We start from the raw sequence: 57,671 nt of genomic DNA on the forward strand, positions 1-57,671 counted from the left end.
CCTGGAGCGGCTGCCGTACCACAACGTCGACAGCATGAAGGTGCGGGCACCGTTCGAGGCGGACGCCTTCACCCGGGCGGTCGCCCACGTCGTACGCCGGCACCCGATCCTGCGGACGGCGCTGTCGTTGACCGACCACAGCGAGCCGCTGCAACTCGTGCACGCCGAGGCGGTGCTGCCGGTCGGCGTCGACGACCTGCGTGACCTCGACGAGGCGGCGCAGGACGAGATCGTCCGGTCCTACCTGGAACACCAGCGGGTCAGCCCGTTCGACCACGACCGCCCGCCGCTGCTGCGGATGCACGTGCACCGCCGCTCCGACGAGGTGTTCCAGTGGACGCTGACCGAGCACCACGCCGTGTTCGACGGCTGGAGCCTGCACTCCACCCTCAGCGAGATCATGCGGGTCTACCAGGGCCTGCGCGACGGCGTGGAGCCGACCGACCCGCCGTTGGCCGCGCAGTACCGCGACTTCGTCGAGCTGGAACGCGCCGCGCTGACGTCGGCGGAGACCGAGCAGTTCTGGCGTGACCGGCTGGCCGACCCGCCGGACACCCGGCTGCTGCGCTGGCCCGACGGGCCGGTGCCGGAGCTGCCCGTCGAGGCCCGCTTCACGGGCGAGTGGTGGTACGCCACCGACGCCCGCCAACGGTACGGCTCGGTGGAGACGGTGCTCAGCCCGGAACTGTGCACGGCGCTGCGGGAGCTGGCCACCCGGTGCGGCGCCTCGCTGAAGACCCTCTTCGTCGCGGCCTGCCTGCGGACGGTCGGCTACGCCACCGGCACGACGGACGTCCTGGTCGGGGTGACCGCCAACGGCCGCCCCGAGGAGCGCGGCGGCGACGACGTCCGTGGGCTGTTCCTCAACACGCTGCCGTTCCGGCTGGTGCTGCCGGACGGCCGGTGGACCGACCTGATCGCCGAGGTCTTCGCGGCCGAGCGGGACATGTTGCCGCACCGCCGCTTCCCGATGGCCGAGATGCAACGCCGGCTCGGCATGGACCAGCCGGTCAACGTCAACTTCGTCTACAACCACTTCCACGTGATGGCCGAGATGCTGTCCGACCGGGGCACCGAGATCCTCGACGGCAAGATCGGCAGCTTCTCCACCGTCCGCGCCGAGCCGACGAACTTCCCGCTCAACATCGGGGTCGTCCGGGACCCGGTCTCCGACCGGGTGCTGCTGGCGATGGACTTCCACACCGACGCGGTCCGGGCCGAGCAGGTCCGGCTGCTGCGCGACTGGTTCGTGGCCGCCCTCTGGGACATGGTGACCACCCCGGACCGCCACTACCTGCGCGAACCGCTGACGGTCGCCGCGCCGTCGACCACCCCGGCCCCGTCGGCCGTGGACCTGACGGCGACGGGCCCGTCGCCGTCGGACCTGGTGGCGTGGGCGGACCCGGCGGCGTCTGACCCGGTCGGGGCGGACCCGGGTGCCGGGGAGCTGGTGCATGAGTTGGTGGGGCGGTGGGTGGTGGGTTCGCCGGGTGCGGTGGCGGTGGTGTGTGGGGAGGTGGTGTTGACGTATGGGGAGTTGGGGGTGTTGTCGGATCGGGTGGCGGGGTTGTTGCGGGGGTTGGGTGTGGGTGGTGGTGGGTTGGTGGGGGTGTGTGTGGGGCGGTCGGTGGATGCGGTGGTGTGGTGTTTGGGGGTGTTGAAGGTGGGTGCGGCGTATGTGCCGTTGGATGTTGATTATCCGGTGGAGCGGTTGTCGTTGATGTTGGTGGATTCGGGTGTGTCGGTGGTGTTGGGTGGTCCGGGGGTGGCGGGGCGGTTGCCGTCGGGCCGGTGGCGGGTGGTGGAGATCGGCCCGGACGGTCCGGAGGTGCCCGGCCCGGGGGTGGTCGGGGAGGTGGTGGACGGGGAGGCGGTGACGGGGGACAGTGCGGCGTATGTGATCTACACGTCGGGCTCGACCGGCCGGCCCAAGGGCGTCACCGTCCCGCACTCTGCGGTCACCCGGCTGCTGCACTGGGGGCGGGACTTCCTGCGCGCCGGCCCCGACGACGTCTGGTCGATGTTCCACAGCATGTCGTTCGACTTCTCCGTCTGGGAGATCTGGGGCGCGTTGAGCACCGGCGGCCGGCTGGTCGTGGTGCCCTACTGGGTCTCCCGCAACCCGGAGGACTTCCACCGGCTGGTGACCGGGGCCGGGGTGACCGTGCTCAACCAGACCCCCTCCTCCTTCGCCCAGTTCGAGGAGGTGGACTCCCGGTCGGACCGGCCGCACGCGCTGCGCTGGGTGATCTTCGGCGGCGAGGCGCTGGAACACGCGTCGGTGCGCCGCTGGGCCGCGCGGCACGGCTGGGACCGTCCCCACCTGGTGAACATGTACGGGATCACCGAGACCACCGTGCACGTCACCGCCCGTACCCTCGGGCCGGACGACGTCGGGGACGGTCTGAGCCGGATCGGCCGCGAGGTGGCCGGGCTGACCGCCCACGTCCTCGACCCGATGCTGGTCCCCGTCCCGATCGGCGCGGTCGGCGAACTGTACGTCGGCGGTGCGCGGCTGGCCCGGGGGTACGCCGGCCGGCCGGCGCTGACCGCCGAGCGGTTCGTCGCCGACCCGTACGGCAGCCGGCCCGGCGGTCGGCTGTACCGCACCGGTGACCGGGTGCGGCTGCGCCCCGACGGCGACCTGGAGTACGCCGGCCGGGTCGACAACATGGTCAACATCCGGGGCTTCCGGGTCGAGCCCGGCGAGATCGAGGGCACCCTCGCCCGGCACCCGGCGGTCGGCGCGGCCGTGGTGACCGCCCGCACCGACGGGCCCGGACGGGTCACCCTGGTCGGCTACGTCACGCCGGCCGGCACCGCCACCCTCACCGCCGCCGAGGTACGCGAGTGGCTGCGCCACCAGCTTCCCGAGTACCTGCTGCCGGCCCGGCTCATGGTGCTCGACGCGCTGCCGCTGACACCCACCGGGAAGGTCGACCGGGCGGCGCTGCCGGAACCCGACCTCGACGGCGCGGTCACCGGCCCGGCCGCCCGGACCCCGGCCGAACGCATCCTCTGCGACCTCTTCGCCGAACTGCTCGGCGTGCCCGAGGTCGGCATCGACGGCAGCTTCTTCGGCCTCGGCGGCGACAGCATCATGTCCATCCAGCTGGTCAGCCGGGCCCGCCGCGCCGGCCTGCACCTCAAGCCGAAGGACGTCTACCAGCAGCGCACCGTCCGCGCCCTGGCCGCCGTGGCGACCACCGTGGACGAGCGGACCGTCGAACGCCCGGACGACGCGACCGGCGTGGTGCCGGTGACGCCGATCCTGGCCTGGGCCCGGGAGGAACTGGGCGGCCCACTGGACGCGTTCAGCCAGTCGATGCTGGTCCGGGTGCCCGCCGGGACGACCGTCGACCAGGTGCGGCAGGCGTTGCAGGCGCTGCTCGACCACCACCCCGCGCTGCGGATGCGGGCCCGCGTCGGGGACGGGCCGTGGGAGCTGGACATCCCGCCCGCCGGGGCGGTACGCGCCGAGGACTGCCTGCACACCGTCGACCTGACCGACGCCACCCCGGCCGGACGCGCGACGATCCTCGCTGACCAGGCACAGACCGCCCGGGACCGGCTGCGCCCCGCCGACGGGGTGCTCGTGCAGGCCGTCTGGTTCCCGGCCGGCCCGGAGACCGGCAACCGGCTGCTGCTGGTCGTCCACCACTTCGCCGTCGACGGGGTGTCGTGGCGCATCCTGCTCGCCGACCTCCGGGCCGCCTGCGCCGCGCTCGGCGACGGGAGACCGCCGACGTTGGAGCCGGCGGGCACGTCGCTGCGCGGCTGGGCGCGGCAGGTCGCGGCGCTGACCGACGGGCCGGTCCGCGAGGACGAACTGGCCGGCTGGACGCGGCTGCTGGACCGGCCGGCGACGCCGCTCGGCGACCGACCCCTCGACCCCCGGGTCGACGTCTTCGGCCGGCTGCGCAGCCTGTCCCGGAGCGCCTCGACGGACTGCACCTCCGCCGTGCTCACCACCGCCCCGGCCGCGTACCGCACCGGGGTGGACGAGATCCTGCTGACCGCGCTGGCCCTGGCGCTGCCGCCGTGGCTGGCCCGGCGGGGCCGGGGCGGCACCGACGGGGTGCTGGTCAACCTGGAGGGGCACGGCCGGGACGGCCTGGTGGCGGACGCCGACCTGTCCCGCACCGTCGGCTGGTTCACCCGCATCCACCCCGTCCGGCTCGACCCGGGCCCGGTCGACGGGGCGCAGGCCCGTTCCGGTGGCCCGGCGGTCAGCGCCACGGTGAAACGGATCAAGGAGCAGCTCCGCGCCCTGCCACCCGCCGGCGGGTACGGCGTACTGCGCTACCTCGACCCCCGCACCCGCCCGGTGCTGGCCGGGATGCCGGCCCCCCAGGTGGCCTTCAACTACCTGGGCCGGTTCCCCGCCGCCGCACCGGACGACTGGGGGCCGGCCGAGGAGGGCGCGGTGCTGCGGGGCGGGGCCGACCCCCGGCACCCCGTACCGCACGTGCTGGAGGTCGCCGCCGTCACCGTCGACGGCCCGGCCGGCCCGCACCTGCGGACCACCTGGTCGTGGCCGGCGGAGCTGCTGACCGAGACCGACGTGGCCGACCTCGCGGACGACTGGCACGCCGCCCTGGAGGCCGTGGTGGCCGGCGCGACGGCCCCCGCCGCCGGCGGTCCCACGCCGTCGGACCTGACGCTGGTCACGCTGAGCCAGGACGAGATCGACGACCTTGAGCAGGAACTGGCGGCGGAACAGGGAGCGGTGTCATGACCACGTCGAGCATCGAGGACATTCTGCCGCTGGCACCCCTACAGGCCGGCATGATGTTCCACTCCTGGCACCAGAGCAGCGGGCCGGAGGTGCAGACCGCGCAGCTGATCCTGGACCTGCACGGTCCACTGGACGCCGCCGCGCTGCGGGCGGCGACGGAGGCGCTGCTGCGCCGCTACCCCAACCTGCGGGCGAGTTTCCGGGAACGCCGCTCCGGCCCACCCGTGCAGGTGATCGTCCGCCGGCCGGAACTGTCCTGGACGGAGGCGGCGGTCGCGCCGGGGGAGGACCCGGACGCCGCCCTCGCCCGGCACACCGAGGCCGACCAGGGACGACGGTTCGACCTGCGTCGGGCCCCGCTGATCGGGTTCCGGCTGATCCGCGTCGACGGCCACCGGCACCGGCTGGTCGTCACCTACCACCACATCCTGCTCGACGGCTGGTCCACCGCCCTGCTGATCCGTGACCTGTGCGCCCTCTACGCGCAGGGCGACGTGCTGCCACCGGCCCCGTCGTACCGGGACTTCCTGGGCTGGCTGGCCGGGCGGGACCGGCCGGGCGCGGAGGCGGCCTGGCGGTCGGCGCTGGCGGACCTGGCCGGGCCCACCCTCGTCGCCCCGGCCGACCCGACCCGCGTCCCGGTCTGGCCCGGCGACCTGCCGGCCGAACTCGACCCGGCGGCCACGGCGGACCTGGTGGCGTTCGCCCGGCGGCACGACCTCACCGTCAACACCCTCGTGCAGGGCGCGTGGGCGCTGCTGATCGGCCAGCTCACCGGACGCGACGACGTGACGTTCGGCGCGGCGGTCTCCGGCCGGCCACCCGAGCTGCCCGGGTCCGAGAACATGGTCGGGCTGCTGATGAACGTGGTGCCGGTACGGGTCCGGCTGCGCCGCGACGAACCCCTGTCGGCGCTGCTGACCCGCCTCCAGCACGAGCAGGCGCAGCTCATCGAGCACCACCACCTGGGCCTGGCCGACATCCAGAAGGTGGCCGGGACCGGCGAGCTGTTCGACACCTGCGTGGCGTTCGAGAACTTCCCCGAGTCCGGTGAGCTGCGCTGCGGGCCGCTGCGGGTGGAGGCGGGCGCCGCCGACGCCGCCCACTACCCGCTGAGCCTCAACGCGGCGGCCGGCACCCGGCTGCGGATGCGGCTGTCGTACCGGCCCGACCTGTTCCCGGTGGGGTTCGCCCGGGGGCTGCTGCGCCGGTTTACCCGGCTGCTGACCGAACTGCCCACCCTGCTCGGGACGCGTACCGGCCGGCTCGACCTGCTCGACGTACCCGAGCGGCTCCGGCTGTCGACGCAGGGCCGCAACCCCGACCCGGTGCCGGTGGCGACCCTGCCGGCCCTGGTCGAGGCGTGGGCGGCCCGGACGCCCGACGCGGTCGCCGTCCGCTGCGGGGCGGACCGGCTGACGTACGGCGGGCTGAACGCGCGGGCGAACCGGCTCGCCCGCGCGCTGATCGCCCGGGGGATCGGCCCGGAGCAGCTCGTCGCGCTGGTCCTGCCGCGCGGGATGGACCTGGTCACCGCGATCCTCGCGGTGACCAAGGCGGGCGCCGGATACCTGCCGGTCGACCCGGAGTACCCGGGCCCGCGCGTCGCGCAGATGCTGGCCGACGCCGAGCCGGCCGGCGTGGTGTTCGCCGGGGCGGAGGCCGCGCCGACGGCCCGCGCCGCCGCCGAGGCCGCCGACCTGCCCCGGATCGACCTCGACGACCCGGCGCTGCTCGCCGAGCTGTCCGGCCACCCGGACCACGACCCCACCGACCGGGACCGCCGCACCCCGCTGCTGCCGACCCACCCCGCGTACGTGATCTTCACCTCCGGGTCCACCGGGCGGCCGAAGGGCGTCGTCGTCACCCACCAGGGCGTCAGCAGCCTCGCCGCCACCCAGGCCGACCGGCTCGGCGTGGACGGTCGGGCCCGCGTCCTCCAGTTCGCCTCACCCAGCTTCGACGCCTCGTTCTGGGAACTGTGCATGGCGTTGACCTCGGGCGCGGCCCTGGTCGTGCCGACCGAACGGCTGCTCGTCGGCGACCTGCTCGCCGACTTCGTCCGGGCCCACGGGATCACCCACGCGACGCTGCCACCGGCGGTGCTCACCCCGCTGGCCGCCCAACCGCTGCCCACCCTGCGCTCCCTGGTGCTCGCCGGCGAGGCGTGCCCCGCCGAACTGGTCACCCGCTGGGCGGAGGGCCGCCGCATGGTCAACGCGTACGGCCCGACGGAGACGACGGTCTGCGCCACCATGAGCGCCGACCTGCGGGCCGACCGGGCCGGGTCCGGGGCCGCCGTGCCCATCGGCCGCCCGGTCCGCAACTGCCAGGTGTACGTCCTCGACGACGCCCTGCGGCTGGTCCCCGCCGGGGTGGCCGGTGAGCTGTACGTCTCCGGCCGGGCCCTGGCCCGGGGCTACCTGCGCCGGCCGGGGCTGACCGCGACCCGGTTCCTGGCCGACCCGTACGCGGGGCCGGGGGAGCGGATGTACCGCACCGGTGACCTGGTGCGTTGGCATCCCGACGGCGAGCTGGAGTTCGTCGGCCGGGTGGACGACCAGGTGAAGGTGCGCGGCCACCGGATCGAACCGGGCGAGGTGGAGGCGGTGCTGACCCGGCACGACACGGTCGCCCAGGCGGCGGTGGTCGTCCGGGAGGTGGGCGCGGGTGGGCGGCAGCTCGTCGGCTACCTGGTGGGCCCGCCGGACGGCCCCGCCCCCGACCCGGCCACGGTCCGCGCCTTCGTCGCCGGACACCTGCCCGAGTACATGGTGCCGAACGTCCTGGTGCCGCTGGCCGCCCTGCCGCTGAACCGCAACGGCAAGGTCGACCGGGTGGCCCTGCCCGCACCCGACCAGGAGCCGACGACCGTCGCCGACCAGCCGGGCACCGCCACCGAGAAGCTGCTGTGCGACCTGTTCGCCGAGGTGCTGGGGGTGCCCACGGTCGGCGTCACGGACAGCTTCTTCGGCCTCGGCGGCGACAGCATCTCGTCGATCCAGCTGGTCAGCCGGGCGCAGAGCGAGGGGCTGGCCATCCGGCCCCGGGACGTCGTCGCGCACCCGACCGTCGCCCGGCTCGCCGCCGTCGCCGACCAGGCCGCCGACCGCAGCCGGGACGCCGCCGTCAGCCGTGTCGACGACGGGGTGGGCGAGTTCGAGCCGACGCCGATCATGGAGTGGCTGCGGGCGGCCGGTGGACCGGTCGACGGCTACTACCAGTCCATGGTGGTCCGGGTCCCCGCCGACCTCACCGAACCGGATCTCCGCGCCGCCCTCCAGGCGGTGCTCGACCGGCACGACACGCTGCGGATGCGGCTGGACCGGCCGTCCTGCCCCGACGGCCCGTGGCGGCTGGACGTGGCGACGCCGGGCAGCGTACCGGCCGCGTCGGTGCTGACCCGGGTACCCGTCGACCCGGACACGCCGGAGCCGGACCGTCGCCGGATCGTCGCCGACCACGCGGCGGCGGCCCAGGCCCGGCTCGCGCCGGGCGCGCGGATGATGCTCCAGGCCGTCTGGTTCGACGCCGGGCCCCGGCACCGGGGCCGGCTGCTGCTGGCCGCCCACCACCTCGCCGTCGACGCGACGTCCTGGCGGATCCTGCTGCCCGACCTGGCCGCCGCGTGGGCGGCCGTGTCCGCCGGTGGACGGCCCGAGCTGGCCCCGGTCACCACCTCGTACCGGCGCTGGTCGGCGCTGCTGGGGGAGGAGGCGACCCGACCGGCCCGCAGCGCCGAACTGGACCTGTGGCGCGGGATGCTGGCCGCGCCCTCACCGCCGGTCGGTACCCGCGCCCTGGACCCGGCCCGGGACACCGCCCGGACCGCCCGCTCGCTGGCGCAGACCGTCCCGGTGGAGCTGTCGGCGGCGCTGCTGCGCCGGGTGCCGGACGCGCTGCACGCCGGGGTGGACGAGGTGCTGCTGGCCGCGCTGACCGTCGCGGTCGCGTCGGGCCGGCCGGGCGGGCTGCTGGTCGACGTCGAGAGCCACGGCCGGGAGCCGCTGGCCGACCACGTCGACGTCGCCCGTACCGTCGGCTGGTTCACCAGCCTGTACCCGGTGCGGCTGGACCCGGGGGCGGTGGACTGGGCGCAGGTGTGGGCCGCCGGGCCCGCCGTCGGCACCGTCGTGCGGCGGGTCAAGGAGCAGCTCCGCGCGGTGCCCGACCACGGCATCGGGTACGGGCTGCTGCGCTACCTGAACCTCGCCACCGGCCCCGAACTCGCCGGCCTGGGCCGCCCGCAGCTCGGCTTCAACTACCTGGGCCGGCTCGGCGGCGGCACGTCCGAGGCGGACTGGACCCCCGTACCGCAGGACGCCCTCGGCGGTGACGTCGACGCGGACATGCCGCTGCCGCACGCGGTGTCGCTGAACGCCGTCACCGTGGACCTCGCCGACGGTCCGCAGCTGCGCGCCACCTGGACCTGGGCCGGTGACGCCGTGCCCGAGGCCCGGGTCCGCGAGCTGGCCGACCGGTGGCTGCGGGCGCTGCGGGTGCTGGCGGACAGCACCGCGACCCCGGCGGCGGGCCGGATTCCCTCCGACTTCCCGCTGGTCACCATCGGGCAGGGGGAGCTGGACACGATCGGGGCCGAGCACCCCCGGCTGACCGACCTGCTGCCGCTGGCCCCGTTGCAGGAGGGCATCCTCTACCACGCCACGTACGCCGGGACCGGCGCGGACGTCTACACCGCCCAGCTGACCCTGGAGCTGACCGGCCGGCTGGACCCGGCGGCCCTGCGTCGGGCCGCCCGGGACCTGCTGACCCGGCACCCGCACCTGGGCGCGGCGTTCCGGCAGCGGCTCACCGGCCCCCCGGTGCAGGTGATCGGCGACGGCGTCGAGCTGCCCTGGCAGGAGGTCGACCTGTCGGCGCTGCCCGCCCCGCAGGCGCAGGCCGAGGCCGCCCGCATCGCCGACACAGAACGGCGTCGACGGTTCGACCCGGCCCGGCCGCCGCTGCTGCGGTTCAGCCTGGTCCGCCTGGGTGCCGAGCGGTACCGCCTCGACTTCACCCATCACCACATCCTGCTCGACGGCTGGTCGCTGTCGTTGGTCGTCCGCGACCTGATCGCGCTCTACGAGCACCACCGGGGGGCCGCCGCCCCGCCGCCCCCGGTGCCGTTCCGCACCTATCTGGACTGGGTGGCCCGGCAGGACCGGCCGGCAGCCGAGGCGGCGTGGCGGACGGCGCTGGCCGGGCTGGCCGAACCGACCCTGCTGACCGGGCCGGGCGCCGCCCACCCGACGGCGCTGCCCCGTGACCTCGACGTCGAGCTGGACGAGGGGCTGACGGCGGCGCTGACCGCCCTGGCCCGGGAGCGGGGCGTCACGGTGAACACCGTGCTCCAGGCCGCCTGGGGGGTGCTGCTCGGTTACCTGACCGGGCGCGACGACGTCGTGTTCGGGATGCCGGTGGCGGGCCGCCCGCCGGAGCTGTCCGGCGTCGCGACGATGGTCGGGCTGTTCCTCAACACGCTGCCGGTACGGGTGCGGACCACCCCCGGGGAGGCGTTCGGCGACCTGCTGACCCGGCTGCACGGCGAGCAGTCCGCGCTGGTGCCGCACCAGTACCTGGGGCTGGGCGCGGTGCAGCGGCTCGCCGGCACCCCCGGCACCCTCTTCGACACCCTGTACGTCTTCGAGAACTACCCGGTCGCGCTGGACGGCGCCCCGGCCCTGGGCGAGGCCCGGATCACCGACGTGCAGGGCCGCGACGCCACCCACTACCCGCTCGCCGTGGTGGTGCTCCCCGGGGTCCGGATGCGGGTCCGCCTCAGCCACCAGCCGGACCTGGTCTCCCCGGCGACCGCCGACGCGGTGCTGGAACGGTTGCGGGCGCTGCTGGGGGCGGTCGTCGCCGACCCGGGCATCCCGGTGGCCCGGCTGTCCCCGCTCACCGGGGCGGACCGGCGGCTGCTCGCCGAGGCCAACGACACGACCGTCGCGCCGGCCCGGACCGACGCGGGCACCCTGGTCGGCCGGTTCGAGGCGCAGGTGCGACGCACCCCGGACGCGGTCGCCGTGCACGACGGCGACGAGGAGCTGAGCTACGCCGACCTGGACGCCGCCGCCAACCGGCTGGCCCACCTGCTGATCGGGCGCGGCGTCGGCCCGGAGCGGGTGGTGGCCGTCGCGCTGCCCCGCTCCACGGCCAGCCTGGTGGCGATCCTCGCCACGGTCAAGGCGGGTGCCGCGTACCTGCCGGTGGACCCGGAGTACCCGGCCGCGCGGCGGGCCCTGATGGTCAGCGACAGCGGGGCCGACTGCGTGCTGACGACCGGGGACACTCTCGGACGGCTGGTCGCCGCGGGCTGCCCCGCCGACCGCTGCCTCGACGTCGACGCCCCGGCCGTGGGGGAACTGCTCGCCCGGCAACCGGCGACCGCCCCCACCGACCGGGACCGGTCCACGCCGCTGCGCGTCGCCCACCCCGCCTACGTCATCTACACCTCCGGCTCGACCGGCCGGCCCAAGGGCGTCGTCGTGCCGCACGCCGGCATCGTCAACCGGCTGGACTGGATGCAGGACCGGTACCGGCTGACCGCCGCCGACCGGGTCCTGCACAAGACGAGCCTCAGCTTCGACGTGTCGGTGTGGGAGATGTTCTGGCCGCTGTCCACCGGCGCGGCGGTCGTCGTCGCCGACGCGGACGACCAGCGGGACCCGACCCGGCTGGCCCGGCTGATCGACCGGCAGCGGGTCACCACCGCCCACTTCGTACCGTCGGTGCTCGCCGCCTTCCTGGCCGAGCCGGTCGCCGCGCACTGCGCCGGCCTGCGCCGGGTGATCTGCAGCGGCGAGGCGCTGGACCCGGAACTGGCCCACCGGTTCCACACCACCTGCGGCGCGGAGCTGCACAACCTGTACGGGCCCACCGAGGCGTCCGTGGACGTCACCCACTGGCCGGTGCCGGCGGGCAGCCGGCCGGCGTACGTGCCGATCGGGCGGCCCATCTGGAACACCCGGGTGCACGTGCTGGACGGCTTCCTGCGACCGGTGCCCCCGGGGGTGGTGGGCGACCTCTACCTGACCGGCGTCGGCCTGGCCCGGGGCTACCTGGACCGCCCCGGGCTGACCGCCGAGCGGTTCCTGGCCGACCCGTTCGGCGGGCCCGGGGAGCGGATGTACCGCACCGGGGACCGGGCGGCCTGGGACCCGGCCGGCCAGGTGGTCTTCCACGGGCGCGACGACCAGCAGGTCAAGGTGCGGGGCTTCCGCGTCGAACTGGGCGAGATCGACGCGGCGTTGGCCCGCTGCGCCGGGGTGCTGGCGGCGGCGACGGCGGTCCGCGAGGACGTGCCGGGCATCCGCCGGATCGTCGGGTACGTGGTGCCGACGCCGACCGACCCGTTCGATCCGGTCCGGTTGCGCGACGAGCTGGCCGCGAGCCTGCCGGCGCACCAGGTGCCGGCGGCGTTCGTCGCGCTCGACGCGCTGCCGCTCGGGCCGACCGGCAAGCTCGACCGGGCGGCCCTGCCCGCGCCACCGGTGCCCACGGCCGACCCGGTGGCCGCCGCGCCGGTCGACGGGCTGCCGGCCCGGCTGTGCGAGCTGTTCAGCGAGGTGCTGGGGGTGCCGGCGGGGGTCGACGACGACTTCTTCGACCTGGGCGGGGACTCGTTGACCGCGATGCGGCTGGTGCACGGCGTCGAGGCGGCGCTCGGCGTCGAGCTGGAGGTCGTGGAGCTGATGTCGCACCCCACCCCCGCCCGGCTGGCCGCGCGTCTGCCCGAACCGGTGCCGGCCGCCGACTGACCCGGCCGCCCTCCTACCGACCAGCGGCCGTCCGTCGGCCGACCACCCCTGCGAACGAAGGTTGACGACAATGCTGACGCTGGGATTCAGCGGCCTCGACCGCGGCACGGCGCTCAAGCGCGCGATACTCGGCGACGGGTGGCGGCGGGAACAACGGATCGTCCAGGGCCTCGACTCGGCGGCGGCGCTGGTCGACGAGACCGGGGTGATCGCCGCCGCCGCCCAGGAACGCTACGACGGCGACAAGGGCACCGGCCGTTTCCCCCGGGACGCGATCGACGCCTGCCTGCGGGCGGCCGGGGCGACGATGCGCGACGTCGCGGTCGTCGCCCACGGCTTCCGCTACGAACCGTCCCCGGTCTGGCAGCTCGACCACCTCTCCACCCGCTGGTACGAGGAGGTGTACGCGCAGCGCGTCCAGCGGGAGGTCTTCGCCGTCCACTACCCGCCGGCCGTCGCCGAACCCCGGTTCGTGCACGTCGGGCACCACGTGGCCCACGCCGCGAGCAGCTACTACCTCAGCGGGTTCGACGAGGCGCTGGTGGTGGTGGCCGACGGCATGGGCGAGCAGGAGTCGCTGACGGTGTTCGCGGGGCGGGGCGCGGTGCTCGACCCGCGCGGCAGCTACCCGATCATGAGTTCGCTGGGCATCCTCTACAGCGTCTTCACCCACTATCTCGGCTTCCAGCCCGGGATGGACGAGTACAAGGTGATGGGCCTGGCCCCGTACGGCGACCGGCAGCGCTACCGGGCCACCCTCGACGAGTTCGTCCGGCTCGACGCCGACGGCGGGTACGCCGTGCCGCTGCTGTCGGCCAACAAGTCCCCGCTGGAACGCGAGACGCACCAGGGGGTGCTGCGCCGGCTGGAGGAGAAGCTCGGCCCGGCCCGCGAACCGGACACGGAACTGGGGCAGCACCACATGGACGTGGCCGCCGCCCTCCAGGACGCGCTGGAACGCACCCTGCTGCACGTGCTGACCGAGTACCGCCGCCGCACCGGGCTGCGCCGGCTCTGCCTGGCCGGCGGGGTCGCGCTGAACTGCTCGGCGAACGGGGTGATCCTGCGCAGCGGCCTCTTCGACGAGGTGTTCGTCCAGCCGGCCTCCGGGGACGACGGCACCGCGCTGGGGGCGGCCCTGGCCGCGCTGCGCGAGGCGCGGCCGGCGACGCCGACCGGGATGCGGATGCCGTACTGGGGGGACGGGTGCACCGCCGACGACGTCGCGGCGGCGCTGCGGGACCTCGGCCCGGGTTTCGAGGTCCGCCGGTACGCCGAGGCGGACCTGGTCCGCGAGACCGTCGCGCTGATCGAGGGCGGGGCCACCGTGGCGGTGTGCCAGGGCCGGATGGAGTTCGGCCCGCGTGCCCTGGGCAACCGCAGCATCCTCGCCGACCCGCGCTCACCCACCATGCGCGAACACCTCAACACGGTGGTCAAGCAGCGTGAGGAGTTCCGCCCGTTCGCCCCGGCGGTGCCGGTGGAGGACGCCGCCCGCTACTTCGACATCCCGCCGGGCACGGAGGCGGCGTTCCGGCACATGCTGATGGTCACCGGCGTCCGGGAGCCCTACCGGGACCGGTTGCCCGCCGTCACGCACGTCGACGGGTCGGCCCGGGTGCAGGTGGTACGGCGCGAGGACGCGCCGCTGTTCTGGGGGCTGCTGCGCGAGATGGGCCGGCGGACCGGGCTGCCGGTGCTGGTCAACACGTCGTTCAACCTGCGGGGTCAGCCCATCGTCCGGACCCCGGCCGAGGCGGTCGCCACCTTCGCCCGGTCCACCCTGGACGCCCTCGTCCTCGACGACCACCTGGTCCGCCGCACCGCCGGGGGGCCCGCGTGAGCGTCGACCACGAGCCGGCGGCGGTCGACACGCCGCCGTACGAGGAGATCGTCCGGGCCGCCTTCGGCCAGGTGCTCCGGCGGGCGGAGATCGCCCCGGACGCTGACTTCTTCGACCTCGGCGGGCAGTCCCTCCAGGCCGTGGAGGTGGCGCTCGAACTGCGGCGGCGGATCGGCGTACCGGTCGAGATGGACCTGCTGTTCCGCTACCGACGGCCGGTCGACCTGGTGGCGCACCTCGCCCGGCTCGCGCCGCCGGCCCGCCGGGTGCCGATGTCGCCGACCGAGGAACGGCTGCTGTTCCTGGACCGGCTGCACCCGGGCTCGCCGCTGTACTGCGTCCCGGTGCGGTACGAGTTCGCCGGTGCGGTCGACGCCGAGGCGCTGCGTGCCGCGCTCCAGGAACTGGTGGACCGGCACGGGGCGCTGCGGACCTGCTTCCCGGCGGACGGGCGGAAACTGGTCCGGTCGGCCGCCACGCTGCCGTGGACGGCCGTCGACCTGTCCGGGGAGGAACCGGAACGGGCCGCCGTCGAGTCCCGGCGACACCTCGACGCGGAGGCCCGCCGCCCGGTCCCCACCGACGTGCCGCCGCTGGCCCGCGCCTGCCTGGTCACCGAGCCCGGCGACCGTTCGGTGCTGCTGCTCACCCTGCACCACCTGATCGCCGACCAGCACTCGCTGGACCTGCTCGACAGCCAGCTCCAGCAGGCGTACGGCGCCCGGGTCGGCCTGGCCCGGGAGTTGCCCCCGGTGCGCCGCCGGGGCCTGGCCGGCCAGCCCGACGCGGCGGAGTCACTGGCCCACTGGCGGGAACAGCTCGCCGGCCTGGACGGTCGGCTGGCGCTGCCGGCCGACCGGCCCCGACCCGAGGTGGTGGGCCCGGCGGGCGCGGTGGTGACCGCGCCGCTCGACCCGGCGCTCGTCACCCGGCTGACCGACCTGGCGCGGGACTGCGCGGCGTCGGAGTTCATGGTGCTGCTCGCCGCCTACACGGCCTTCCTCAGCCGGGTCGCCGCGCCCGGGGGCACGACCCACGCGTCCGACGTGGTGGTCGGCGCACCGTTCGGCGGGCGGACGGTGGACGACGAGGACACCGTCGGCATGTTCGTCAACGTCCTGCCGATCCGGGCCCGGATCGACGCCGACACCACCTTCCGGGAACTCGTCGGCCAGGTCCGTGGACAGGTAAGTGCCGCGCTGGCGTACCAGTGGACGCCGTTGCAGGAGCTGGTGGCGGAGCTGGCCGACGCCGCCGGGCCGGACGGGCACCCGCTGACCCAGGTCGGCATCTCGCACGTCGACGACCGGGACTGGCACTGGGCGCCGGCCGGCGCACCGGCCGTGCGGGAGGTGCTGTCCACCGGCACCGCGAAGTTCGAGCTGCTGTGGACGGTCACCACCGGGACGACGTCGGCGACGTCCGCCCTGGAGGTCGCCGCCGACCTGTTCACCCCGGACCGGGCCCGGCAACTGCACGCCACCCTGCTGGCGGACCTCGCCCGGCTCAGCGCGACCCCGGACGCGACGGTGGTGGACGCGGTGGCGTCGGGACCGTCGACGGCCCCGGAGGTCGCCCACGGGTACGTCCGCCAGCCCGTCGAACGGCCGGTGCACGAGGTGGTGGCGCTGCGGGCGCGGGCCCACCCGGAGGCGGTCGCGGTCCGGCACGGCGACCGGAGCCTCAGCTACGGCGCGCTGGACACCGCCGCCGCCGGGCTCGCGCGGCGGCTCGTCGCGGCGGGCGTACGACCGGGGGACCGGGTGGCGGTCGCCGCCGGGCGGGGCGCGGACGCGGTGACCGCGTTCCTGGCCGTGCTGCGCGCCGGGGCGGCGTACGTGCCCGTCGACGTGGCCCAGCCGCCGACCCGCAGCCGGGCGATCGGGCGGGACAGCGGGGTACGGCTGGCGCTGTGCGAGCGGGGCCGCGAGGACCACGTGCCGCCCGGGGTGCCGACGATCGAGCTGGCGCCGGTCGGTGCTGCGGCGGGGGCGGCCGGTGCCGCCGGACCGGTCGCGTCGGCGCACGTCCCGGTGACGGTGCGGCATCCCGCGTACGTCATGTACACCTCCGGGTCCACCGGTGCGCCGAAGGGGGTGGTGGTGCCGCACGAGGCGATCCTGCGCCTGGTGCCGCACTCCAACTTCCTGCGGCTGGGGCCGGACGACGTCGTCGCGCACCTGTCGAACACCGCCTTCGACGCGGCCACCCTGGAGATCTGGGGGGCGCTGTGCGCGGGCGCGACGCTGGTGGTGGTGCCCCGTGAGGTCGCCCTGTCGCCGTACCGGCTGGGGCGGTTCCTCGCCGAGACCGGGGTGAGCGTCATGTTCACCACGAACGCGCTGCTCAACGCGATCGTCACGCACGTGCCCGACGCCTTCGCCCGGCTACGGGTGCTGCTCGTCGGCGGCGACCAGTACGCGCTGGCGCAGATCCGCCGGATGCTGGCCGCCGGTGCGCCCGAGCACCTGGTCAACGCGTACGGGCCGACGGAGAACACCACCTTCTCCGCCGCGCACGAGGTCGTCCCCGCCGACCTGGACCGGGGCGTCATCCCGATCGGCGGCCCGATCGACGGCGGCTACCTGCGGGTGCTCGACGACCGGTTGACCCCGGTCGCCCCCGGCGGCACCGGTGAGCTGTACGTCGGTGGGCAGGGGCTGGCCGACGGCTACGTGGGTGATCCGGGGCGTACCTGCGCGGCGTTCGTCGCGGACCCGTTCGCCGTCGTGCCCGGCCAGCGGCTCTACCGCACCGGCGACCTGGTGCGGCTGCGGCCCGACGGGGACGTGGTGTTCCTCGGCCGCCGCGACGACCAGGTCAAGATCAGTGGGTTCCGGGTGGAGTTGGGTGAGGTGGAACGGGTCCTCGGCGACTGCCCGCAGGTGGGTGACCACGCGGTGCTGGCGGTCACCGACGCGGAGCCGGTGCAACTGGTCGCCGTGTCGACGGGCCCGGCCGACCCGGCCGAGGTACGGGAGTTCCTGCGGGCCAACCTGCCCACCTACATGGTGCCGGCGCGGTGCCACCGGCTGCCCACCCTGCCGGTGACCCCCAACGGCAAGGTGGACCGGGCGGCGCTGCTGGCGGCGCTCGGCCGCGACCCGGACCCGGAACCGCCCGCCCCCGCCGACCCACCCCGTCCCGCCGGCCCGCCCGGCCCCGACGGCGCCGCCATCTCCGACGGTGCCGCCGACTCGGCCGGTGCGTCCCGGGCCGCCGGCCGCACCGGGCCCGGCGACGTCTCCGGCGGTGCGTCCGGGGCTGCGGTACCGGCGGGGGACCCGGTCGCCGCCGGGCTCGCCGACATCTGGCGGGACCTGCTGGGGGTCGCCGAGTTCGGCGCGGACAGTCAGTTCTTCGCGCTCGGCGGCACCTCGATCAAGGCCCTGCACCTGGTCGGCGCGGTGCACCGGCGGTTCGGTGTCGACCTGCGGATCGTCACCGTTTTCCGCCGGCCGTCCTTCGCCGACCTGGCCCGGGAGATCGCCGACCTGGTGCGGACCGAGCAGAGGGGGAACGGCGATGGACCTGGGCGACCCTGACCTGTACCTCGACCCCGGCCGGTTCGCCCGGTGGCGTCGGTACGCCGCCGACGACGCCGTGCTGTGGAGCGACGCCGGCACCTCACCGGGCGGCTTCTGGTCGGTCTTCTCGCTGGCCGGGTGCCGCGCGGTGCTGGCACCGAAGGCCGCGTTCACCTCCGAGTACGGCATGATGATCGGCTTCGACCGCGACCACCCCGACAAGGCGGGCGGCGGGATGCTGGTGGTCGCCGACGGCCCCCGGCACACCCGGCTGCGCAGCGTCATCATGCCGTTCCTGTCGAGGGCGATGGCCGAGTCGCTGGAGGACACCGTCCGGCAGGAGGTCCGCCAGCTCGTCGCGGACGCCGTGGCGGCGGGCGGCCTCGACGTCGCCGCCTCCCTCGGGCCGGTGATCCCGGCGAGCGTCGTCTGCCGCCTGCTCGGCGTGCCGGCGACCGACCGGGACATGCTGATCGAGCTGACCAGCCACGCCTTCGGCGGCGCGGACAGCTCCTTCGACCGGATGCCCCCGGACGCGGCGCACTCCGAGATGATCCTCTACCTCGCCGACCTGGTCGCCGAGCGGCGGCGCAGCCCGGGTGACGACCTGATCAGCGCGCTGGCCGGCGACCCCCGGTTCGACCTGCGCGAGGTGCTCCTCAACTGCGACAACGTCCTGGTCGGCGGCAACGAGACGACCCGGCACGCGATCGCCGGCTGCTTCCACGCGCTGGCCACCGCCGCCGGGACCCTGGACCGGCTGCGGACCGATCCGGACCTCGTCGGGCCGCTCGTCGAGGAGGTCATCCGGTGGACCTCACCCGCGATGCACGTGCTGCGGGTCGCCACCGAGGACGTCGAACTGCCCGGTCAGCGGGTGGCCAGCGGCGAGGCGGTGGTGGCCTGGCTGCCGGCGGCAAACCGCGACCCCCGGCACTTCGCGGCGGCCGACGAGTTCCGTCCCGGCCGCCCCGCCAACCACCTGGGTTTCGGGTACGGCCCGCACCACTGCCTGGGCGCGGCGCTGGCCCGGCTGGAACTGCGGGCACTGCTGCTCGCGCTGGCCGAGTTCGTCGACTCGGTGTCCGTGGTCGGCGAACCGGTGCCGCTGCGCTCCAACCTGGTCCACGGCTACCGCCACCTGCAGGTACGGCTGGAACCCGTCGGCCGTGCCACCAACCACCGAGAGGCGCTGAGTTGAGTGACCGCGTTCAGGGACGCCCGGTTCCGCCGGCTGTACGTCGGCGACGCCCTGTCGGGCTTCGGGGACACCGCGCTGCTGCTGGCCCTCGGCATCTGGGTCAAGGACCTCACCGGGAGCAACTCGGCCGCCGGTGCCGTGTTCCTGGCGATGGGCCTGCCGGTGCTGTTCGCTCCGCTGGCCGGCCGGCAGATCGACCGGGTACGCCGCAAGCCGCTGCTGATGGCCACCAACGCGATAGCCGGGCTGGCGGTGCTGGCGCTGCTGCTGGTACGGACCGCCGAACACACCTGGATCATCTACGGCGTCGCCATCGTGCACGGCTGCGTCGCCACGGTGCTCATGGCGGGGCGCAACGCCCTGCTCAAGGATCTGCTGCCCGACAGTGACCTGGGCTCGGCCAACGCGGCGTTCGGCACCCTGTTCGGGTTCACCCGGATTCTCGCGCCGCTCGTCGGTTCCGGCATCTACGCCGCGTTCGGCGGTCACCTGCTGGCGCTGATCGACGCGTTGACCTTCCTCGCCGCCATCACCGCGTTGGCCACGGTGCGGGTCGTCGAGTCGCCACCGGAACGCAGCGGGGAACGGTTCGGCACCGAGCTGCTAGCCGGCCTGCGTCACATCCGGTCGGTTCCGCTGTTGTCCCAGGTCACCGTGGTCAGCGCCGTCGCGTTCGGGGCGGTGGGCTTCCTGGAGCCGATCATCTTCGTGGTGGTCGAGGACGGGTTGCACCGGCCGGCGGCGTTCTTCGGGGTGATCGTCAGCGTCCAGGGGATCGGTTCCATCGTCGCCGGCTTCACCGGGGCGTGGCTGCTACGCCGCGTCGGCGAGGCGCGGGCCATCGGCGGTGCCCTGATCGGCCTGGGGGTGGGCTGCGCCGCCCTGGCCGTCGGCGCGACGGCGGTGGTGCTGGGCGGGGCGGTCGGCATCGGGCTCGCGGTCACCTGGTTCTCGATCGGCTGGAACACCCTGTTGCAGCGGCACACCCCGTCGCGGCTGCTGGGGCGGGCCTTCACCACGGCGGGGATGCTGGTGACGATCCCGCAGACGGCGGCCATCGGCATCGCCGCCGCCCTCATCGTCGTCGTCGACCACCGGCTCCTGCTCGCCGTCCTGTCGCTGGTGATCCTGCTGGCCGGGCTGCGCCTGCTGACGCACCCGAAACCGGCCCCGGAACCCGCGCCCACCGACGCCGACCCGGCCCCGGCCGGTGGACCGGCAGCCGACCGGGACGCGGTGCCCGGCGGCGTGGTGCCCGGTCGCCGGGAGTGACCGGTCCCGTGTCCGTCCGACCCATCCCGACCCGGGGGTAGCCAGATGACCACAGCCGAGACGTCGACCGCCGTACGGACGGTGCGGGTGCCCTTCGCCGGGCTCCGCGCGGGCCGGTGGCCGATGCCCCACGGTCAGAGCAACGTCTTCGACTGGCTGCCGCACGAGGGCAGCGGCGCGGTGTTCGTCGGGTACGCGGACCTGCCCGCCGGCCGTACCGTCGACGACGTCCGCGCGGCGGTCGGCGTGCTGGTCTCCCGCCACGAGGGACTACGCACGGTGTACGAGGTGGGCCCCGGCGTGGAACGGGCCCAGGTGGTGACCCGGGACGGCCACGTCGACCTGCTGCTGCTCGAACTCGGGTCGGGGGCGTACGACCGGACCTGGATCAGTGATCCGCCCCGCCCGTTCGACCACGGTGCCGAGTTCCCCGTCCGGATGGCGGTGACCACGGACGCCGGGGTGCCCGTCCGGGCCGTCTTCGAGTTCTCCCACGCCGTCGCGGACCTGGTGGCCGCGAACCTCGTGCTGGACGAACTCGTCGGGCTCGTCGCGTCCCCCGCCGACCGCACCGTGGGCCCGCCGGCCTGGCAGCCCGCCGACCAGGCCGAGCACGAGCGGACCCCGCAGGCGCGGCGACGGATGGCGCGGACCCTCGCCTACTGGCGGCAGCAACTGCACACCATTCCGCCCTGCCTGCTCTCGGTGCCGGCCCGGCGGGAGGGGCCGGCGGAGTTCCGCCTCGCGACCCTGCGGTCCGGGCCGGTCGCCGAGGCGATCGACGCGGTCGCCAGGCGGACCAGGGTCACCCCGGCCAGCGTCCTCGTCACCACCATGGCGACCCTGCTGTCCTGGTGGACCGGCACCGAACTGGCGGCGCTGGAGGCCCTCTACAGCAACCGCGCGCTGCCCCGGATGCAGAACTTCGTCGGCAGCATCGCGCAGAGCGCGCTGGTCCCGTTCAGTCCGGCCCCCTCGTTCCACGAGACCCTGCGCCGGACCCACCTGGCGATCTTCAACGCCTACCAGTACGCCTACTTCGACGCGACCGCCGTGGAGGAGTCGGTCCAGTCGATCGGCTCCCAGCGGGGCTGCCAGCGGCACCGGGACCTGGTGATCAACGACATGAGCAGCACCCGGGGCGGCGTCTTCGACGGGCGGGCGGGGGTGCCGGTGCACGGGACCGAGGTGGAGAGCGGCCTGGACGCCACCACCACCGACCCCGTCCGGCTCACCATCCTGCACACCCGGCCCACCGTCGTGGTCGGTCTCACCCACGACGTGCGGCACGTGACCACCGACGAGGCGGCGGCCCTGCTGTGGTCGATGGAACGCATCCTGCTGACGGCCGCCGAGCGGGACATCGACCTCGCCCGGCTGGGCGATCTCGTCGACCTCGACAAGGTGGTACGCGGTCCGGAGTGGGTGGAGATCGACGCCGCCTGGATCGACGTCACCGCCAGCGAACAGGTGCTCCGGGCCGCGGCCGGCGACCCGACCGCCCGGATCGTCCTGCGCACCGGGCCCGGCGGCAGCCGGTCCCTCGTCGGCTACGCCGCCCCGGCGGACCCGCGCGTCGGCCCCCGCGAACTGCACGCGGCGGTGATGGCCACGCTCGGCGGCCGGCACGGCGCGACGGCCCCCGACTCGTACGTCCTGTGCGCCCACCCGCCCCGTCCACCCCGGGACGAGGCCGGGTGGCGGGCCCAGCCGATCCGCGCGGCGGGCACCGGCCGCTGACCGTACCGCCGCGTCGTCGCCGCAACCGGGCCCGCCGCCCGTCCGGCCCGACCCGGCCGTCCGACCCGACCGGGCGCGGGGAGGTCAGCGCGGGGTGCGTCGGGTCTTCGGCAGGTCGAACTGGTCGGCGGCCTTGCAGTCCTTCTGCCCGCCGACCGCGCGTGGACCCAGCCGCTTCAGCTCCGCGCGGGCCCGGCTGCGGCCCAGGTTCCAGGCGTACCACGGGTCGGGTTCGGCGAGGTCGTCGTCGATCCAGCTCAGCGTGCAGCGGCGGACCCGGTCCGGCAGGTTGGCCAGGGCAGGGGTGGCGTCGGCGGAGAGTGCCCGCAGGTACCAGGCGTCGATCTTGCCGGACTGCTCGTACCGGGCGATGTTGCGGCGGGCCGCGTAGTCCTCCGGGTTGAGCACGGCCAGGCTGAGCAGCATCACCACGGCCAGCCCGACGGTGACGCCGGGAATCCAGCGGCCCCGCCACCGTACGCCCGCCGCCAGGATCATCAGGAAGACCGCGCCGAGCAGCAGCTCGAACGCCATCACGAAGATCCGTTCGCCGGTGAAGCTGTAGACCTTCTGGTAGGTGTACATGCGCGACAGCGCCGACACCACGATCACCACGCTGAGCGCGCTGAGCAGCCCGAGCAGGACCCGCAGCAGGACCCGTTCGGCCCGGGTCTCGCGTCGCGCCCAGCGGCTGACCCCGCCCAGCACGGCCACGGTCAGCAGGGTCACCACGGTCAGCTGCCAGAATCCGCTGCGCGCGTACTCGGCGTAGCTCAGGCCCGCCGTGCGCAGGACGTGCCGCTGACCGCCGAAGAGCACGGTGAACTGGACCGCGACGAAACCGACGAAGAGCAGCGTCAGGGCGGCGATGGCCGGGGCCCACTCCAGCATGCCCAGCCGCCGCCGGCCCTCCCGGTCGACGGTCGACAGGTCCGGCGGCGCGGCCAGGGTGTACGTGGCGGCGACCGCGATCGATCCACCGACGGCGGCCAGGAAGAGCCAGCGGATCACCGTGCCGACGTTGACCTCGGGCACGACCGCGCCGAGCACCTGGTCGAACGCGGCGTCGGCGGAGGACAACAGCAGCCCGAAGACGAGCAGCACCACGGCGGTGGCGACGACCGAGCCGGCGACCCGGGGCACCATCTGGCCGCCGCCGGTGGCGGTCACGTGCCGGCGTACCCAGGGCAGCCCGCGCAGCGCCGCGAACGGGGCCGCGACCAGGCTGAACAGGAGGGAACGGACCTGCCTGCCGCCCACGATCGCCAGGGCCGCGCAGCCCAGCGCCCCGAGGACGCAGAAGGTCACCAGCCACCAGGCGTTACGGAATGCCGGCACGGCCAGCAGCGCCAGCGCGGCCACCGCCCAACCGCCCCGGATCAGCCTGTCGGTGCGGGTCAGCGCGTCGGCGGTGCGCCGGACGGCCGCGACCACCCCGACGGTGAGGACCAGCCAGCCGAGGAACCAGCCGATGCCGGTGCGGGTCAGCGGGACGAAGAACGCCACGCCCAACGCGCCGGCCAGCACCGCCGCCGGCACCGCCCAGCCGGTGGCGGGTCGGGGACCGGGCCACCGGGTGCTCAGGAACGACGGCGGGGGCGGGGTCGGGGTCCAGGCCCCGGGTACCCCACCCCACTGTGCCGGCCGGCCGCCGGTACCGAACCCGGCGGGCCCCGGCAGGCCGGGGACGGGTACGCCGGCCCCGGGGGGCGGTTGCTGGCCGGGGGGTACGGGCCGACCCGGGCCGGACCGTGGGCCGGGCGTCGCCGGGGCGGCGGTCGGGGGCGGGCTGGGCTGGCCGGTCGGGGCCGGCGCGGCGTCCGCCGGGGCCGCAGCGGTGCGCGGTGCCGGCACGCTCACCGGCCGGCCGGACCCGCCGGCCGCCGGTCCGCCAACTGCCGCCGCGTCAGCCGCCGGGCCGGGCGTCACCGGGTCAGCCGTCGCCGGGTCGGACTTCGCCGGGCCGGGCGTCGCCGCGTCAGCCGTTGCCGGGCCGGGCACCGCCGGGTCGGTCGGGGCCGGGGTGGCCGGTGAGTCGTCGGCGGCTGCTGCCGGGCCGGGCGAGGTCACCAGGGGCGGGGTGGTGACCGGGCCGGCCGGGAGGACCGTCGCGGGCGGTCCGGCGACGCCGGGCGCGGTGTCCCCGGCCGTCGGCACCAGGGGCAGGAAGAGCGCGTAGCCGAGGGTGCCGTCCGGGACCTGGACCGGGATGGCCCAGCCGGGTTCACCCTCCCGACCGGGCCACCTGATCGCCGGAGGCAGCCCTTCCTGGGCGGGCACGGTCAACAGGTACGGCAGCCCGCCGACCGGCGGGGCGCCGGGTGGCGGGCTGCCCCCGGGGGAGTCTGACGTCGGTTCCGGCTCGGACACGTACGCTCCTTGATGCGGGAAAGTGCGGTCACTGTAGAGCGAACCCGCCCCTACCGCCGCCCCCTGCCCCCGTACGGCACCACCGGCGCGTCGAACCTTTGCCCGTCCGCATCCGTACCAAGGGCGGGAGGTCGACCAGATGACCGTACGCGCAACGTTCGCCGCCCTCGCGGTCGTGGCGGTGACCGTGCTGCTCGACGCGGCTCCTGCCGCCGCGCACGGCGCACCGACCAGCCCGTTGAGCCGTTCGGCGGCCTGTGGCCCGGAGGGGCCGCACGTCTCGACGCCCGCCTGCCTGGCGGCGGTGTCGGCGGGCGCGGCGCTGCGCGAGTGGGACAACATCCGGGTGTACGGCGTCAACGGCCGCGACCGGCAGCGCATCCCGGACGGCGAGCTGTGCAGCGGCGGGCTCTCCGCCTACCGGGGGCTGGACCTGGCGCGGGCGGACTGGCCGGCGACCGAGTTGACCGCCGGGGCGCGCTACACGTTCCGCTACCGGGGCACCATCCCGCACAAGGGCACCTTCCGGCTCTACACCACCCGCTCCGGGTACGACCCGCGGACGCCGTTGCGCTGGGCGGATCTCGACACGATCCCGTTCCTGTCGGTGACCGACCCGCCGCTGCGTGACGGGTCGTACCAGATCCCGGGGCGGCTGCCCGCCGGGTTGACCGGGCGGCACCTGATCTACACGGTGTGGCAGAACTCCGACACCCCGGACACCTACTACTCCTGCTCCGACGTGCTGTTCCGCCCGGCGGGCGGCGTGTTGGCGGCCACCCCGGCCGACCCGACCCCGGCTGCCACCGACCCGGCCGCCACCGACCCGACCGGCGGCACGACGACCGACGCCGGCCCGGACGAGGCCGCCTCCGCCGGGGCGACGCCGGCCGGCGACGGGTCCGCCGGCCCGGCCGGGGAGGCCGGCGTACCGGTGGCGTCGGTGACCCAGGTCGGCGGCGGCAACCTCCGGTTGGTGGTGGGCGCGGCGGTGGTGGTGACCGTGCTGCTGGTGGCGGTGGTGGCGACCCGCCTGCGCCGCCCGGCACCCGTCCCGCCCGGCCGCCCCTGCGGCGTCCGCAACCACCGGGCCGGCCGCCGCCGCGTCTGGTGACCCGCGCCGGGCGGCCATGATCCATACAATCGTCGGCCAGCCAGCGGTGTCCCCGAGCCCGGATGCCGCATCATCGGCCCACCAGCCCAGGCCCAGGGCGGGCCCAGCCAAGCCCGGCCGTCAGGCGAGGAGGCGGTCGATCTCGGTCAGGTCGTCGGGGGTGAGGTCGAGGTGGCGCAGGGCGGCGACGTTGCCCTCCAGTTGGGCGACGCTGCTCGCCCCGATGATCAGGCTGGTCATCCGGGGGTCGCGCAGCGCCCAGGCCAGGGCGAGCTGGGCCAGCGTCTGCCCCCGCCGTTCGGCGACCCCGGCGAGGCCCCGGACGGTGGCGAGCCGCTCGTCGGTCACGTCGTTCTCGTCGAGGAAGACGCTCGTGCGGACCCGGGAGTCGGCCGGGATGCCGTCGAGGTAACGGTCGGTGAGCAGCCCCTGGGCCAGCGGGCTGTACGCGATACAGCCCGCGCCGACCTCGGCCAGCGTGTCGAGCAGCCCGTCGTCCTCGGTCCAGCGGTTGACCATCGAGTACGACGGCTGGTTGATCAGCAGCGGGGTGCCCAGGTCACGCAGGATCGCGGCGGCCCGCGCGGTCTGCTCCGCGTCGTAGTTGGAGACGCCCACGTAGAGCGCCCGGCCGGAGCGGACGATGGCGTCCAGCGCCCCCATCGTCTCCTCCAGCGGGGTGTCCGGGTCGAAGCGGTGGGAGTAGAAGACGTCGACGTGATCCAGCCCCATCCGGCGCAGCGACTGGTCCAGCGACGAGATCAGGTACTTGCGGGAGCCCCACTCGCCGTACGGGCCGGGCCACATCAGGTAGCCGGCCTTGCTGGACACCACCAGCTCGTCCCGGTACGGCTTCAGGTCGGTGGCGAGCAGCCGGCCGAACGCCTCCTCCGCCGCGCCGGGCGGCGGGCCGTAGTTGTTGGCCAGGTCGAAGTGGGTGATGCCGAGGTCGAACGCGCGGCGGACGATGTCCCGCTGCCTGTCGAACGGGCGGTCCGGCCCGAAGTTGTGCCACAGCCCGAGCGAGATGGCGGGCAGTCGCAGGCCGCTGCGCCCGCTGCGGCGGTAGGTCATCTGGTCGTAGCGGTCGTCCGCGGCGAGGTAGGTCATGATCTCGACCCTAGTGCGGCCGGGGACGCCGCCGGCCGGGTGCCGGGCGGCCCGGGGCGGGTCGGCTCCGAGGTCGGCCCGGCAAGACGGGCATGCCGTCCGGTCGGCCGGGGTACCTTCGGGCAGCGCTACCTGCCGCCCGACATGGGGGAAGTGAACCGATCATGGACGACATCACCGCGCTGATCCTGGACGACCACGCCGCCTTCCGGCGCGGTTTCGCCCGCCTGGACGACGCCCGCGACGAAGCCGAACTGCTCGCGGTCTGGGAGGCGCTCGCCCTGCACCTGGACGTCCACGCCGAGGCGGAGGAGGCGATCCTCTACCCGCACCTGGTCCGGCACGGCGACGACGGCGAGGACGAGACCGCCGACGCGATCGGTGACCACAACAAGATCCGCGACGCGATCGCCGAGTCGAAGCGGCATCCGGTCGGCTCCGACGAGTGGTGGGCGGCGGTGTGGCAGGCCCGACGGGAGAACAGCGAACACCTCGCCGAGGAGGAGGACGAGGCGCTGCCGGACTTCCGCCGCCACGCCTCCGTCGAGCTGCGGGCCGAGCTGGGCGCCCGCTGGCTGACCTTCTACGGCGAGCACAGGTCCGGCCGCAACCTGCGCTTCGCCGACAAGGACCCGCAGCGGTACGTCGCCGAGCACCGCTGACGGCCGGCCCGACGGGTGGGGTGCGAGCGCCGCTCATGGACCGGCGAGCACGGGCACGTAGACGCAGAGCCCGGCGAGCGCCGCGAGGCCGGTGGAGCCGGTGGGTCGAGGAGCCAGATCCCGGCCACCGGGGTCATCACGCCGCTACCGAAGCCGGACAGCAGGGAGATGGTCGCGAACAGCACGGCGTTGCGGCGCATCCGCCCTCCAGTGCCGAGTCCCGTCGACTCATCCCGGTATTGAGTGATACGCGCGCAATGAGGACGCCTGGTGTCAATGAGACGTTGACAGGGTGGTCCGTAGGTCCGTCGAGGCGGACCGGACCGGCGCCGGCAGTCGCTCGTGCCCGGCCTCCGCGAGGTCGTCGGCGACGTGCGACGCCAACGTGTACAACGAGCCCGGCTCGGCATCGAGGGCTGACGCGACGGTGCGGCGGACGAGCGTCGCCCGCGGGAACCGGTCGTCCCAGCGCCGATCGGCGTCGATCCACCGGTGCAGCCGTTCGACGGCGGCGCGCAGCGCCGTGATCCGCGCGGGCCAGCCCAGGTCGAGGTCCCGCCGCCGCGCCCGGCGGGCGGCGGTCAGGCGCTGCCAGCGTTGCTCGGCGGCCTGCCGGCTGCTCAGCCCCAGCGCGCCGGCGAGTTGCGCCCAGGTGACGCCGGCGTGGCGGGCCCGGTCGATCAGCTCCAGCTCCCGCTCGTCCAGGCGACGGCGGGCGGCGCGCAGGCCGGCCAGTTCGTCCAGCTCCGGCACCATGTGTCAATGGTACGTTGACAACGGTCCGCCAGGCAGGCCAGCCCCGTCGGGGCCGGGAGGGTTCACGGCATCGATCCCCAACGAGGTGGACCGCCGGCCACCCGAGCGCGCTAGCGTGGGTCGGGTGACTGCGCCCAACCAGGCTCTCCCGGTCCCGCCCGCCGACCTGCCGGGCACCCTCGGCGCGCTGCGCGCCGCCGGACACCGGTACCAGACCGTCAAGCAGGAACTCCGCCACAACCTCCTGGCCCGGATGCGCTCCGGCGAGGACCGTTTCCCCGGCATCGTCGGCTACGACGACAGCGTGCTGCCCGAGGTCGAGCGGGCGTTGCTCGCCGGCCACGACATGGTGCTGCTCGGCGAACGCGGCCAGGGCAAGACCCGACTGATCCGCTCGCTGGTGGCGCTGCTCGACGAGTGGACCCCGGTGCTGCCCGGCTCGGTGCTCAACGAGCATCCGCTGCACCCGCTCACCCCCTCCTCCCGCGCGTTGGTCGCCGAGGCCGGTGACGACCTGCCGATCGGCTGGCTGCACCGCTCGATGCGCTACGGCGAGAAGCTGGCCACCCCGGACACCAGCGTCGGTGACCTGATCGGCGACGTCGACCCGATCCGGCTGGCCCAGGGGCGTACCCTCGGCGACCCGGAGACCATCCACTTCGGGCTGGTGCCGCGCACCAACCGGGGGATCTTCGCCGTCAACGAGCTGCCCGACCTGGCCGAACGCATCCAGGTGGCGTTGCTCAACGTGCTGGAGGAGCGGGACATCCAGGTCCGTGGCTACCAGCTCCGCCTGCCGCTGGACCTGTTCCTGGTGGCCAGCGCCAACCCGGAGGACTACACCAACCGGGGCCGGATCATCACCCCGCTCAAGGACCGGTTCGGCGCGGAGGTCCGTACCCACTACCCGGTCGACCTGGAGCTGGAGCTGGCGCTGATCCGGCAGGAGGCCGACCTGGTCGCCGAGGTGCCGGAGCACGTGCTGGAGGTGCTGGCCCGGTTCGCCCGCGCGGTGCGCGAGTCGTCGTCGGTGGACCCCCGGTCCGGCGTCTCCGCCCGGTTCGCCATCGCCGCCGCCGAGACGGTCGCCGCCGCCGCGTTGCGCCGCGCCGGCCTGCTCGCCGGCCCCGCCGGCACCGCGTCGGCCGCCGGCGACGCCACGGTACGGCCGGAGGCGCCGGTCGCCCGGGTCGGTGACGCGGTGTCGGTGACCTCGACGTTGCGCGGCAAGGTCGAGTTCGAGAGCGGCGAGGAGGGGCGGGAGATCGAGATCCTGGCCCACCTGCTGCGGACCGTGACCGCCGAGACGTTCCGGGCCCGGCTGGCCGGACTGGACCTCTCCGGGTTCACCGCGCTGGTCGCCGAGGGGGCGGTGATCGAGACCGGTGAGCTGGTCTCCTCGGCGGAGCTGCTGCGTCAGGTCGGCACCGTGCCGGGGCTGGCCAAGGCGCTGGACCGGCTGGGGCTGGGCGACGCGCCCACCCCGGAGCAGGCCGCCGCCGGGGTCGAGTTCGTGCTGGAGGGGCTGCACCTGACCCGCCGGCTCGGCAAGGACGTCACCGAGTCCGGCCGTACCGTCTACGGCGGTCGGAGCTGAGCATGGCCGGCAACCGGTTCCGGTACGGCCAGTGGCAGGGCGGCCCCGATCCGCTCGCCCCGCCGTACGACGTGCGTGCCGCCGTGGACTCCGTCGGCGCGGAGGTGCTGGCCGGCGGCAGCCTGCGGGAGGCGCTCCGCGACCTGCTGCGCCGGGGCCCGGACAACCGGGGCGGCCTGGACGAGCTGGCCGCGCGGGCCCGCCGGCTGCGCCGGGAGGCGCTGCGCCGGGGTGACCTGGACGGCGCGGTGACCCGGTCCCGGGCGCTGCTCGACCAGGCCCTCGCGGCGGAACGGGACGCGCTGCGCGGGCGCACCGACGACGACGCCCGGTTCGCCGAGACGGTGCTGGACAACCTGCCCCGCTCCACCGCCCGCGCGGTGCAGGAGCTGGCCGGGTACCGGTGGACCAGTGACGAGGCCCGGCAGGCGTACCAGCGGATTCTCGACGGGCTGCGCGGCGAGGTGCTGGAGCAGCGGTTCGCCGGGCTGCGGGACGCGGCGCGGGCCGCCGGTGACCCGGCCGTGCAGGCGCAGCTCGCGGAGATGATGCGGGACCTCAACGACCTGCTGGCCCGGCACGCCCGCGCGGAGGACACCACCGACGCGTTCGCCGAGTTCATGCGCCGGCACGGCGAGTTCTTCCCGGAACAGCCACGCACCGTCGACGAACTGGTCGACGTGCTGGCCCGCCGGGCGGCGGCGGGGGAGCGGCTGATGCGGTCGCTGTCCGACCGGCAGCGCGAGGAACTGGCCGGGCTGATGCGGCAGTCGCTCGGTGACCGGCTCGCCGGTGAGCTGTCCGCCCTCGACGGCCACCTGCGTGCGCTGCGCCCCGACCTGAACTGGCAGCGCGGCGAGCGGGTCCGGGGCGACGAGCCGCTCGGCTACGGTGAGGCCACCGGGGCGCTTGACGAGATCGCCGAGCTGGACGAGCTGCTCGACTCCCTCGACCAGGAGCACCCGGGGGCCACCCTGGACGACGTGGACGTCGACGCGGTCGCCCGGACGCTGGGCCGCGACGCCGCCGACGACGTACGCCGGTTGCGGGAGCTGGAACGGGAGCTACGCCGGCAGGGCTGGGTGAGCCGGGACGCCGACGGGTTGACGCTCAGCCCGAAGGCGCTGCGCCGACTCGCCGGCACCGCGCTGCGCCGGGTCTTCGCCGATCTCACCGCCGGCCCGCGCGGCCAGCACGACCTGCGTACGGCCGGGGCGGCCGGCGAGGTCAGCGGGGCGTCCCGGCAGTGGGAGTACGGCGACGAGCAGCCCCTGGACGTGGTGCGCACCCTCACCCGGGCGGTACGCCGGGCCGGCCCCACCGTGCCGTTGCAGCTCGCCGTCGAGGACTTCGAGGTGGTGGAGACGGAACGGCGGGCGTCGGCGGCGGTGGCGCTCTGCGTGGACCTGTCGTACTCGATGGTGTCGCAGGGTCGGTGGGGGCCGATGAAGCAGACGGCGCTGGCGCTGTCGCACCTGATGGCGACCCGGTTCCCGCAGGACGCGTTGCAGATCGTCGGGTTCGGCCTGGAGGCGGTGCCGTTGACCCAGCAGGAGCTGGCGGCGGTCGAACCGGACCTGCGGCAGGGCACCAACCTCCAGCACGCGCTGCGGCTGGCCGGTCGGCACCTGCGCCGGCATCCGGGGGCTGAGCCGGTGGTGCTGGTGGTCACCGACGGCGAGCCGACCGCCCACCTCGACCCGGACGACGGCGAGGCGTACTTCCACTGGCCGCCGCTGCCGGAGACGGTCCGGGCCACCGTCCGCGAGGTGGACCGGCTGGCCCGGGCCGGGGTCACGCTCAACCTCTTCCTGCTCGGTGAGGACCCGGGCCTGCGCCGGTTCATGGACGCGGTGGCCCGCCGTTCCCGGGGTCGCCTGTTCACCCCCGACCTGGGTGACCTGGGCGAGTACGTGGTCTCCGACTACCTGCGGTCCCGACGCAGCTCCGGGCGCTGACCGCGCCCGGTCGGTGGGGGCCGGGGCGCCCGTCCGGGTGATCCGGGCGGCACAACCGTCCACCCGCCCCGGTGGTACGGGGTTGACTGGGGGTGTGGAGCTGCGCGGGGTCTACCGGAGCCTGCTCGCCGAGGTCGAGGCGGGCGGGTTCCGGCCGGCCCCGCCGGGCGGGTGGGACGCGGAGCGGATCGTGGCGCACCTGGTCGTCAACGACGAGCTGATGAGCGAGGCGACCGAGGCGGTGCTGGCCGGTACGCCGTTCGCCTACTACGACCTGACCGGGGTGCACCGGCCCGAGTTGGACGCCCTGGTCGCCGAGTGTGGCGGGCTGCCCGGCCTGGCCACCCTGCTGCGCGCCACCAGCGGGCGGCTCTGCGGCCTGGTGGACCGGCTCGGGCCGGCCGCCGACACCCCGGTCGAGACGCACCTGCGGGAGGGTTTCGACCTGGTCGTCGACGAGCCGCTGCCCTGGTCCCGCACCCTCGACCTGCACGCCCGGGTGCACCTGCCCCGGCACCTGGCGCAGCTACGGATGCTCCGCGACCAGCCGCAACCCGCCTGACTCCGTCCCGGACGGCCCGACGGCAGGCCCGGACGGCCCGGCGGCTGGACCGGACGGCCCGGCGGTGGGGGTGCGGCGGAAGGTGCGCCGGTAGGCCGAGGGGGAGACGCCGATCCGGGTGTTCAGGTGTTGGCGCAGGGCGGCGGTGGTGCCGAAGCCCGCCCGCCGGGCCACCTGGTCGACGGCCAGGTCGGTGGTCTCCAGGAGCAGCCGGGCATGGTCGGTGCGCTGCTGGAGCAGCCACTGCGCCGGGCTCAGCCCGGTCTCCGAGCGGAAGTGCCGGGTGAAGGTGCGTACGCTCATCCGGGCGTGGGCGGCCAGTTCCCGCAGGGCGACCGGCTCGTGCAGCCGCTGCCGGGCCCATTCCCGGGTGGCGGCGGTGCCGCTGGCCGGGGTGCGCGGTACGGGCCGTTCGATGTACTGGGCCTGGCCGCCGTCGCGCCAGGGTGGCACCACGCACCGTCGGGCCGCCCGGTTGGCCACCTCGCTGCCGTGGTCGCTGCGCACGACGTGCAGGCACAGGTCGATCCCGGCGGCCACCCCGGCCGAGGTGAGCACCCGGCCGGAGTCGATGAACAGCACGTCCGGGTCGAGGTCGACCTGCGGGTAGAGCCGGCGGAACCGGTCGGCGTGCGCCCAGTGGGTGGTGGCCCGGTGCCCGTCGAGCAGCCCGGCGGCGGCCAGCGCGAACGCGCCCGTGCAGATCGACATGATCCGCGCGCCCCGGTGGTGGGCGTCCCGTAGCGCGCCGGTGACCGCCGGGTCGATCGTGCCGTCGGTCATCGGTGGGCCGGCGTGCAGGCCGGGCACCACCACCGTGTCGACAGTGGCCAGCAGGTCGAGCCCGTGGTCGGGGAGGACCCGGAAACCGGCGGAGCTGCGGACCGGGCGGCCACCGGGGGTGCAGGTGTCGACGGTGTAGAGCGGGTGCCGGTCGGCGGTGCGGGCGGCCCCGAAGACCTGGGCCGGGGTGCCCAGGTCGAGGCCGACCACGCCGTCGAGGGCGAGCACGCCGATCCGGTGCGGCCTGATGGTCATGGCCCGATTATTGCGCACCATGGCTTTCCGGCCACTCGTCGCCTGCCGGGGCGTACCCGAGACTCGGAGCGTGACCCGAGCCCGTCGTCTCCACCCGGCCTGGACCGTAGCCGCCGTCGCCTTCGTCGCGCTGGTCGGCGCGGCCGGCTTCCGCGCCACCCCGTCGGTGCTGCTGCACCCGCTGCACGCCGAGTTCCGCTGGCCGCTGGCCACCATCTCCGCCGCCGTCTCGGTCAACCTGCTGCTCTACGGCCTGACCGCACCGTTCGCCGCCGCCCTGATGGACCGGTTCGGCATCCGCCGGGTGGTCGCCGGCGCGCTGGCGCTGGTGGCGCTCGGCAGCGGCCTGACCGTCTTCATGACGGCGAGCTGGCAGCTCATCCTCTGCTGGGGCGTCCTGGTCGGGCTGGGCACCGGCTCGATGGCGCTGGCCTTCGTCGCCACCGTCACCGGGCGCTGGTTCGTCCACCGCCGGGGGCTGGTCACCGGGGTGCTCACCGCCGGTGGGGCCGCCGGTCAACTGGTCTTCCTGCCGCTGCTCGCGGTGCTGGTCCGCGACCACGGCTGGCGTACGGCCGCGCTGGTGGTGGCCGGGGCGGCACTCGCGGTCGTCCCGCTGGTGGCCCGGTGGCTGCGGGAACACCCGGCGGATCTCGGCCTGCCCGCCTACGGCGCGACCGAGGTGACGCCCCGGCCGCCGTCGGCCGGCGGGGCCGCCGCGCGGGCGGTGGCCGCGTTCACCGCCGCCGCCAGGACCCGCCCGTTCTGGCTGCTCGCGGGCGGCTTCGCGATCTGCGGGGCGACCACCAACGGCCTGGTCGGCACCCACTTCGTGCCGGCCGCGCACGACCACGGCATGCCGCAGACCACGGCGGCGGGCCTGCTCGCCCTGGTCGGGCTCTTCGACATCGTCGGGGTCGTCGCCTCGGGCTGGCTCACCGACCGGATGGACAGCCGGCTGCTGCTGGCCGGCTACTACGGGCTGCGCGGGCTGTCGTTGTTGCTGCTGCCCGCCCTGTTCACCGGCGGCACCGGGCCGAGCATGCTGGTCTTCGTCGTCTTCTACGGCCTCGACTGGGTGGCGACCGTGCCGCCGACGGTGGCGCTGTGCCGGGAGTACTTCGGCGACTCGGCGGCGGTGGTCTTCGGCTGGGTCTTCGCCGCGCACCAGTTCGGGGCGGCGTTCGCGGCGACCGGCGCCGGCCTGGTCCGCGACCGGCTCGGTGACTACACGCCGGCCTGGTACGCGGCCGGGGCGCTCTCCATCGGCGCCGCCCTGCTGTCGCTGCTGCTGCGCCGCCGCCGCGCGGCACCGGTGCCGGTCCTGACGCCGGTCCGGCCCGCCGGGGCCTGGAGTTACCGGGGCTGACCGGCGCGGGCCGCGCTCAGCCGAGGGTCCACTGTTGGCCGGCGGCGGCGGTGCAGGTGGCCTGCACCAGGTCGTCGCCGGCCGCTGTGCCGTCGTCGCGGACCTGCGCGCACTTGCCCGACCCGACGCCGACCAGCAGGACCGGCCCGGTGCCGACCGGGGTCAGCCGCCACTGCTGGTTGGCCTGGCCGTGGCAGCCGAACTGCTGGAGCCGCGCGCCGTCGTCGCCGCTGCCGCCGTCGACGTCGAGGCACTGGCCGTGCCCGGCGTTGGTGAGTGTCACCAGGTCGGGCGCGACCGGGTTGGCGACCCACTGCTGCTCCGCGCCGCCGGTGCAGACGGCGAGCTCGGCGGTGGCCGTCTCGCCCGCGCCGTCGGTGCCGACGCAGAGGCCGGAGGTGACCGCCCGCAACACGACCGGCCCGGTGACCGTGGCCGGGGTGGTGGGCGGCGGGGTCGGGCTGGGCGGGGACGTGGTCGCGGCCGGCGGGCTGGTCGCCTCGGCGGGCGGGGTCGACGCGGCCGGGGTCGGCGCGGCGGCGGCCGGCACCACCGGCGCCCGGTCGTCGCCGCCGCCGAGCACGCCGGTGGCGAAGAAGACCCCCAGCAGTACGCCCGCCAGGCCGACGGCCAGCGCGAACCGCATCAGCGGATCGGCGGGCAGCCCGGGGCGGGCGGCCCGCCGGGCCCCGTACACGGTGCCGGACGGATCGTGGTGCGGGTCGGGGACGGCCATGGCTGCATGGTGACCCACCGGGCGGGCCGACGGCCAGTCGGCCCGCGAGCCGGCGGGATCAGTCGACGACCCGGACGTCCTTCCAGAACGCCACCCGGTCGCGGACCTGCTCCGCCTCGGGCTTCGGGTCGGGGTAGTACCAGACGGCGTCGGCGCTCGTGCGCTCACCGTCGGTGAGGGAGTAGTAGGAGGCGGTGCCCTTCCAGGGGCAGACCGTCTGCGTCGCCGACTCGGTGATCAGGTCGTCGCGCAGGGTGCTTCGGGGGAAGTAGTGGTTGCCCTCCACCAGGACGGTGTCGTCGCTCTCGGCCACGACCTGGTCGTTCCACACGGCTTTCGGCATGTCACCACGCTACGCCCCCGGCGGGCCCCGGTCGCGGGCCCCTCGTCGACCGTCCGTCCCGCCGGTGCCGGGCGGGCCGCCGGCCCGGCGGACGACGACGCTGCCGCCGAGGTTGCCTGCTGATCCGAAACGGTCAGCGGTGCGGTCCCCCGGAACGGCGCTTCGCGCGTAAGGTGATCTCATGCGCGCGCTGCGTGATCATGAGTTGGCGGTGGACGCGTTGCGACGGTCGTACGCCGCCGTGCCCGCCGGCCACCCCGTACGGCTGGCCAAACGCACCTCCAACCTGTTCCGGCCCCGGTCGGCCACCGGCACCCCCGGCCTCGACGTCAGCGGACTGGACGGCGTCCTGTCGGTCGACCCGGTCGCCCGCACCGCCGACGTGCAGGGCATGTGCACCTACGAGGACCTGGTCGACGCGACCCTCCCGCACGGGCTGATGCCACTGGTCGTGCCGCAACTGCGCACGATCACCCTGGGCGGCGCGGTCACCGGGCTGGGCATCGAGTCGACGTCGTTCCGCAACGGGCTCCCGCACGAGTCGGTCATCGAGCTGGACGTCCTCACCGGCACGGGGGAGATCGTCACCGCCCGCCCGGACGGACCGGACGCCGAGCTGTTCGCCGCCTTCCCCAACTCGCTGGGCAGCCTGGGGTACGCCACCCGGCTGCGCATCGAACTCCAGCCGGTCGGGCGGGCGGTGGCCCTGCGCAACATCCGGTTCACCCGGCTGGAGGAGCTGACCGCCGCCGTCGCCGACGTGGTCGCCAAGGGCGAGTGGGAGGGCCGGCCGGTCGACGCGATGGACGGCGTCATGTTCAGCCCCGGCGAGTCCTACCTGGTGCTCGGCTCGTTCACCGACGAGCCCGAGCGGCCCAGCGACTACACCGGCCAGGACATCTACTACCGCTCGCTGCGCCGCCGGGTGCGCGACACCCTCAGCGGCCACGACTACCTGTGGCGGTGGGACACCGACTGGTTCTGGTGCTCGGCCGCGTTCGGGGTGCAGCATCCGGTGGTACGCCGGCTCTGGCCGGCCCGCTGGCGGCGCAGCGACGTCTACCACCGGCTGGTCCGCCTGGAACACCGCCACCAGGTGGCGGCCCGGGTGGACCGGTGGCGTGGCCGGCCGGCCCGGGAACGGGTCGTGCAGGACGTCGAGATCCCGCTCGACGGCACGGCCGACTTCCTGCGCTGGTTCGACCGGAACGTGGGGATGACGCCGGTGTGGCTGTGCCCGTTGCGGCTGCGCGAGCCCGCCGGCCCCGGCTCCGCCCGTGCCTGGCCGCTGTATCCGCTGCGCCCCGGCCAGACGTACGTCAACATCGGCTTCTGGGGCAGTGTGCCGGTCGCGGCGGGTGCCGCGGACGGCGAGGTGAACCGCTCCATCGAGCGGATGGTGTCGGAGTTCGGCGGACACAAGTCGCTCTACTCCGACGCGTACTACGACCGGGCGGCCTTCGACCGGCTCTACGGCGGGGAAACCTGGCGTGCCGTGAAGGGCCGCTACGACCCGGACCATCGGCTCACCGGACTCTACGAGAAGGCGGTTGCACGAAAATGAGCCTGACCGACCGAGAACAGGGGGCGGCGAGCGCCCCGGCCAGCCCGCCGGCGGGGGGTCGGGGGGCACCGACCGTCGCCGACGTCGTCCGCGCGGTCACCACGCGGGACCTGCCGGTCCGCATCACCGGCTACGACGGCAGCGCGATCGGCCCGGCCGACGCCGGGATCACCCTCGACATCCGCTCCGAACGGGGGCTGTCCTACCTGCTCACCGCCCCGGGCGACCTGGGCATGGCACGGGCCTACGTCAGCGGCGACCTCGGGCTCGGCGGGGTGCACCCCGGCGACCCGTACGAGGCCCTGCGGGTGCTGACGGACCTGCGGCTGCGCATCCCCTCGCTGGCCGAGGGGCTGGCCCTGGTGCGCGGGCTCGGCTGGGAGCGGCTGCGGCCCCCGCCGGCCCCGCCGCAGGAGGCGCTGCCCCGCTGGCGGCGGGTGATGGGCGGGCTGCGGCACTCCCGCAGCCGGGACAGCACCGCCATCTCGCACCACTACGACGTGTCGAACGCCTTCTACGAGAAGGTGCTCGGCGACTCGATGACGTACACCTGCGCGGTCTACCACAGCCCGACCGACACCCTGGAGCAGGCCCAGTCGGCCAAGTACGACCTGGTCGCCGGCAAGCTGGCGCTCCAGCCGGGGATGCGCCTGCTCGACGTCGGCTGCGGCTGGGGCGGCATGGTCCGGCACGCGGCCCGCGAGTACGGCGTCAAGGCGCTCGGGGTGACCCTGTCCCGGGCGCAGGCGCAGTGGGCGCAGGAGGCCATCGCGCGGGAGGGGCTGACCGGGCTGGCCGAGGTGCGTCACCTCGACTACCGCGACGCCCCCCGGGAGGAGTTCGACGCGATCTCCTCGATCGGGCTGACCGAGCACATCGGGGTACGCAACTATCCGGCGTACTTCCGGGCGCTGCGGGAGCGGCTGCGTCCCGGCGGGCGGCTGCTCAACCACTGCATCACCCGGGCCGACAACCGGGCCCCGCACCGCTCCGGCGCGTTCATCGACCGGTACGTCTTCCCCGACGGCGAGCTGGCCGGGCCGGGCCGCCTGATCAGCGAGGTGCACGACGCCGGGTTCGAGGTGCACCACGAGGAGAACCTGCGGCAGCACTACGCGTCGACGCTGGCCGCCTGGTGCCGCAACCTCGTGGCGAACTGGGACTTCTGCGTCGACGAGGTGGGCCGGGGCACCGCCCGGGTCTGGGGCCTCTACATGGCCGGGTCGCGGTTGGCCTTCGAACGCAACGGCATCCAACTGCACCAGGTGCTGGCCACCCGCAACGGCCCGGACGGCGTGAACGGCTACCCGTTGCGGCCGAACTGGACGCCCTGACCGCACCGCCCGACCGATCGACGAGAGCCGCGCCGCCCCCGGCGCGGCTCTCGTCGTCCGCCGACGCGTCGACGTCGTCAGCCCGGCAGGACGTCGGGTGGCGGCTGCCGACCCGGGCGGAGCACCCGCGCCCCCGCACGGCGGACGCACAGGTACGCCACAAGGGGACCCCAGTCCGGCGCGGCACGGTGGCTCCATCGCCGTACCGAGGAGGCCCCATGCCACACCCCGACACCATGCTGCGCCCGACGCCCACCATCCCGGCCGCCGCGCCACCGCCCCCGTCGTCGACTCCGCCGTGGTCGCCCCCGCCCCCGCCACCATCGACGCCCCTGTCGCCGCCGTCATCGTCGCGCTGGCGTCGACGGCTGGTGGCCGCCGGAACGGCAGTGGTGCTGATGGTCGCGGGCGGTGGCACCGGAGCGCTGGTCGTGGACCGGTTCGTCGACCCGGGTCGGGTCGTCACCGGTACGACGGCCGTCACCCCGGTCGCCGCCGCCACCATCGACTCCCTCGCCACGGTGGTCGCCGTCGTGTCGCCGAGCATCGTCACCGTCGAGGTGACCGGGGCCCGGGAGTCCAGCCTCGGGTCCGGCGTCGTCCTCGACACCGACGGCCTCGTCCTCACCAACCAGCACGTGGTGGACTCCGGCGGCCGGGTCACGGTGACCCTCGCCGACGGCCGTACCGCCCCGGCGACCGTGGTCGCCCAGGACGCCGCCGCGGACGTCGCGTTGCTGCGGGCGACCGGGTTGGCCGGGCTCACCCCGGCGACGCTGGGCAGCGACACCACCCTGACCGTCGGGGACACCGTCCTGGCGTTCGGCAGCCCGCTCGGGCTGGCCGGGACGGTCACCTCCGGAATCGTGTCGGCCCTGGACCGGTCGGTGGACGGCCTGACCGGGCTGGTGCAGACCGACGCGGCGATCAACCACGGCAACTCCGGTGGAGCGCTGGTCGACACCGCCGGGCGGGTGGTGGGCATCAACGTCGCCATCGCCACCACCGGGGAGGACGAGGGCAGCGTCGGCCTCGGATTCGCCATTCCGGTGGACACCGTCCGCGAGGTCGTGGCCCGGCTGGACGCGGGCTGACCCCCGGCCGGCCGTCTCCGGTCAGCAGAAGCGGCCGGGCGGGCCGGCGAGCGGCCCAGGGAAAGCGGGGCAGGTCAGCGGGGGTGGAGGCCGTCCGCACGGCGCAGCAGGGCCCGGCGTTCGGCGTCCGAGCCGACCAGATCGGCGGCGGCCCGGAACAGCAGGGCCGCCCCGGTCGGGTCACCGTTGCGCGCGGTCAGCTCCGCCTCCGCCGCCAACGCCGGTGGGTAGCCGTCCAACGCGCCGCCGGCCCGCGCACCGGCGAGCAGGGCCAGCCCGGCCGCCGGGCCGTACGCGTAGCCGTGGGCCACCGCGCGGTTCAGGCCGATCACCGGGGTGGGCCGCAGCCGCAGCAGCTCGTCGTAGCAGCGGGCGATGGTCGGCCAGTCGGTACGGTCGGCGCCCGGCGCGGTGGCGTGGCAGGCGGCGATCCGTGCCTGGAGCAGGTACGGGCCGGGCCGGTCACTGCGTCCCGCGGCCGTGCGGGCGTCGGCGGACGGCGGGGCCGGGCGGCACGCCGCCAGGCGTTCGGCGCGGGCCAGGACCGTGCCGGCCTCGGCGATGGCGGCATGGTCCCAGCGGGACCGGTCCTGCTCGGCGAGGGTGCGCAGCTCACCGTCGGCGTCGCGGCGGGCAGCCCGGCGGGAGTGTTGCAGGAGCAGCAGCGCGCAGAGGGCGGCGACCTCCGGCTCGGCCGGCATCAGCCCGTCGAGCAGCCGGGCCAGCCGGACGGCCTCGGTGGCGAAGGCGGGCTCGCCGTCGGCGTCGTACCCCCGGGTGAAAAGCAGGTAGAGCACGGCCAGGACGCCCGGCAGCCGCTCGGCCAGCGCGGACCCGGTCGGCACCCGGTAGGGGACGCCGGCCGCCGCGATCCTGGCCTTGGCCCGGGTGATCCGCCGGGTCATGGTGGACTCGCCGACCAGGAAGGCGCGGGCGATCTCGGCGGTCGGCACCCCGGCCACGGTACGCAGCGTCAACGCCACCCGGGCCTCCAGTGACAGCGCCGGATGGCAGCAGGTGAAGACGAGCCGCAGCCGGTCGTCCACCACGTCCTGCGCCGGATCGTCCGCGCCCGGCTGCGGATCGGTGAGCAGTGCCAGCTCACGCAGCTTGTGGCGTTCCACGGTGGCCCGGCGCAGCACGTCCGTCGCCCGGTTCCGGGCGACCGTCATCAGCCAACCGCCCGGATTGCCCGGCACGCCGTCGCGGGGCCAGCGTTCCACGGCCGCCGCCAGCGCCTCCTGGGCGCAGTCCTCGGCGAGCGTCCAGTCCCCGGTCACCCGGATCAGCGCGGCCACGATCCTCGGGTACGCCTCGGCACCCGCCGCCGCGACCGCGCCGACCGGGTCCCCGCCGGACCCGCCCCCGTGGTGCGGGTCCGGCGGCCCGACCGTCGTCCCGCTCAGAGGTCGACCAGGGGGCGCAGTTCGAGCCGGCCCTCGTAGGCCATCGGGTGCCGGCGGGCCACCTCCACCGCCTCGTCGAGGTCGGCGCAGTCCAGCAGGTCGAAGCCCACGATCACCTCCCTGGTCTCGGCGAACGGCCCGTCGGTGAGCAGCAGCTCGTTGTCGCGTACCCGGACGGTGGTGGCCGCCGACACGTCCGCCAGCCGGCTGCCCAGCACGCGCTGGCCCCGGCCGTCGCACGCGGCCACCCACTCCTCGATGTCGGGCACGGCCTCCGGGTCGGTGTCCGGCGCGGTGTCGGTGCAGACCAGCATCAGGTACTTCATCGGCCGAAGCTCCTCGGTTGTCGTTGTCGTCACCAGGGTGACGAACGGCGGGCCCGGTTCCGGACAGCCGGCGGCGGAATTCTCCACCCGGGGTTCCCGGGGCGTCGGGCTGGGTACTGCCGGGCGATGTTCCTCATCTTCGGACTCCGCACCAGGGTCACCCGGTCGGGGGTGGTCACCGCCGTCTGCCGGCACTGCGGCAACCAGGCCGCGCAGGTGATCAGCCGTCGGTCGACGAAGTTCACCCTCTTCTTCGTCCCGCTGATCCCGGTCCGGTCGACGTACGTGCGGCAGTGCTCGTTCTGCGGCGCCGAGTCCGCCGTCGACGCCGACGAGGCCCGCCGCCTCCCGGTCGGCTGACCGTGGCCCGTTTCCTCTGCTGGCTGATCGGCCGCCCGCCGGGCCCGCCGACCGCGCCGGTGCACACCGCCGCCCGCCCGCCCTGCACCCCCGGCCGTCGCCCGGCGCGCCGCCGCCACCGGCCGTCCGCCGGTGCCCGTTCGCCCCGTTCGCCCTGGAACCGGTCCGCCGGCCGCTGACCCGCCCGGTCCGCCGGCCGTGGAACCCGCCCGCGTCGCCGGCCGCCGGCCGGGGTCGGTCCGGGCCGCTATCGTGGCCTGTCGTGACGAGCACCGCACAACGCCTGGCCGCGATCCGGGGCGACGTGCCCCCGAAACGACACAACGCCCGGACGATCGCCGCGCTCACCGGCAACCCCGGCTGCGCCCGGCGGGCCGTGCTGGACGGGGCCGGGGTGGACAAGACGGCGCTCGCCGAGCGGGTCGGCTTCCCCGCCCGGTTCGGCCAGTCCCGGTTCGCGATCACCCGGGGCAACGCGTTCGAGGCGCAGGTCAAGGCGGACGGCGGGGCGGAGCTGCTGCGACTGGTCGCGCAGCGGCTGGGCGTACCGGTGCCGCAGCGGGCGAGCTGGACGGACCTGGGCGGGGCGGACGACCTGCCGGACCGGCGGGAACGGTCGCGGGCCGCGCTGACCGCCACCGGGCCGGACGCGGCGCTGTTCGACCATCCGCTGCTCGGCCTGGACGTGGCCGGTCAGCGGGTGCACCTGGAACCGGACCTGGTCGCCGCCCGGCTCGGCGGCCGGTTCCACGTGGTGGAGATCAAGTCGTTCCCGGTGATCGACGGGCAGGCCGACCCGGCGAAGGTGTCCGCCGCCGCCGTCCAGTCGGCCGTCTACGTGCTGGCGCTGCGTGACCTGCTCGCCGCCGCCGGACGGGACCCGGAGGCGGTGTCGCACGACGTGGTGCTGGTCTGCCCGCGGGACTTCGCCAACCAGCCGATGGCCAGCCTGATCGACGTCCGCAAGCAACTGCTGGTGCTGCGTCGCCAACTGGACCGGATGGCCCGGCTGGACGACCTGCTCACCGCCGTACCGGCCGGGTTCACCGTCGACCCGGCCGTCGACCCGGTGACGCTGACCGCCGCGCTGCACACCGTGCCGGCCCGGTACGCGCCCGACTGCCTGGCCGGCTGCGAGCTGGCGTACTTCTGCCGGGACGAGGCGCGGGGGCAGACCGGGGCGCTGGGCCGGCCGGTGCGGGAGGCCCTCGGCGGCATCGCCGAGGTGGCCGAGGTGCTGGCCCTGGCGACCGGCGAGCGGGCCGCCGACCCGGAGCGGGAGGAGGCCGCCGCGATGTTGCGGGCCGCCGCCCGGCTGCGCGCCGACGCCCTCGCCGGCCACCCGGCATGAGTACGCTGCGCGCGCTGGCGAAGGCGCAGGCGCTCGCCGCCGGGGTGGCCCAGCCGGTCGCCACCGTCCGGCACCTGCACCTGGCGCAGCGCCCGCTGGTGCTGGTGCCGCTGGCGATGGCCGGTGAGGCGCACGCCCCGCTCGCCGCGCTGGTCGGCACCGCCCCCGACGACGCCCGGCTGCTGGTCGTGCCGCAGCCCCGCAACCGGGACCAGCGGTTCCGCTTCGTCACCGAGCTGGCCGCGACCGTGCTGCCCTGGCTGGACGGCTTCCGGGGCATCTCGGAGGCGGTGGCCGTGGACCGGGGCCGCGACGTGCGCTACCGGTACGCCGACGCCCCGCAGTTGTGGGTGCCGAACCCGGCCGGGATCACCTTCCTGCGGCTGCTCGGCCGCTCCACCCGGTTCCGTCGGCCGGACGGCGAACACCCGGTGCACCCGGCCGTGCCGCTGCTCGGCCGCTGGCTGACGTTCTTCGCCGAACGGGCCGAGCAGCCCGGCTCGTCGGCGCTGCTGGCGATGACCGACGCGTTGACCCTGCACTGGGCGACCGGGCAGAGCGCGGTGGAGGACCAGCACCTGCCGGCGCTGCTCGGCTGGATCGACCCGCCGGCCGGCTCGTCGGGTGTCGTGGCCGCCGCGCGGGCCGAGGACCCGAAGGTGTGCCCGCCGGCCGGCCCGGCCACCGACCCGGAGTTCGACAACGTGGCGCTCGCCCCGGCGATGGCGGCCTGGGCGGCGGCCGACGACGACCCGGCCGCCCGCGACGGGGCGTACGCGGAGCTGGTGCGGTTGCTGCGCGGGCAGCTCGCGCCCACCTGGGAGCTGATGTGGCGCGGCCTGGGGTTGCTCGACAGGCTGCCGCCCGGGGCGCGGGTGGCGGGCCGCTGGGCCGGTGACCGGGACGCCTTCACCGGCTACGCCGAGCACCTCGACGCCGACGGCGGGCCGCAGCCCCGGCACGACGGCGCGGTCGCGGCGGCGGTCCGGCTGCACCGGCTGGAACGCGCCGCGACCAGCTACGCCGTGCAGCGCGCCTACGACGACCCGCTGGTGATGGCCGAGCACCGGCTGGCCGGGGAGGCGTTCGTCGCCGACGTGACCCTGGCCGACCCGGGGCGGGTGGACGACAGCGGCAGGCGGCCGGTGCTGCGGCCGAGAATCCAGGTGGTGACCGCCGAGCCGGTGCGGACGCCGGTCGGGGCGACCCTGTGGTCGACGGCGCGGCCCGCCCAGAAGGCGAAGGTGGTCTTCGTGACCCCGGCGGCGGACGGCCGGACCGAGGTGGTGCTGGAGCTGTCGGGCGGGATGGGGCGGGGGCTGACCGCGCCGCCGGGCAGCGTGCCGCAGGTGGGGGAGCGGCTCTGCCTGACCACCCTGTCGGAGGCGTTCCTGCCCACCGGGACGTTCCCCACGGCCGAGGAGACACCGTGGACGCACGGGGGACCGCCGACCTACGACGCGCCCGACGTCGTGTCCTCAGTGGTCGGATAGCCGACCCGGTGAGTGTGGCGGTGACCCGCCCGGCTGGCTAGGCTTCGATGGTTCGCCGTCCGTGGCCCGTCCGCACGGTCGAGGTGCGCGTTGGAGAGAGAGCCGGAGCGATCACCGTGCTACCCCAGGACGCCGTCTCCGGCGCGCCGACCCGACCGCTGACCCTTCCCCGGGTGGGTGCGGTCGTCGCCGCGGTGGCTGTCGTGCTGGAACTGGTCTGGCTGCTCGCCGCGCTGCCCAAGGCGGCCCTGGTCAGTGACGTCACCGCCACCGCCGTGGCGAGCTGGGCCAGCTACGCCTGCGTCCGCACGATGCGCCGGCACCCCGCCCCGCTGCGCCGGTTCTGGGCGTTGCTCGCGCTCACCATGGGTCTCGCCGCCGCCGGCCGGCTGCTGTGGACGGTGGACCGGCTGAGCGCCGACGAGCTGCCGCACACCCCGCTGATCGGGGCGGTCTTCACCGCCGGCATCGTCACCGGAACGGCCGCGCTGCTGGCCGCGCTGACCGCGCCGCGCAGCGCGGTGGGCCGGGCCCGCACCGTGCTGGACGGGGTGATCGTCGGGCTGGCCCTGATCCCGATCGGCTGGGTGGTGGTGTTCCGCGACGTCGCCGCCGCCGACCTCGACGATCCGCTGCGTACCCTCGGCCTGCTCTACCCGATGATCGACCTGATGCAGCTGACCATCCTGGTGGCGGTGGCCGGCCCGGCCCGCTCGGTGTGGCCGCCGCTGACCCTGATCGGGGCGGGCCTGGTCACCCGGGCCGGCGCGGACGCGGTCTACGTCTCGCTGGTCGCGCACGGCAGCTACACCCCCGGGCACCCGATCGACGTCTGCTGGCCGCTGAGCTACCTGCTGATCGGCGTCGCCACCACCCGGCCACCGCCGCCGACCTGCGACGGGGCCGAGGAGATCGGCGAGACCCCGCTGCCGTCCTGGTGGCGGGTGGCGCTGCCGTACCTGCCGGTCGGCGGGGCGATCATCGCGGTGGTGCTGGCCCGTCGCCCCACCGGGCAGACCCCGCCGCTGGTCTTCGGCGGCATGATGGCGCTGCTCGGGGTGCTCGCCCTGCGGCAGGGGCTGGCCGCCAACGAGAACCTGCGGCTGGTGGCCCGGCTGCGTCAGCTCGCCTACGCCGACCAGCTCACCGGCCTGCCGAACCGGCTGATGTTCAACCGGCAGCTCCGCCGGGCGCTGCGCGAGGGGCCGCCGGTGGCCGTCCTGCTCCTCGACCTGGACGGCTTCAAGCAGGTCAACGACCGGTTCGGGCACGCCACCGGTGACACCCTGCTGACCAGCATCGCGCTGCGGATGCGCGCGGCCGTCGGCGACGACGGCACCGTCGCCCGGCTCGGCGGGGACGAGTTCGCCGTGCTGGTCGCCGGGGACCGGACGGTCGTCCCGGAACGGCTCGCCGAGCGGCTGCTCGCCGCCCTGCAACCGTCCCCGGGCGAGGAGGACGTCGGCGTCCACCCGTCGGCGAGCATCGGCATCGCCGAGTTCGGCCCGCAGCACGCCTCCCACACCGACCTGCTGCGCGACGCCGACATCGCGATGTACGCGGCGAAGGCCGCCGGGAAGTCCGCGTACCGCACCTGCACGCCGGCGCTGCGGGAGTCGGCGGTGACCCGGGCCGAGCTGATCGCCGACCTGCGGCGGGCCGTCGACGAGCGGCAACTGCACCTGGAGTACCAGCCGATCGTCGATCTCGCCACCGGCGCGGTCCGCAGCGCCGAGGCGCTGGTGCGGTGGCGGCACCCCCGGCTCGGCCTGCTCGCCCCGGCGGCGTTCCTGCCGCTGGCCGAGGAGACCGGGCTGATCGTGCCGATCGACCGGTGGGTGATCCACGAGGCGTGCCGGGCCGCCGCGACCTGGCGGGCCCGGGTGCCGGAGGCGACCGTCGCGGTCAACATCGCCGCCGCGCACCTGCGCCGTCCCGACCTGATCGCCACCGTCACGGCGGCCACCGCCTCCGCCGGCCTGGCCCCCCGCGCGCTCACCCTGGAACTGACCGAGTCGGCGTTGATCGACGGCAGCGAGGCGGTGCTGGAACGGCTCGCCCAGCTTCGTGAGCTGGGCATCCGTATCGCCATCGACGACTTCGGCACCGGCTACTCGTCGTTGAGCTACCTGCACCGCATCCCCGCCACCGAGCTCAAGATCGACCGGTCGTTCGTGGCCCGGCTGGACACCGACGCGCGGGCGTACGCCACGGTGGAGATGGTCACCCGGCTGGCCGGGGCGTTCGACCTGGCGGTGGTGGCCGAGGGGGTGGAAACCGAGGGGCAGCACGCGGCGGTCACCGCGATCGGCTGCGTCCACGGCCAGGGCTACCGGTACGGCCGGCCGGGCGGCCTGTCCGCCCTGCACGCCCTCGCCGCCCCCCGCTGACGTCCGCTCCCGCGACCCGCCCGGGCGGGCCCGGCCGTCGTGCCGCCCAGGCCGGGGAACCCGGCGCAGAATCGGGCTTGACCCTCACGTCACGGCAGGCCGGAGCCTTGGTGCCGGAAGGGAGGAAACCATGGCGTACACGGTGGGTCAGGTGGCGAAGGCGGCCCGGGTGACGGTCCGGACGCTGCACCACTACGACGAGATCGGGTTGCTCTCGCCGAGCGGCCGGACGCCGGCCGGCTACCGCCGCTACGACGACGCGGACCTGGAGCGGTTGCAGCACGTCCGCTTCTACCGGGAGCTGGGGTTTCCGCTGGAGGAGATCGCGGCGATCCTCGACGACCCGGCCGCCGACCCGGCGGTGCACCTGCGCCGGCAGCACGACCTGCTGACCGGGCGGATCGGGAAACTCCAGGAGATGGTCGCGGCGATCGAGATCGCGATGGAGGCGAGACGGATGGAACTCAACCTGACCCCGGAGGAACGGTTCGAGGTCTTCGGTGACGTCGACCCGGCGGAGCACGCCGAGGAGGCGCGGGAACGCTGGGGCGACACCGAGGCGTACCGGGTGTCGACCCGGCGGGCGGCGAACTACTCGAAGGAGGACTGGCTGCGCCTCAAGGCGGCGCAGGAGGAGTGGGGCGGGCGGATCGTGGCGGCGCTGACCGGCGGGACGCCTGCCGACTCGGCGGAGGCGATGGCGCTGGCCGAGGAACACCGGCAGCTCATCGTCGGATGGTTCTACGACTGCTCGTACGAGGTGCACACCGGGTTGGCCGACATGTACCTGGCCGATCCCCGGTTCACCGCCTACTACGAGGCGATCGCACCGGGGCTGACGGAGTACCTGGCCGAGGCGATCCACGCCAACGCGATCAGCCGGGCCTGAGCGGGGCCGCCTGCGGTGGGTGAGGATGGGGGTTCGTCCCGCTCACCCACCGGAGGTCGCCCGTGTTCATCGTCGCCGGAAGTCTCTACGTCGATCCCGCCGAGCGGGACGCCTACCTGGCCTCCTGCGTGGAGGTGGTCCGGCAGGCCCGCTCCGCGCCCGGCTGCGTCGACTTCGCCATCGGCGCGGACCTGGTCGAGCCGGGCCGGATCAACGTCTACGAACGCTGGGAGTCCGACGACGAGCTGCTGGCGTTCCGGGGGTCCGGCCCGGAACAGGAGCAGGTCGCGGCGATCCGTGGCGCGGAGGTGCACCGCTACCGCATCTCCGCCGTCGAGGCCCCCTGACCGGGCCCGACCTGTCGTCGGCGGGCGGTCGGGCTAGGCTGGCGCGACCGCTCTGTCACCAGCGTCGATCGGCTCGGCCGGCGGGCGCGCCACCCGGGGAGACCGCCGTGAAGCACCCGAAGCTGGCCGCCGCCACCGCCGCCCTCGTCGTGCTGGTGACGGCGGCCGGTTGCACCTCCGACGGCGGCGGTGCGGGATCGACACCGGCCGCCGGCCCGTCCACCGCCGGCCCGGCACCGACCGAGCCGGGCGCCGTGCTGGCCGCCGCCGCGCAGCGGGTCGACCAGCAGTCCTACCGGCTGAATCTCGGTGACGGCGGCACGGGTGGGGACGTCACCACCCTGCTCTGGGACCCGAAGGGCCGGCGCGGGCTGGAGACGACGACGCTGGCCGTGGCGAACGGCAAGGTGGTCATCGAGCGGCTCGCCACCGGCACCGACGTCTACGTGAAGGTGACCGCCCCGGACCGGCGGGTGCCGGTCTGGGACGGGCGCACCTGGTGGCACCTGGGCACGGCCGAGGCGGCTGCCGCGAAGCGGACCGGGCTGGACAACACCCGGTTGGCCAGCACGCTCGGCGCGGCCACCGAGGTGCGCGCGACCGGCGAGCGGGCCTATGCCGGGACCCTGGACCTGCGGCGCAGCACCGAGGTGCTCGGCGACGGGGTGGGCGGGGTGCTCGGGGAACGGGCCGCCGCGGTGCCGTTCACCGCCACCGTGGACGCGCAGGGTCGGCTGGTCCACTACCGGATCGAGCTGTCCGGCGAGCCGGGCAAGGTCTCGGCGCTCGACCTGACGTACGCGGACTTCGGCCTGCCCGTGTCGGCGGACAAGCCGGCGGCGGGCCTGATCGGCGAGGACCCGCCCCGCAACATCCCCGGCGCCTGACCCGCTGCCCGGCCGCCGGCCCGGCGGGTCAGGCTCGCAACATCGCCACAACTGCGGTGTCCGCGCGTTCCGATACCGCTGGTACGGCGACATTGAGTTGATCACGCCGGACCGGCCGAAGCGGTCCGGGGCGTCACAGGAGCAGGTCGAGGAGGAGTACGCCGGCGAAGCCGACCACCGAGATGATCGTCTCCAGCACCGACCAGCTCTTGATCGTCTGTCCCACGGTCAGTCCGAAGTACTCCTTGACCAGCCAGAAACCGGCATCGTTGACGTGCGAGAAGAACAGCGACCCGCAGCCGACGGCCAGTGCCAGCAGCGCCACCTCCGGACGGTCCAGGGTGGCCGCCAGCGGGGCGACGATGCCGGCGGCGGTGATCGTGGCGACCGTCGCCGAGCCGGTGGCGACCCGGATACCGACGGCGACCAGCCAGCCCAGCAGCAGCGGGGAGAGGTTGGCGTCCTTGGCCGCGTCGGCGACGAGGTCACCCACCCCGGCGTCCACCAGCACCTGCTTGAAGCCGCCACCGGCGGCGACGATGAGCAGGATGCCGGCGATCGGCGGCAGCGAGCCACCGAGCACCGAGGAGACCTGGCCACGGCTGAACCCGGCCTGGTAGCCGAGGGTGAACATGGCGACGATCACCCCGGCCAGCAGCGCCACGATCGGCGCGCCGGCGATGTCGAGGGCCTGCCGGGCGACGGTGCCCTCGGCCAGGGTCAGCTCGCCGACCGCGCGCAGCAGCATCAGCACCACCGGCAGCAGCACCGTGAGCACCGCCGGCCAGAACCCGGGGGTACGCCGGGCGGTCTCGGTGCCGCTGTCGTCGACCGGGGCGCCCGGTCGGCCGGTACCGGGGTTGACCAGGTCGTCGTCGCTGAGCAGGTCGTCGTCGCCGGCCGGTCCCCGCCCGGCGTCCCGGCCGTCCGGCCCCCGGTCGCGGCCGGCGGCGGAGGTGTCGGGGCTGCCGGGTCCGCGCCGGCCACCGCCGGTGGTGGCCGGTTGCCGGGTGGGCAGCAGCGCGGCCGGGGCGGTGGCCGGCACGTACCGGGCGATGAAGTTGCCGAACACCGGCCCGGCGACGATCACGGTGGGGATCGCGATGATCAGGCCCAGCCCGAGGGTGAGCCCCAGGTCGGCGTCGAGCGAGGAGATCGCCACCAGCGGGCCGGGGTGCGGCGGGACGAGGCCGTGCAGCACCGACAGGCCGGCCAGCGCCGGAATGCCGATCTTCATCAACGGTACGTCGGTGCGCAGCGAGACCAGCAGCACGATCGGCACCAGCAGCACCACGCCGACCTCGAAGAACAGCGGCAGGCCGATCAGCGCGGCGACCCCGGCCATGGCCCAGGGCAGGGCGGTGCCGGAGACCCGCCCGACGACCCGGTTGACGATGCCGTCCGCCCCGCCGGACTCGGCGAGCAGACCGCCGATCATCGCGCCGAGGGCGATCAGCAGACCCACCCCGCCGACGGTGGAGCCGACCCCGGCGCTGAACGATTCGATCATCGTGTCGGGGGCCATGGCGGCGACCACGCCGAGCACCGCCGCGCCGAGGATCAGCGCCAGGAAGGGGTGCACCTTGCCCCAGGCGATGAGCAGCACGACCGCGGCGATGCCCAGCAGGGCGGCCACGACGAGTTGGGTGTCACCGGCGTTGGTGGCCGGTTCCGTCGGTGCGGCGAGGAGGGTGAGCACGGCGATCACGGCGATCACGACCTTCGGACGGGGTCCGACCCGACGTGGGACGGGCGGTCACATGGGTGCGGGGGTGGGTGGTGGCTCCGCCGGCAGGCCGGGGGCCAGCCGACGCAGCGACGCGAAGGTGGGCACCAGCGCGTCGTACAGCTCGGAGTGCAGGGGGAGCAGAGCGGCGTAGGTGGCGGCGGAGGCCGGTTCGGGGCGTACCGTCTCGTCGATGCGGACCAGGTCGGCGGCGACGTCGATGGAGTCGATCAGGCCGAGCGCCTGCATGCCGAGCAGCGCCGCGCCGAAGCTGGAGCCCTCGTGGCCGGCGGGGAACCGTACCGGCATACCGAGCGCGTCGGCGAGCATCTGCCGCCACAGCGGGCTGCGGGCGAAGCCGCCGCTGGCCCGCACCTCGCGGACCTCGTTGCCGGCCGCCCGGACCGACGCCAGGACCAGGGCGAGCTGCTGGCAGACCCCCTCCAACGCGGCCCGGACGAGATGCTCGCGGCGGTGCCCGTGGGTCAGCCCGACGTACGCCCCGCGCGGCAGCGCGCTCCAGTGCGGGGCACGCTCGCTGAGCAGGTACGGCAGCATGATCAGCCCGCCGGAGCCGACCGGGGCGGTGGCGGCCAGCGCGAGCAGCTCCTCCTCGCCGTGCTCGCCGAACTCGGGGGCGAGGGCGTCGCCGGCCCACTGGAGCACGATCCCGCCGTTGTTGATCGCCCCGCCGACGACCCAGCGGTCCTCGGTGAGCGCATAGCAGAACACCCCGCCGAGCGGGTCGACGGCGGGACGTTCGACGGCCACCCGCATCGCCCCGGACGTGCCGATCGAGCAGGCGACGACGCCGGGGCGTACCGCGCCGAGGCCCAGGTTGGCCAGGGGGCCGTCGCCCGCGCCGACCACGACGGGGGTGTCGGCGGGCAGGCCGGTGGCGATGGCGGCGCGGGCGGTCAGCCCCGGCAGCACGGTGGTGGTGGGGACGAGCCGGGGAAGCTGCTCCCCGGTGATCCCGGCGACGCGCAGCGCCTGGGCGTCCCAGGCGAGCCGGTGGATGTCCATCAGGCCGGTGGCCGAGGCGACCGAGTGGTCGGTGACCAACGTGTCGGTCAGTCGCAGCAGCACGTAGTCCTTGATGCCGACCCAGTGGGCGACCCGGCCGTGCAGCGCCGGTTCCTGCTCGGCGTACCAGAGGAGTTTCGGCAGGGGGGCCATCGGGTGCACGGGGGTGCCGGTGCGTCGGTGCAGAGCCAGCCCCCACGGGGCGGCGCGCAGCCGTTCGGCCTGGCTGCTGGCCCGGGAGTCGGCCCAGGTCACCGACGGGGTGAGCGGCTCGCCGTCCGGGTCGAGGCCGATCAGGCTGTGCATCGCGGTGCTGAACGACAGGCCGGCGATGCCGTCGCCCAGTTCGGTGACGACGGTGCGGATGGTCTCCACCACCGCGTCGAAGATGAGCCGGGGGTCCTGCTCGGCGTAGCCGGGGTGCGGCTCGTCGAGCGGGTAGCCGACGGAGTGGCTGGCGAGTTGGTGGCCGTCGGTGTCGTACCCGACGGTCTTGGTGCTGGTGGTGCCGATGTCGACGCCGAGCACCACGCGGCGGCGCTGGTCCGGACCGGTCACGGGCACCCCTTCGCGTCGGCGGCGCGGGCGTCGCGGCCCGGCTGCGGCTGACGTTACCCACGCCGGCACCACCCCGCACGGCGTCGGACCCGAAGATGAGCCGGCGTGCCAGGTGCGGCCGTCGGGTGAAATCCATCCCCCGATCGGGTGGTAAATCCCGGTTGCCGGGTCCGTCGGTCTCGTCGCCGCCGTTGAGCCGGGTGAACACCCCGGTTGGTGGCTCGCACGGCGGAGGGATCGGCGTGGCGATGACTGATTCGACGGGTTCCACCTGGCGCTACACCTGGGCACGGCAGCAGAACGAGCGACGGCGGCGGGCCTACCGCACCGTCGAGCGGGCCTGGCGACGCCGCGACGACGAACTGCGTCGGCTGCGTGCCCTCGCTGTCGGCCTGCGGGGCACCGCGGCGGCCGGGGCCGGCCTACCGTTGGCGTTGAGCCCCGGCGAGGCGGTCCTCTGGACGATGCCCGGCGCGCAACTGGTCGAGGTCCGGCACACCGCCGTGCTGCCCGCCCCCGACCTGGTCGTCGAGGCGGAGCCGGGGCCGCTGCGCCACCGGCTACCCGACGGGGTCCGGGCCACCGACGCCGGGATCGCGGTGGTCACCAACCGTCGGCTGGTCCTGGTCGGCGGGCGTGGCCGGCGCGACTGGGCGTACGGGAGGATGACCGGGCTGCTGCACGACCCGGCGGCTCCGGTCACCCTGATCCAGGTCCTGGACCGGCGGCAGACCTCCGGCGTGCTGCTGCCGCCGGGCGCGGCGGCCGAGTTCCGGTTCGTGCTGACCCTGGCCTTCGCCGACGCCATCGAGCAGCGGCCCGCCGTCCTCGCCCAGCTCGACGAGATGATCGCCACCCATGCCGAGAGCGCGCCGTTCCGGCCGGCGATCGCCACCCCCGCCCAGGCCCGGCTCAGTGCCCGCCTTCCCGGTGGTCGGCGGACCGTCGCGGTGGCCGCCGCGCTGACCCTGGTGGTGCCGGCGGTGCTCGTCGAGTCGGATCCGCCGGTGACGCCGGAGGTGGCGGCGGCGGCCACCCCCGCACCGGCCTCCTCGCGCACCGGCAGGCCGGTGCCGAAACCGAACGGCCCGTCCCCGTCGCCGTCGGTGGTGCGGGAGCGGCGCTGCGGGGCCCCGGCCAACCCGATGGGGTACGACTACTGCGGCGGCGAACCCGTCCGGAAACCCGACCACCGGGTCTGCGACTGGTTCGACTGCGTGCCGCAGTTCTGGGCGGGGCGCGGCTACCTGGTGCTGTGCCGCGACGGCGCAGTCAGCCTGACCGGGGGCCGGCCGAAGCCCTGCGCCGGCCACGACGGCGTGCGCCGCACCGTCCACCGCTGACCCCTGGGGTGTTTCTCGCGGTTGGGGCGAAGTAGTGGTGTCCGGCCCTGGCTGATGCCGCCACTTCGTCCCACCACCGGCAGGGAAGCCCTGGACAGCGGGGCTGGCGGGGGCGTCGCATCATGTACGGCGTGATCCATTTCAAGCGTAAGCAGCGCAAGAAGAAGCGCGACTGGTGCGACGCCGACTGCGACGGCTGCGACGGCCTGCCCTGCTGTGACTTCGGCCTGTTCTCCCTGCTGCTCACCCTCGGCGCGGGCACGGCCCGGGTGAGCCGGGCACCGGTGGTGGACCGGGCGGGCCGGGCGGCGATCCTCGGTTACCGGCGGTGGTTGTCGCACCGTTGGCCGGGCCGGTGCCGTTACACCCCGACGTGCAGCGCGTACGGCCTGGCCGCCGTCGAGCGGCACGGCCTGGCCGTCGGTGGCCGGATGGCGGCGGACCGGTTGCGCCGCTGCCGGCCGGGCGTCCCGCAGGGCACCCACGACCCGGTCCGCTGACTGTCCGGCGGGGGCCTACCCGACGACGTCCCGGTGGACCTCGACGTCGTAGATGAGCCGGACGGGCTCGCCGTTGGTGGTGCCGACGAATTCCGGTTCCCCGGCGGGGGTGCGCCCGCGCCGCCACACCTCGGCGCGGGCGGCGTCCCGGGATTCGCGGTGGACCTTCCCGGCCCGGTGCAGTTCCACCACCCGGCGCGCGGTGTACCGGTCGCTGTCCAGTTGTATCCGCATCAGCGGCACGGTCGCCACCGCCCTTCCGCGAGTACCCACCGTCCACCGGGGACGCGGCCGGCGACCCTTAATCTAACAGCGTTAAATTAACTGTGCACGGTACTAGGCTGCTGCGGGTGGACGCGACCGAATTCAGTGGCCGACCGGACGGGCGACCGGACGGCCGGCCCGCCCCGATCTGGCTCCGCACGGAGCCGGCCCGCAACCGCCGGGCCACCCCGCTGACCCGGGAACGGATCGTGACGGCGGCCGTGGACCTGCTCGACCGCACCGGCGTCGACGGGCTCACCATGCGCCGGCTGGCCGAACTCCTCGCGGTCACCCCCACCGCCCTCTACTGGCACGTCGCGACCCGGGACGACGTCCTCGACCTGGCGGTCGACCACATCTTCGGCGAGGTGCCGCTGCCGGCCGCCGGCCCCGACTGGCGCGCCGACGTCCGCACACTGACCTCCGGGTGGCGGGCGGCCATGCTCCGCCATCCCTGGGCGCCCGGCCTGATCGGCCGACCCATGCTCGGCCCGCACGTCCTCGCCCGGACGGAGTTCCTCCAGGCCGCGCTGGTCCGCGCCGGGCTCACCGGCCGGCACCTGGCCGTGGTCACCCGGCTGGTGGCCAACTACGTGATCGGCGCGGCGCTCACCGAAGCCACCTGGCGGCAGACCGACGACCCCGGGGCCCGCGCCGAAGCCCGCCGGCACCTTGAGGCCAACGCCGCCGCCTACCCCACCCTCACCGCCTCCGGTCACCTCGACGACGGCCGGTGGAGCGACGACGACCTCTTCGCCCGGGGTCTCGACGCGATCCTCGCCACCGCGCCGGGAAGCTGACCGCCGGTATTCGGCTCGCGCGCCGGCCGGGCGGCTCGTTACCGTCCGGCCATGGTCCGCACCGTCCGCCTCGTCCTGGTCGACGCCGTCGGCCGGACGCTCGGGGCGCTGCCCGACTTCGACGTGCCGGTGCCCTGGTGGCAGGACGCGGCGGCGGTCGTCGCCGGGGCCCGTGCCGCGTACGACGTCGAGGTGACGGTGCTGCGGCTGCTCGCCGGACGGCGCGGCCGGCCACCCGGGGGACACGTCAGCTACCTGGCCGAGGCGGCCGGCCCGGTCCGCGTACCGCTGCTGCCGGCGGAGGCGGTGCAGCCGGCGGCGCACCCGCTGCGCGCGCCCTACGCGCAGCCGGGCGGGCCGGCGGCGAGCCTGGCCTGGGCCGCCGCGCAGCTCGACCGGCTGGGCCGGCCGGTGACCGGGGCGGCCCAGGAGCGCACCTGGAACCTGTCGGCGGTCTGGCGGCTCGACGGGCCGCACGGCACCGCCTGGCTCAAACAGGTGCCGGCGTTCTTCCGGCACGAGGCGGCGGTGCTGCGGCTGCTGGCCGACGACCCGGCCACGCCGAGGCTGCTCGCCGCCGACGACGAGGGGCGGATGCTGCTCGACCACGTGCCGGGGGAGGACCGCTACGGCGCCGACCCCGCCGAACGCGCCACGATCGCCGCCCGGCACCACGCCCTCCAGATCCGCACGCTGCCCGCCGTCGACCGGCTCGTCGCCGCCGGAGTGCCGGACCTGCGCGGCCCCGCCCTGGCCCGGTGGCTGCGCGCGACGCTCGCCCCGCACCCGGCGCACCGGCAGCTCGTCGGCGTCGGGACGCGGCTCGACGAGGTGGCCCGGTGTGGGCTGCCCGACACCCTCGTGCACGGCGACCTGCACCCCGGCAACGTCCGCGCCGACGGGCGGCGACACACCGTCATCGACTGGGGTGACGCGTTCGTCGGCCACCCGGCCTTCGACATCCTCCGGCTGACCGAGCAGGTGCCCGCCGGGCCGGCCGCCGCCCTCGTCGCCGACTGGTGCGCGCGCTGGCGGGCCGACGTGCCGGGCTGCCGGCCGGAACGGGCGGTGGCGCTGCTGCGGCCGGTGGCGTGGCTGCGGATGGCGGCGGTGTACGCGATGTTCCTCGCTGGCATCGAGCCGTCCGAACGGGTCTACCACGCCGACGACCTGCCGGAGAACCTGGCGCGGGCGAGCGCCGAAGCCGGCTGACCGCCGCCGGAGGTGAAGAATGCCGACCGGAGGTCCCGTCCGGGAGGAAATCGCCGGTAGGGTGCCGGGGACCGCCACAGCCAGCAAAGGTGCCGCATGCTCTCCCGCGCCACGTCCGACATCGAATCGCCCGCGCTGATCCTGGAGCGCACCACCGCGCTGGTCGACTACCTGATGGCCGTGCGCGCCCAGCTGGAGAAGCCGGCCCGCGCGGTGCCCACGACGGACGTGTTCTGGCAGCACGACCTGCCCGACCACCCCGACTGCCAGGTGGGCGTCTCGGCCGACGGGGTGAGCTGGCTCCAGGTCGGCCTGCCGGCGGCACCCCGGCGGCTGAAGACCCCCGTCGAGTTCGTCGCGCACCTCGCCGACACCCCGCCCTACCCGGCGGAGCCGAGGCTGACCGGCGACGACGAGACCGTCGCGCGGCTGCGGCCCCGCTTCGAGCAGTGGCGGGAGCAGGACTGGCGGCCGTGGGCCGAGCAGGCCGCCCGCACCGACCGGGTACGCCAGCTGCACCGCGCCCTGTTCGACCTGATGCACCGGATCGACATGACCGCCGCCAGCCACGAACTCGTCTGGGGTCACGGCGTCATCCACACCGGGGTCGCCGGTCACCGGGTGCGGTATCCGCTGGTGGTGACCCCGGTCGCCGTCGAGTACGACCCGGACCGGTCGGTCGTGCGGGTGGTGCCGCAGGGGCCGGCCCGGTTGCAGACCGACCCGCTGACCGGCCTCGACGAACGGTACCTGCGGCAACTGCTGGCCCTGGCCGGGTCCGGCGGGCAGCTCGACCTCGACGTCTGGGCGGAATTCGACAGGCGGGAGTTCTTCGAACGGGCGCTGCGCCGCCTCGGCCACGACCCGGTGCTGCGCGACGCCGACGCCCCCGCCCCCACCGGCGGGTACGTGCACGACACCGGGGTGCTGTTCGTCCGGCCCCGGCAGCGGATGCTGCGCCGTTTCCTGGAGGAACTGCGGGCCCGGCTGCTGGCCGGCGACACCACCGGCATCGGCGCGCTCGCCGCCATCCTCGCCCACGAGCCGAGCCGGCTGGAGATGCCGCAGGACGAGCCGCAGCGGTGGCACCCGCTGGGGGAGC

39 protein-coding genes (2 of these 39 running past the window's edge) are annotated in these 57,671 nt (G+C 75.2%); 28 read left to right on the plus strand and 11 right to left on the minus strand.

Annotated features, from left to right (window positions below):
* The 7 genes from FJK98_RS05430 to FJK98_RS05460 all read left to right on the plus strand — a co-directional run.
* On the plus strand, positions 1-4,738 hold the 3' portion of the coding sequence (locus FJK98_RS05430) for a non-ribosomal peptide synthetase (protein ID WP_145918049.1). The gene continues 1,592 nt to the left of window position 1, outside the view; 4,738 of the gene's 6,330 nt are visible here — the last part of the coding sequence; its start codon lies beyond the left edge, outside the window; it ends in the stop codon at positions 4,736-4,738.
* On the plus strand, positions 4,735-12,501 hold the full coding sequence (locus FJK98_RS05435; RefSeq protein WP_145918050.1) for a non-ribosomal peptide synthetase: 7,767 nt from the start codon (positions 4,735-4,737) through the stop codon (positions 12,499-12,501). Before FJK98_RS05430 ends, FJK98_RS05435 begins: the two co-directional genes overlap by 4 nt.
* Before the next feature lie 70 nt (positions 12,502-12,571).
* Positions 12,572-14,344, plus strand: a complete 1,773-nt coding sequence (locus FJK98_RS05440; RefSeq protein WP_145918051.1) for a carbamoyltransferase C-terminal domain-containing protein — start codon at positions 12,572-12,574, stop codon at positions 14,342-14,344.
* Positions 14,341-17,889: a non-ribosomal peptide synthetase gene (locus FJK98_RS05445; RefSeq protein WP_145918052.1), complete on the plus strand. Its 3,549-nt coding sequence runs from the start codon at positions 14,341-14,343 to the stop codon at positions 17,887-17,889. Before FJK98_RS05440 ends, FJK98_RS05445 begins: the two co-directional genes overlap by 4 nt.
* Entirely contained in the window at positions 17,870-19,072 is a 1,203-nt protein-coding gene (locus FJK98_RS05450) for a cytochrome P450 (protein WP_088641855.1), read from the plus strand. The genes FJK98_RS05445 and FJK98_RS05450 overlap by 20 nt, the downstream gene beginning before the upstream one ends.
* A complete protein-coding gene (locus FJK98_RS05455; protein ID WP_145918053.1) occupies positions 19,073-20,344 on the plus strand; it encodes an MFS transporter in 1,272 nt (423 codons plus the stop codon).
* 45 nt (positions 20,345-20,389) lie between these two features.
* Positions 20,390-22,084: a condensation domain-containing protein gene (locus FJK98_RS05460; protein ID WP_145918054.1), complete on the plus strand. Its 1,695-nt coding sequence runs from the start codon at positions 20,390-20,392 to the stop codon at positions 22,082-22,084.
* Between the two features lie 84 nt (positions 22,085-22,168).
* On the opposite strand, the gene FJK98_RS05465 is transcribed toward FJK98_RS05460, so the two are convergent.
* Positions 22,169-24,454 carry a DUF4153 domain-containing protein gene (locus FJK98_RS05465; protein ID WP_145918055.1) on the minus strand — a complete coding sequence of 762 codons (2,286 nt, stop codon included), beginning with the start codon at positions 24,452-24,454 and terminating at the stop codon, positions 22,169-22,171.
* 139 nt (positions 24,455-24,593) lie between these two features.
* On the opposite strand from FJK98_RS05465, the gene FJK98_RS05470 reads away from it, so the two are divergent.
* The gene (locus tag FJK98_RS05470) at positions 24,594-25,568 is read left to right on the plus strand and encodes a lytic polysaccharide monooxygenase (RefSeq protein WP_145918056.1); all 975 of its coding nucleotides are present in this window, start codon (positions 24,594-24,596) and stop codon (positions 25,566-25,568) included.
* A 120-nt stretch (positions 25,569-25,688) separates the two neighbouring features.
* Here the strand turns inward: FJK98_RS05470 and mgrA are convergent, their stop codons facing one another.
* Positions 25,689-26,678: an L-glyceraldehyde 3-phosphate reductase gene (gene mgrA, locus FJK98_RS05475; RefSeq protein WP_145918057.1), complete on the minus strand. Its 990-nt coding sequence runs from the start codon at positions 26,676-26,678 to the stop codon at positions 25,689-25,691.
* A 164-nt stretch (positions 26,679-26,842) separates the two neighbouring features.
* Here mgrA and FJK98_RS05480 point away from each other — a divergent pair, with 164 nt between their 5' ends.
* The gene (locus FJK98_RS05480) at positions 26,843-27,340 is read left to right on the plus strand and encodes a hemerythrin domain-containing protein (RefSeq protein WP_145918058.1); all 498 of its coding nucleotides are present in this window, start codon (positions 26,843-26,845) and stop codon (positions 27,338-27,340) included.
* Positions 27,341-27,613: 273 nt separating this feature from the next.
* Here the strand turns inward: FJK98_RS05480 and FJK98_RS05490 are convergent, their stop codons facing one another.
* Positions 27,614-28,096: a hypothetical protein gene (locus FJK98_RS05490; protein WP_145918059.1), complete on the minus strand. Its 483-nt coding sequence runs from the start codon at positions 28,094-28,096 to the stop codon at positions 27,614-27,616.
* Between the two features lie 115 nt (positions 28,097-28,211).
* On the opposite strand from FJK98_RS05490, the gene FJK98_RS05495 reads away from it, so the two are divergent.
* The 3 genes from FJK98_RS05495 to FJK98_RS05505 all read left to right on the plus strand — a co-directional run bounded on the left by FJK98_RS05495 (position 28,212) and on the right by FJK98_RS05505 (position 32,213).
* On the plus strand, positions 28,212-29,693 hold the full coding sequence (locus FJK98_RS05495; protein WP_145918060.1) for a magnesium chelatase: 1,482 nt from the start codon (positions 28,212-28,214) through the stop codon (positions 29,691-29,693).
* A 2-nt stretch (positions 29,694-29,695) separates the two neighbouring features.
* Complete coding sequence (locus FJK98_RS05500) at positions 29,696-31,651, plus strand: VWA domain-containing protein (RefSeq protein ID WP_145918061.1); 1,956 nt, start codon at positions 29,696-29,698, stop codon at positions 31,649-31,651.
* 82 nt (positions 31,652-31,733) lie between these two features.
* Positions 31,734-32,213 (plus strand): hypothetical protein, encoded by a 480-nt coding sequence (locus tag FJK98_RS05505; protein ID WP_228544531.1) that lies wholly within the window; start codon positions 31,734-31,736, stop codon positions 32,211-32,213.
* Here FJK98_RS05505 and FJK98_RS05510 read toward each other — a convergent pair.
* Positions 32,178-33,251: a GlxA family transcriptional regulator gene (locus FJK98_RS05510; protein WP_228544532.1), complete on the minus strand. Its 1,074-nt coding sequence runs from the start codon at positions 33,249-33,251 to the stop codon at positions 32,178-32,180. The genes FJK98_RS05505 and FJK98_RS05510 overlap by 36 nt on opposite strands.
* A gap of 70 nt (positions 33,252-33,321) precedes the next feature.
* On the opposite strand from FJK98_RS05510, the gene FJK98_RS05515 reads away from it, so the two are divergent.
* Positions 33,322-34,620, plus strand: a complete 1,299-nt coding sequence (locus FJK98_RS05515; RefSeq protein ID WP_145918062.1) for an MFS transporter — start codon at positions 33,322-33,324, stop codon at positions 34,618-34,620.
* A 16-nt stretch (positions 34,621-34,636) separates the two neighbouring features.
* On the opposite strand, the gene FJK98_RS05520 is transcribed toward FJK98_RS05515, so the two are convergent.
* Together FJK98_RS05520 and FJK98_RS05525 are read right to left on the minus strand one after the other, a co-directional pair.
* Positions 34,637-35,356, minus strand: coding sequence for an RICIN domain-containing protein (locus tag FJK98_RS05520; RefSeq protein WP_145918063.1), 720 nt, complete (start codon positions 35,354-35,356; stop codon positions 34,637-34,639).
* Positions 35,357-35,414: 58 nt separating this feature from the next.
* Complete coding sequence (locus FJK98_RS05525) at positions 35,415-35,699, minus strand: DUF427 domain-containing protein (protein ID WP_145918064.1); 285 nt, start codon at positions 35,697-35,699, stop codon at positions 35,415-35,417.
* 181 nt (positions 35,700-35,880) lie between these two features.
* Here FJK98_RS05525 and FJK98_RS05530 point away from each other — a divergent pair, with 181 nt between their 5' ends.
* The 3 genes from FJK98_RS05530 to FJK98_RS05540 all read left to right on the plus strand — a co-directional run bounded on the left by FJK98_RS05530 (position 35,881) and on the right by FJK98_RS05540 (position 39,691).
* Positions 35,881-37,263 carry an FAD-binding oxidoreductase gene (locus FJK98_RS05530; RefSeq protein WP_145918065.1) on the plus strand — a complete coding sequence of 461 codons (1,383 nt, stop codon included), beginning with the start codon at positions 35,881-35,883 and terminating at the stop codon, positions 37,261-37,263.
* Positions 37,260-38,597: a class I SAM-dependent methyltransferase gene (locus tag FJK98_RS05535; protein ID WP_145918066.1), complete on the plus strand. Its 1,338-nt coding sequence runs from the start codon at positions 37,260-37,262 to the stop codon at positions 38,595-38,597. Before FJK98_RS05530 ends, FJK98_RS05535 begins: the two co-directional genes overlap by 4 nt.
* 218 nt (positions 38,598-38,815) lie before the next feature.
* Positions 38,816-39,691: a S1C family serine protease gene (locus tag FJK98_RS05540; RefSeq protein ID WP_240762609.1), complete on the plus strand. Its 876-nt coding sequence runs from the start codon at positions 38,816-38,818 to the stop codon at positions 39,689-39,691.
* Positions 39,692-39,765: 74 nt separating this feature from the next.
* On the opposite strand, the gene FJK98_RS05545 is transcribed toward FJK98_RS05540, so the two are convergent.
* A complete protein-coding gene (locus tag FJK98_RS05545) occupies positions 39,766-40,989 on the minus strand; it encodes a sigma-70 family RNA polymerase sigma factor (RefSeq protein ID WP_240762611.1) in 1,224 nt (407 codons plus the stop codon).
* Between the two features lie 104 nt (positions 40,990-41,093).
* The gene (locus FJK98_RS05550; protein WP_145922585.1) at positions 41,094-41,423 is read right to left on the minus strand and encodes a YciI family protein; all 330 of its coding nucleotides are present in this window, start codon (positions 41,421-41,423) and stop codon (positions 41,094-41,096) included.
* A 126-nt stretch (positions 41,424-41,549) separates the two neighbouring features.
* Here FJK98_RS05550 and FJK98_RS05555 point away from each other — a divergent pair, with 126 nt between their 5' ends.
* From FJK98_RS05555 to FJK98_RS05585, 7 genes are all read left to right on the plus strand, one after another.
* Complete coding sequence (locus FJK98_RS05555) at positions 41,550-41,783, plus strand: zinc-ribbon domain-containing protein (RefSeq protein WP_145918067.1); 234 nt, start codon at positions 41,550-41,552, stop codon at positions 41,781-41,783.
* A 262-nt stretch (positions 41,784-42,045) separates the two neighbouring features.
* The gene (locus FJK98_RS05560; RefSeq protein ID WP_145918068.1) at positions 42,046-43,134 is read left to right on the plus strand and encodes a hypothetical protein; all 1,089 of its coding nucleotides are present in this window, start codon (positions 42,046-42,048) and stop codon (positions 43,132-43,134) included.
* Positions 43,131-44,627, plus strand: coding sequence for a hypothetical protein (locus FJK98_RS05565; RefSeq protein WP_145918069.1), 1,497 nt, complete (start codon positions 43,131-43,133; stop codon positions 44,625-44,627). The genes FJK98_RS05560 and FJK98_RS05565 overlap by 4 nt, the downstream gene beginning before the upstream one ends.
* A gap of 116 nt (positions 44,628-44,743) precedes the next feature.
* Complete coding sequence (locus tag FJK98_RS05570; RefSeq protein ID WP_240762613.1) at positions 44,744-47,017, plus strand: bifunctional diguanylate cyclase/phosphodiesterase; 2,274 nt, start codon at positions 44,744-44,746, stop codon at positions 47,015-47,017.
* A gap of 130 nt (positions 47,018-47,147) precedes the next feature.
* Complete coding sequence (locus FJK98_RS05575) at positions 47,148-47,906, plus strand: MerR family transcriptional regulator (protein ID WP_145918070.1); 759 nt, start codon at positions 47,148-47,150, stop codon at positions 47,904-47,906.
* 62 nt (positions 47,907-47,968) lie between these two features.
* The gene (locus FJK98_RS05580) at positions 47,969-48,253 is read left to right on the plus strand and encodes a putative quinol monooxygenase (protein WP_145918071.1); all 285 of its coding nucleotides are present in this window, start codon (positions 47,969-47,971) and stop codon (positions 48,251-48,253) included.
* Between the two features lie 107 nt (positions 48,254-48,360).
* Complete coding sequence (locus FJK98_RS05585) at positions 48,361-49,140, plus strand: hypothetical protein (protein WP_145918072.1); 780 nt, start codon at positions 48,361-48,363, stop codon at positions 49,138-49,140.
* 133 nt (positions 49,141-49,273) lie between these two features.
* On the opposite strand, the gene FJK98_RS05590 is transcribed toward FJK98_RS05585, so the two are convergent.
* Together FJK98_RS05590 and FJK98_RS05595 are read right to left on the minus strand one after the other, a co-directional pair.
* Complete coding sequence (locus FJK98_RS05590; RefSeq protein ID WP_145922587.1) at positions 49,274-50,839, minus strand: SLC13 family permease; 1,566 nt, start codon at positions 50,837-50,839, stop codon at positions 49,274-49,276.
* Between the two features lie 57 nt (positions 50,840-50,896).
* Positions 50,897-52,450 (minus strand): gluconokinase, encoded by a 1,554-nt coding sequence (locus FJK98_RS05595; protein WP_240762615.1) that lies wholly within the window; start codon positions 52,448-52,450, stop codon positions 50,897-50,899.
* Positions 52,451-52,692: 242 nt separating this feature from the next.
* On the opposite strand from FJK98_RS05595, the gene FJK98_RS05600 reads away from it, so the two are divergent.
* Positions 52,693-53,793, plus strand: coding sequence for a hypothetical protein (locus tag FJK98_RS05600; RefSeq protein ID WP_145918073.1), 1,101 nt, complete (start codon positions 52,693-52,695; stop codon positions 53,791-53,793).
* Between the two features lie 122 nt (positions 53,794-53,915).
* Positions 53,916-54,293, plus strand: coding sequence for a membrane protein insertion efficiency factor YidD (gene yidD / locus FJK98_RS05605; protein ID WP_145918074.1), 378 nt, complete (start codon positions 53,916-53,918; stop codon positions 54,291-54,293).
* A gap of 15 nt (positions 54,294-54,308) precedes the next feature.
* Here yidD and FJK98_RS05610 read toward each other — a convergent pair whose 3' ends face one another.
* Positions 54,309-54,527, minus strand: coding sequence for a hypothetical protein (locus FJK98_RS05610; RefSeq protein WP_240762617.1), 219 nt, complete (start codon positions 54,525-54,527; stop codon positions 54,309-54,311).
* Between the two features lie 116 nt (positions 54,528-54,643).
* On the opposite strand from FJK98_RS05610, the gene FJK98_RS05615 reads away from it, so the two are divergent.
* The 3 genes from FJK98_RS05615 to FJK98_RS05625 all read left to right on the plus strand — a co-directional run.
* Positions 54,644-55,357: a TetR/AcrR family transcriptional regulator C-terminal domain-containing protein gene (locus FJK98_RS05615; RefSeq protein ID WP_240762618.1), complete on the plus strand. Its 714-nt coding sequence runs from the start codon at positions 54,644-54,646 to the stop codon at positions 55,355-55,357.
* Positions 55,358-55,408: 51 nt separating this feature from the next.
* A complete protein-coding gene (locus FJK98_RS05620) occupies positions 55,409-56,569 on the plus strand; it encodes a phosphotransferase family protein (protein WP_145918075.1) in 1,161 nt (386 codons plus the stop codon).
* A gap of 96 nt (positions 56,570-56,665) precedes the next feature.
* Positions 56,666-57,671, plus strand: partial view of an AAA domain-containing protein gene (locus FJK98_RS05625; RefSeq protein ID WP_145918076.1) — the 5' end (the start) only. The gene runs 3,299 nt beyond the window's last position; the window shows 1,006 of its 4,305 coding nt (coding positions 1-1,006); its start codon is at positions 56,666-56,668; the stop codon falls past the right edge of the window.

The organism is Micromonospora sp. HM134 (genome assembly GCF_007833915.1).
GTDB classification, from domain to species: domain Bacteria; phylum Actinomycetota; class Actinomycetes; order Mycobacteriales; family Micromonosporaceae; genus Micromonospora; species Micromonospora wenchangensis.

Excerpts from the sequence above, each read along its gene's own strand:
- FJK98_RS05525 (WP_145918064.1), bottom strand. The coding sequence starts at position 35,699 with ATGCCGAAAGCCGTGTGGAACGACCAGGTCGTGGCCGAGAGCGACGAC.
- FJK98_RS05510 (WP_228544532.1), bottom strand. The coding sequence starts at position 33,251 with ATGACCATCAGGCCGCACCGGATCGGCGTGCTCGCCCTCGACGGCGTG.
- mgrA (WP_145918057.1), bottom strand. The coding sequence starts at position 26,678 with ATGACCTACCTCGCCGCGGACGACCGCTACGACCAGATGACCTACCGC.
- FJK98_RS05535 (WP_145918066.1), top strand. The coding sequence starts at position 37,260 with ATGAGCCTGACCGACCGAGAACAGGGGGCGGCGAGCGCCCCGGCCAGC.
- FJK98_RS05540 (WP_240762609.1), top strand. The coding sequence starts at position 38,816 with ATGCCACACCCCGACACCATGCTGCGCCCGACGCCCACCATCCCGGCC.
- FJK98_RS05550 (WP_145922585.1), bottom strand. The coding sequence starts at position 41,423 with ATGAAGTACCTGATGCTGGTCTGCACCGACACCGCGCCGGACACCGAC.
- FJK98_RS05460 (WP_145918054.1), top strand. The coding sequence starts at position 20,390 with ATGACCACAGCCGAGACGTCGACCGCCGTACGGACGGTGCGGGTGCCC.
- FJK98_RS05480 (WP_145918058.1), top strand. The coding sequence starts at position 26,843 with ATGGACGACATCACCGCGCTGATCCTGGACGACCACGCCGCCTTCCGG.
- FJK98_RS05470 (WP_145918056.1), top strand. The coding sequence starts at position 24,594 with ATGACCGTACGCGCAACGTTCGCCGCCCTCGCGGTCGTGGCGGTGACC.
- FJK98_RS05490 (WP_145918059.1), bottom strand. The coding sequence starts at position 28,096 with ATGGTGCCGGAGCTGGACGAACTGGCCGGCCTGCGCGCCGCCCGCCGT.
- FJK98_RS05440 (WP_145918051.1), top strand. The coding sequence starts at position 12,572 with ATGCTGACGCTGGGATTCAGCGGCCTCGACCGCGGCACGGCGCTCAAG.
- FJK98_RS05500 (WP_145918061.1), top strand. The coding sequence starts at position 29,696 with ATGGCCGGCAACCGGTTCCGGTACGGCCAGTGGCAGGGCGGCCCCGAT.
- FJK98_RS05610 (WP_240762617.1), bottom strand. The coding sequence starts at position 54,527 with ATGCGGATACAACTGGACAGCGACCGGTACACCGCGCGCCGGGTGGTG.
- FJK98_RS05520 (WP_145918063.1), bottom strand. The coding sequence starts at position 35,356 with ATGGCCGTCCCCGACCCGCACCACGATCCGTCCGGCACCGTGTACGGG.
- FJK98_RS05565 (WP_145918069.1), top strand. The coding sequence starts at position 43,131 with ATGAGTACGCTGCGCGCGCTGGCGAAGGCGCAGGCGCTCGCCGCCGGG.
- FJK98_RS05575 (WP_145918070.1), top strand. The coding sequence starts at position 47,148 with ATGGCGTACACGGTGGGTCAGGTGGCGAAGGCGGCCCGGGTGACGGTC.
- FJK98_RS05450 (WP_088641855.1), top strand. The coding sequence starts at position 17,870 with ATGGACCTGGGCGACCCTGACCTGTACCTCGACCCCGGCCGGTTCGCC.
- yidD (WP_145918074.1), top strand. The coding sequence starts at position 53,916 with ATGTACGGCGTGATCCATTTCAAGCGTAAGCAGCGCAAGAAGAAGCGC.
- FJK98_RS05555 (WP_145918067.1), top strand. The coding sequence starts at position 41,550 with ATGTTCCTCATCTTCGGACTCCGCACCAGGGTCACCCGGTCGGGGGTG.
- FJK98_RS05620 (WP_145918075.1), top strand. The coding sequence starts at position 55,409 with ATGGTCCGCACCGTCCGCCTCGTCCTGGTCGACGCCGTCGGCCGGACG.
- FJK98_RS05435 (WP_145918050.1), top strand. The coding sequence starts at position 4,735 with ATGACCACGTCGAGCATCGAGGACATTCTGCCGCTGGCACCCCTACAG.
- FJK98_RS05530 (WP_145918065.1), top strand. The coding sequence starts at position 35,881 with ATGCGCGCGCTGCGTGATCATGAGTTGGCGGTGGACGCGTTGCGACGG.